A 57671-nucleotide genomic window follows, 5' to 3' on the forward strand; every position below is an offset into this window, starting at 1 on the left:
AAGTCATATTCTTGCTCCACTTTGATAGCGACGCCTTCTTCCATGCCCCACGTCCGCGCTTCTGACAGATCTTGGGCAGTGAAATCCGGCACCTTCACATGGGTCATCTGATAATAGACGATCCCGATCACGGCAACCGCCAAGGCGGTCAGTAAAGCAATCAGCAAGATTTTTTTCTGCTGACGCTTTTTGTAGGTCGGATCAAATTCCGTTTCTTCTTTACCAAAACGGCTGACTGGTTCCTTTGAGGCTACCTTCTCAGTCCCAGAACTCGCCGCTTTTGCTTCAGTCGTCTGTGTTTGTTGACGGGCTGCCGAGCGACTCATCGGCTCACTAGCTGTCGGCTCTTCTGATTGGTGAACCGTCGTTGGCTCCGCTGGTTTGCTCGCTTGCTCCGCGCCTCTTGCATTTTGATCTCCGACAGGTTCGCTAGTTTTTTTCTCGCTATTGCCAGCGGATTTCTTTTTGCCATCATAGTTGTCCGGGCTAAAATTTGATAAAAAATCACTCATGTTTACTCAACACACCTTTACGTAAATACAAGACTTCATCCGCTTGTTGAGCGATCTCGTTAGCGTGGGTCACGACGATCACACATTTGTTGTGGACGTGTGCCAGCTCCTTAAAGATATCGATGATCTCTTGTTCCATTTCTTCATCCAAATTCCCGGTTGGTTCGTCCGCTAAAATGATATCGACATTGGTGGCTAACGCCCGGGCGATCGCTACCCGCTGTTGTTCTCCACCAGATAATTGATTGACGAGCCGATCGGCTTTTTCTTTGGTGATGCCTATATAATCCAGTAAATTGTATGCCACTTCTCGCTGATTGTCTGGCAGCTGATTTTTCGTGATCGCCATCGGCACTAAGACATTTTCAACTGCACTTAAATAGGGAATCAGATTATAGCTTTGGAAAATGATACTGATGTCGTCGCGGCGATAATTTTCATGCCCAATTTTTTCGATATCGGTGCCTTCATAAAGTACTTGACCGCTTTTCGGACTATCCAACGCACTGATCAAGGATAAAAACGTCGTTTTTCCCGAACCAGATTGCCCTAAGATGGCATAGAAAGTCCCTTTTTCAAAAGAAACAGAGGTCTCTTTCAGTATATAGCGGCGCTGATCGCCGTCTTGGTAATAGTAATCGACTGCTTTGGTTTCTAATAAAGTCATCGTTGGTTCCTCCTACATCATGATTTTCTTTGGATTCAAGCGTAAAATATACAATAGCGGTAAAATAGCTGAGAACAAGACGGTTCCTAAACCTAACAGCAGATACGTAATGATGTAGCCTGCTGAGAAGGACACTTGATAGGCATTCTTGATATCCATGTAATCAATATCAGCTGCCATCAAACCGCCAGAATAAACACCGCCCATATCATTTTGATTGCTCATCCAATCGTTTTGCATCAAGGTATTTGAAACGGCACCACCTAATAAGTTCCCGGTCACTAAGGACAATAGCAGTGCGGCTAAACTAACCAGCAAGACTTCAATCACGATCTGTCCAATGACTTTCCCACGGCTTTCCCCTAAGGAGAGATAGATGCCCAATTCTTGTTTCCGATCTCGTAAGAAAAGCAAGACCACTAAGGAAATAATAAAGATGGTTGCGATCGACGCAATGATCACGATGTAATTTGCGATCACCCCTAACCGAGTAAAGCCACCGGCGATCTGCTCGTATTGATCCGTATTAGCAATGACACGATAATATTGGGGCAATAACGCACCGGCTTCTTGTTTAAAGGCTTCGACGTCATCCGTTGAATTTAGGACAAAGATCGGTTGATAATAGGCGTCTGACTCTTCTTCGATCACTTCTTGACCCCAAAGTTTTTCAGACTGCAATTTGTTAAAATCTTGCACTAAATTATTGCTAGCATAAAAGGTATTGATTTGTTCCATCACTTGCCATACCTGATCACTATTTTGTGAATCACTTTGATCTGATGAACTACTTTGATTGCTTTGATCCTTTTTAATTACAGAAAAGATCCCTGCAATGGTCACGGGATAATCAAAGGTCGCGACACGATTGCCACTCTCAGCCGTTTCGTCCGTCACATCCTCACTATCATCACTTACTCCCTCACTTGAACCACCTTCCATCATGACTTCTGCCCGTGTATCCCATACCAATTGATCACCGACACTCAGGTTATTCAATTCTGCGATCTCTTTACTGATCAATACCGCGTTCGTCAATTCACTGACATCTTTTTCTGTCAATCCCTCGCCTTCCTCCAAGCGAATCAAGCCTTCTTGCATGTCTAATGGCTCAACCAAATTTCCGCCTTTCAAAGAGAAGTAGTTGCCACCCATGCCGACCGATCCATCCTCTGGCGTATAGGCTTTCAATTTTGTTGTTTCTAACCACGCTTGATTTTGGTAATCAAAATATTTCACATAGCTTAATTGACCGATTTGCTCATAAAGATCCAGCGCTGGTGGTTTCGGATAAAAATCTTCTTGTGACTGCTCTTCCTCCGAAGCATCCGCATGGTCTTTTTCAAAACCTTCCCAATCCATTTCCACCGTAGCTACGTTCCCCATTTTGCGTTTCGTCTCTCGCTCCACGTTGGCAGTGGATTGTTGAATTGCTACAGCACCAGCGATCACATTGCCTAAAATAAATAGAACTAAAAATAAAATAAATGATTTCCCTTTTCTTCTGGTGATACTCTTTAATGCACGCTGCCAAAAGTTCATTGTTATTTCCTCCAGTGACATTATTTTTTAACAATTATTCCATACTTCTCCCTCAAGAACAATCGCAATAAAGGATCGTTTTTCGAATTTAAAATATTAAAAAACGGGTGAAAAAGATATTTCCATTTAATAACCCTTATAAAAGAACAAGAAAAAGATGTTAAATAACAAATAAAAGAATGGAATTTTTGCTAACAGTTTTGTAAGATTTCCCGATTTCAACTTAGATTTCACTTGGATTCCATCAAAAATGCTTAGCGCTTTCGAGAGTATAAAAAAAACGAAGGAATTCTCCCACTCTTTTCCAGCGAGAAAATCCTTCGTTTTGTATTCCCTATTTTTCTTTCGTATCGATCACGATCGTCACCGGGCCATCATTGACCAAGGCGACTTGCATATCTGCGCCAAATTTTCCAGTAGCAACAGTGATGCCTTCGGCTTGTAAACCTTCATTAAAGGCTTCGTAAAGCGGGATCGCAATACTTGGCGGTGCCGCTTGAATGAAACTAGGGCGATTGCCTTTCTTGGTCTCCCCATAAAGGGTGAACTGTGAAATACTCAAGACGGCGCCGTTTATGCTTTCCAGTGACCGATTCATTTTGCCCTCTTCGTCTTCAAAAACCCGCAGATTTTTGATTTTTCTTACGAGATAAGCCACATCGTCGCCTGTATCCTCATGGGTTATCCCCAACAAAACCATGAACCCTTGTTGGATCGCACCGACGATATTCTCCTCAATCGACACGCTTGCTTGACTGACTCGCTGGATCACTGCCCGCATTCTTTCTCATCCCTTCGTACGTCTGACACTGTAAACATCTGGAATCTGCTTGATTTTATCAACGATCGATTTCAAATGAGTCAAATTCTGAATCGCCACCGTGATGCGGATCGTTGCCATTTTGTCTTTGTTGGTTTTGGCTTCGACACTCACTAAGCGCTTCGTGACAGTGTTGACTGTCTGTAAGACATCGTTGAGCAACCCAGAACGATCATAGCCGTAGATCTCAAGATCGGCATCGTATTCTTTGTTGATGTCGGTGGCATCTTCCCACTCGACGTCGATCAAGCGGTTGGCTGCCTCTTTGTTTTGAACATTCGGGCAATCGCTGCGGTGGATCGAGATCCCTCGGCCTTTGGTAATGTAGCCGACGATCGAATCTCCTGGGACCGGATTGCAGCAGCGGGAGATGCGGATCAACAAGTTATCGACCCCTTCAATGACAATGCCGCCTTCGTGACGAACCTTCATTTTTTCTGGTTCTTTTTTCGCCGGTTGATTGATCATCTCTTGGACTTGCTGCTTTTGCTTCTCGATTTGTTTCTCGCGCCGTTCTTCTTCGGTCAAACGGTTGGCTAAAGTCGTGGGACTAACTTCCCCATAGCCGACAGAGGCAAATAGATCATCTTCTGTTTGGTAGTTGAACCGTTCGCAGGCTTCCGCCATTTTGCTTTTCGTCAAAAATTCTTTCGGCACAAAGCCCATATCTTGTAAGGTACGAACCACTGCCTCATGCCCTTTGATGATGTTTTCATCACGATCTTGGGCTTTAAAAAATCGTTTGATTTTGTTCTTCGCTTTGCTGGTAGCCACTAGTTTGACCCAGTCGCGGCTTGGCCCAAAGGAATTTGGTGATGTCAGAATCTCGATAATGTCACCATTTTTTAGCTTGTAGTCCAATTGGACCATCTTGCCGTTGACCTTGGCGCCGGTGGTTTTGTTGCCGATGTCGGTATGGATGCTATAGGCAAAATCCAGTGGACTGGAGCCTTGAGGCAACTCCGTCACATCACCTTTTGGCGTAAATACATAGACTTTGTCGCTGAAAATGTCCCCTTTGACACCTTCCATAAATTCAGAAGCATCATAGCTTTCATCTTGCAGTTCCAAGATTTCTCGGAACCAGCCAACTTGTTGGGTCATCTTGTCGGCTCTGACTTTTTCGGTCTTGCCTTCTTTATAGGCCCAGTGCGCAGCAACCCCAAATTCAGCGATCTCATGCATTTCATGGGTCCGAATTTGGATCTCGACAGGATTGCCTTTGGGACCAATGACCGTCGTATGCAGCGATTGGTACATGTTGGCTTTTGGCATAGCGATATAGTCCTTGAACCGCCCAGGCATTGGTTTCCATTTTGTATGGATCGTTCCCAAAACCGCGTAACAATCTTTGATGGAGTCAACGATCACTCGGATCGCCAACAAATCATAAATTTCATTGAACTGTTTCTTTTGGTCTTTCATTTTGCGATAGATCGAGTAAATATGCTTTGGTCGACCATAGATCTCAGCATAGATATCTAGTTCCTCCGTAGCGATCCGAATCTCTTCCACGGTTTCGGAAACGTAGGATTCCCGTTCTTCTCGTTTGGTCTGCATCAAATGCACGATTCGGTAATATTGCTGTGGATTCAAGTAACGCAAAGAAATATCTTCTAGTTCCCATTTGATTCGGCTGATCCCTAAACGATGAGCTAATGGGGCATAGATTTCCATCGTTTCTTGGGCGATGCGGCGTTGTTTGTCTTCCCGCAGATGTTTCAACGTACGCATATTATGTAAACGGTCAGCCAGTTTGACCATGATGACCCGTAAATCTTGCGCCATGGCGATCAACATTTTTCGATGATTTTCTGCTAATTGTTCTTCATGAGATTTGTACTTGATCTTACCCAGCTTGGTCACGCCATCCACTAGCATCGCTACATCGGCACCGAATTCTTCTTTCAGATCGGCTAACGTCACATCGGTATCTTCGACGACATCATGCAAAAAACCAGTTGCAACGGTATGAGGGTCCATCTGCAATTCTGCCAAGATCCCCGCAACTTGGATTGGATGAATAATGTAAGGCTCGCCGGATTTACGGAATTGTTCTTTGTGGGCTTCTGTCGCGTAGTCTAATGCTTTTTGGACAAAGGCAACGTGTTCTTCACTCATATAATGAGCGACCAATTTGATGACATTGGGCCCGGTCAATATAACTTCTTTTGCCATTCATTCCGCCTCCTGCTCTTCTTTTTTGTGCTATCAAAAAGGCAGACAGAAGTCGCTGTTAACGTTTCGTCACGCACCCAAAGCCTTGCGGACAAACGTTCTAAGCATGGGACTCCTGTCTAACCTGCAGTTCTTATTTAGTAGTATTATTATACAAATTTTTCAGCTATTTTTCAATCGCTGTTGTTCAAAGCACATCGGGTGCCGGCTTCTCCTTAAGCAATTCTTCAAAAACATGATACGAGAGCCCGATTTTCTCGGCGCCGGCAGCCTGTAGTGATTGCATAGCTTGTTCATCTATTGTGTCAGGATTGATCTGGATCGACAGTTGACTGCCACCATCTAAGGAAAACAAGCTCACGTCGTGCAATGCTTCTGCTAGTGGTTGTTTTTGTCCTAACACGATCTTTGGCCATGCTTCTTCTTTCAAGCGTTGTGCCACTTGGATCTTCGTCAATTCATTCATGATCTCGGTTTGCACAGCTAAGCGGATCTCCCCTCCTGTCAAGGTCAAGGAGCGAATCGTTTCGGTCAATTCCGCAAAGCCACGATCATTTTCCATGAAGGAAGAAGCCGGTAGCCAGACTTCCAAAAAATCGGCACCTTCCATAAACGCCCGACCGATTTCAAACGCTACCTTTGCCAGTGTTCCTTGGGCAAGGGGGTAATCGATCACTGCGCCGATTTGTAAGGAAGAGCCTTGTGCCAAGATTTTCGCCCGCCGAATGGCACTAGGCAAAACGACGACTTCCTTTAAAGCCGTTTTATATTGATTGATAAAATCCTTCAAGACCCAGTCGGTCAGATCGGCCGTCAACAAACGGACACTGATTGCTTCTTGGTTCTTATTCATCAACTCACATCCTCTTTAATTCCGTTAGCACACTGACAGCACTTAAAAAATAAAACGGTGCTGTTTCTGTTCGTAAAATCCGAGGGCCTAACCCGCATAATTTAGCGTTGTTTTCCTGGGCTCCTTCGATTTCGGAGGGGGTCAGACCGCCTTCTGGGCCAAAGATCGCTAAAACTTTGCTACCAACGGGCAATTCGGTGATCACTTGCAGCAGCATCGCTGCTTCTCCTTGCTTGGCTGATTCTTCATAAGCCACTAGGACCGCATCGTACTGACTGAGGCTTTGCCAAAATGCTTTGGCGTTATCCAGCAGTGTGATGGCTGGTGCGATCTGCCGTTGGGATTGCTCCGCCGCTTCTTGGGCGATTTTTTGCAGCCGCTGCTGCTTTTTCTGTAACTTCTTTTGATCCCATTTCACGACCGAAGTTTGCGCAGGAAAACCGATAAATGCTGCCGCCCCAAGTTCCGTGCCTTTTTGAACGATCAAGTCCAGCTTATCGCCTTTCGGGTAGCCGCTAGCGATCGTGACCTGCAGCGGCAATTCCTTGTCCTGCTGTTCTTTTTCGACTTCCTCTAAGTAAACCGTTTCTTCATCGGCCTCTTTGATCTTGGCGATGATCGCCAAATGATCCTCAAAAACTAAACCGACTTTCGTGCCGGGAGTCATGCGCATCACTCGGGTCATATGGTGGAAGGGTTCTCCCGAAACGGCAAACACCGCTTTTGCTTCATAAGGCTCCTGTAAAAAATATCGCTGCATCTTACTCTACCTCTGGTTTTTTAAAGGCGATCGCATACCAGTCTTTTTGATTGAACAATTGATCGATCTCAAAGCCTTGTGCGATCATGGCATCGATCACTAATTGTTTTTTCGTCTCAATGATCCCAGAAACGATCAAGGTGCCCTCTTGCTTCAATAAACGCCATGCATCAGGGATCATCAATAAAATGATATCCGCTAAAATATTGGCAACGATAAGATCAGCAGGGACCGTCACCCCTTGCAAAAGGTCATTGGCTTGCACGGTCACATCGTGAGCAATGGGGTTCATCGCCATATTTTCTTGGGCGGACCTCACAGCGACTTCATCTAGATCATAAGCAAACACGTCTTTGGCACCTAAATATTTGCTGGCGATACTTAACACCCCTGAGCCCGTCCCGACATCTAAGACGGTTTCACCGCCCCGCAAGTAGACTTCTAGGGCTTGTAATGTCAAGCGTGTCGTAGGATGCGTGCCGGTCCCAAAGGCCATTCCCGGATCAAGGGTGATGATCTTTTCATCTTCTTGCAGCGGTTGATAGTTTTCCCAGCTCGGCACGATCGTCAGATAGCGGGAGATACGGACTGGATGGTAATATTTTTTCCAGGCCGTTGCCCATGCTTCTTCCACGACCTCGCTCGTTGTGATGGTGTTTTTGCCGATTGCCAAACTATACTCCGGCAGACGGTCGATGGCTGCTTTGATCGTCGGCAGCACTTCTGGCAAAAAAATCGTCTCTGGGAAATAGGCACTGACTTGCGCACCTTCTTCTAAGGTCGTATAGGTTTCTTTATCCAAAATTTCGCCATACGCATCGCTTTTAAAATTTTCGACATCTAAAACGTCCTCGATCGCTACCCCACTTGCTCCGTGTTCCATTAAAATATTGGCGACTGCTTCCACTGCTTCGCTAGCTGTCGCTACGGTTACTTCATTCCATTTCATGTTCGTTCTCCTTAGTAACTAGGGTACGGGATCATGGTTTCCCCAGCCCCGGCTTGATAGTTCGTCATTTTCTCCACAAATGCTTCTTCGTTGAATCGCAATTCAAAGATCGCTTCTTCACTGTCATCGTTCAAGAAATCAAGCAGATCGCTTTGGCCTTCTTCTAAAATTTCTTGAATGTAATCAACCAATCCGTCTAACAACGCTTTTTGGATCCCTTTTTTTCCTGCATAAGGAATCGTCGCTAAATAATCTTCTTCATCAAACGTTGATTTTTGTGGATCATACAACAAAATCCCATCTTCAAATTCAATGATCGCTTCCTCTGATGCCACACCTTGCGCATCGTCGATTTGGACTTGTTGAGGATTTTCGGCAAACAAGCGCAACACCAATTCGATGGTATGATTTTTGGCATCCCAATCGATCGCCACATCATAATCGGAGATTTTTTTCGTTAATCGCTGATCTAAGTAAGTCAATATCGTTTCTTTCGCCATCACTATTCCTTCTTTCTAGCCAGCCATGATCTTGCTGAACAGCGGCTTTTCGTATATTTGTTAAATAAGGATTACCAGCTACCGCAAATCGAAGCGGCATCTGAGTCCACTCCCCTTTGTTCGGGATACCAATTCGAGGCAATGCCAAAATTTCTTTTGGGGTACGTCGGCGCTCAGGAACCAAATGCAGCGGACTCGTAAAAATCGATTCGCCGTAAAGCTCAGCTGGAATCTGTAGTGCCTGTACTAGTTTCCCGGGGCCATTGGCTACATCCGGTCCCGTTTTTTGTCGCTGTTGTTCCATCAAGTCAATCCCATCCACCGGTTCTAGCCCGCGAATCATGATTCCTTGTGGGATGCCTTTTGGTTGCGTAATAAAGTTGACAATTCGATGCGTCTGCATCGTATATAAATAAATCGTGCCGGGTTCCTGATACATCGCCCGAACCCTTGGTGTGTTTCGCATGCCCACACTATGAGCCGCCAGATCATCGGGACCTAGATACGCTTCACAATCCACGATATACCCACCTAATGTTCCTTCTGGGGTCTCATGTTCCAAATACATCCCTAATAAGGCACGCGCGATGGTCGTTGTCGGCTGTGTCGCAAAAAGTGCCATTAATTCATCCATTCTCATCACCCTCTTTATTCTACACAATTCTCGGTCAACTTACTATCTTTGACTACAGAGTTGCGGTGATCTCAACGATTTCTTTTCAACGAACCTGTTTTTTGCTGACTGAGTGGAAAATACGCGCCCTTTTGTTTTCGTAAGGACGCAAATCAGCTTGTTTATGAGAATGTACGTTCTTATGTTATACTTACAGGAAAAGGAGAGGATCGTTTTATGCAGCAGCCACTTGCTTATCGAATGCGGCCACGGAACTTAGATGAAGTCGTCGGACAGCAGCATTTGGTTGGCCCGGGGAAAATCATTCGCCGAATGGTCGAAGCCAAAATGCTTTCTTCGATGATCCTATACGGACCGCCGGGAACCGGAAAAACCAGCATTGCCAGTGCGATTGCCGGCTCGACACGCTATGCGTTTCGCATGCTGAACGCCGCCACAGATACAAAAAAAGACCTGCAAATCGTGGCAGAGGAAGCCAAAATGAGCGGTACTGTCATTTTATTGCTTGATGAAGTCCATCGACTAGACAAGACAAAACAAGACTTTTTACTGCCCCATTTAGAAAGCGGCAAGATTATTATGATCGGTGCCACGACGGAAAATCCCTACATTACGATCAATCCAGCGATTCGCAGTCGGACACAGATTTTTGAAGTCAAACCGCTCCAAGAAGAAGATATTTTGACCGCCATTGATCAAGCTTTAGCAGATGAAACTCGCGGACTTGGATCAGAAACCATCGTATTGACCGATGATGCCCGCTTGCATCTTTCGCGAGCGACCAACGGTGATTTACGAAGCGCCCTCAATGGCTTAGAACTCGCTGCCCGTTCCACACCAAAAGGACCAGACGGCATTATTCATTTGACCTTAGCGATCATCGAAGAGTGCGTACAGCGCAAAGCATTGACCCATGATAAAGATGGGGATGCGCACTATGATGTGATCTCTGCTTTTCAAAAATCGATTCGCGGCAGCGATGTGGATGGTGCGCTGCATTACTTAGGTCGTTTAGTAGAGGCAGGCGATTTGGCGATCATTTGTCGGCGCTTGATGGTCATCGGTTATGAAGACATCGGTTTAGCTAACCCAGCAGCCGCTGCTCGAACCGTCAATGCTGTGTTAGCCGCTGAACGTTTGGGCTTGCCGGAAGCTCGGATCCCTTTGGCCGATACGGTGGTCGATCTATGTTTGTCACCAAAATCCAACTCGGCCTACATGGCAGTGGATGCAGCGATCGCAGATATTCGTAGCGGTAAAGCTGGCGATGTCCCAGATCATTTACGAGACAGTCATTACAAAGGCGCCGAAAGCTTGAATCGAGGAGTTGGCTATCAATACCCACATAATTTTGATGATGCATGGGTCGATCAGCAATATTTACCTGATAAGCTAAAAGGTACCCACTATTATCAACCGAAAGCCACCGGTAAATACGAGCAAGCGTTGGGCCAACGGTACCAACAATTGCAGCAGCGAAAGAAAAAAAACTAGGTACTTAAAAAAAATAGTGACTTTTTGGTATCGTTTTCAAACAACTTTATTGCACCTTCGTCATTCCTATGCTACTATAAGGGTGGGAATTCTGTGATGTACGAGTTGTCCCTTTTGTGTGTTGACCGAACATTTTTATTGATATCTTGGGATCCGTCTTGTGTCAATGCTGGTAACATGCCTTTTCCTTTGGTAGTTCGAAGCTTAGACCGTGGAACCCACCTGCTAGAATTTGCGGGATCAATACTATGGGAAAAAGAACGGCATCAACGGATATTACCCATTCTTTTTAGAATGTGCCATCTGTTTTTAACAGATGGCTTTTTTGCGTTTTCTAGCCGTTAGAAACCGTGCAACGTCCTCCATCTGATATCAAAGTAAGGGTGGCTTTTGCTATTCTTTCTAGGGTTCGCTATACTAAACCTATCAACTTAGAATAGGATGGCGTATGTTTATGATTCTTCTATTATTTACGATCGTGGCACTCGTATTATTCGGCACCAGTTATTTGCTTTATGCCAAACAAGCGATTTTTTTCACTTTGATCCCTACTACTGAGGCGAATAAAGTCTTCTTAAAAACCTATAGCCTCATTCATTTCCTTTTAGGCGTAGTGGCATTGGTTGTGGGCTTTGTCGATAGAGAGCTGATTGCCTTGTTTTATTTGGCGTTGTTGTTGCTCTCTTCCGCTTCATTCAGCATCTTGCTGGCACAAAAAATGAAAAAAAAGGAAGATTAGGTTTTCTTTTTCCAGAAAAAAGCATTACAATAAAAGTAGAAGATAACAGATGGGAGTGTTTCTTATGTTACAACAATATCAACGAATCATGGTAGCCGTCGATGGGTCTAGCGAGTCAGAATTAGCCTTCAAAAAAGCCGTGAATGTGGCACAGCGGAATGATTCTGAATTAGTTTTAGCACATGTGATCGACACTCGGGCCTTTCAAACCGTTTCTTCTTTTGACGGCATGCTTGCTGAGCAAGCAACCGAAATGGCCAAACAAACTTTGAAAGACTATGAGGATTATGCCCGCAAACACCAAGTAACTGCAGTCAAAACAGTGATTGAATACGGCTCGCCAAAACCAATCATTGCCAAACAATTGCCCGAAGATCACAACATCGATTTGATTATGATCGGTGCCACTGGTTTAAATGCCGTGGAACGAATCTTTATCGGTTCCGTGTCTGAGTATGTCATTCGCCATGCTGGCTGTGATGTGTTAGTTGTGCGGACAGATCTAGAAAACAAATTACCAGAAAAAGACCACACCAAAGCTTGATAGCTAGACGACCTGCCGACGAACGGCAGGTTTTTTTGTGCAAAAAAAACCGTGACAAAAGCAAAAGAGTCAACGAGCACTTAGGTCTCATTGGTCTTTTTGCCTTTGGTCACAGCTCTTTGACAAGTCGGTTATCCAAACTTGTACAGCAAAAAATGAAAGCAAAGTAATAGGTACTCCTATCTAACCATGTTTCCTTTTGATTGTAAATAGTTTTTCTGAATTTTCTGAATAAATAGTTAATTTATCCATCCTTAAATAAAAAAAAGCAAAGCGTCGCTTCCCTTAGGAAAAACGACGCCAAAATCTATGGTCATAGTGGGCTATCCAAAGGACGCTGGTCAAGAGGATCACAAAGAAAACCGGACCATTCAATAACAAAAAATCAATCGAAGTCGCAGCAAAGCCATAAAGGATGATAACAATGACGGAAAGAAATAGCGTTGCGACTGTTCCAATGGCTAACCCAAGACTCCCCGCCCCTCTCGTAAACAATTGACTGATATTGGTCCAATCCAAAAGCAGCAATCGATAATCACGAGCAAAATATTTCAAGCACAAAAGAAAACTGCTCCAAAGTGCTCCTACTAGGAAAGAGATAGCCAAAATCAGCGGCATTTTGAATAAAAGCACTGCTGCCAGCACGATGACTGCCGTTAAGCTCAGCTGCAAAACGACGCCAAAGCGGAATTTTTCCCGCAAGTAGCGCTTCATCGATAACGGCAAGGAGCGGACAAACAAGAAATTCTCCTGATCCAATGAAATCAAATTACTGATAAAAGAAGTCGGGTTGACCATCAGTGCCGCCAAGGCGATCCCCGCCACGAAAACAACACCGATAAATCGCTCATCCAATTCACTTAACTGAACCGCCCCAGTAAACACAAAGGACACTAAAAAAATGATGGGCATCAGTAACGAGGAAGAAAAGACTTGCATGATCAAATTCGGATCACGGATCAACTGCGAATTGTAATTAAACAACAGCTGGCCCAAACCTTGATTGGGTTTATGCTTCCGACGAACACTCCCTTGGTTAGGCGCCGCGGCTGCCACTTGCTCATAAAACTTCGGCAAGATCAATCGATAGAGGGCAAAAAGCAGCACGCCTGCTGTGGCGATGATCCCTAGCAAGCTAAGCAAACCGGTCGTTTGAAACGGTGCCACCATCACATAATAAAAAGGCAATAAAAAGCTGATCGCTCCCCGGTCTACCACGTCTGTCTCATAAGTATTCACCTGATTCATCATTAAGACCCCGATCACAACAACCAGCATCGTCACACCTAGCAATAAACTAGTGACCAATTTTTTATGCTTCAAGAAAAACTTGGTGCGGGTCAGGCTGAAGACGATCAAGCTGCAAATGCTGAAGATCAAGACTAAAAACAAGCCGAACAGCAAGAACGCCCATAAGATCGTCAGCAAGAAAAAGACGTTTGCCCGAATCCCTGTCAGGAGAAATAAGACCAACAAAGGAAAAATAAACGGCGCAACGGTAAGAAATACCACCACGATCTTTGCCAGAAAAATTTCACTCTGTCGAAAGGGCAGCGGCAAATACGCTGGCAGATCTTGACTTTCGAAGAAGACATTGTAAATGGACGAAATCCCTTGGGAAAAGCCTAAGATTCCGAACAAAGCGACATAATAGGTAAAAAAGCCCGGCATCTGACTAAAATCCAATGTGATCATCGTCAAACCATAGACTAGCAGAAACACCACTCCAGAAAGCGCATATTGAAACAACAAATAACTGGTCAAGGTCGAACCAGCCTTGCCTTTTTTGCGGGCTTTGTCTGTTAGTTGGGGATTGGCATACCGCAAATTAACGGAGGTCAGCGTCAGAAATTGTTGTTTTCGCATCTACGCTTCCTCCGCTTCTGCAAGAATCGCTTCTTCTTGACTTCTCCCAGTCATTTGCAGATAGATTGTTTCCAAAGAAAGCGACGGATGCTGTGCCAGCAAATCTGCCACTGAGCCATTGTACAGCAGCTCACCTTTTTTCAAAATCGCTAATTGATCACACAACTGCTGGGCGGTGTCTAAGACGTGGGTAGAAAAAATCACGGTCTTACCCTTGGCAGCATGCTGTTTCATCATTTCTTTTAAATCATACGCTGCTTGGGGATCTAAGCCTTGCAATGGTTCGTCCAAGATCCAAATGTCCGGATCGGGGATCAATGCCCCAATCAGCAGCGTTTTTTGCCGCATTCCATGGGAAAAGCTAGCGATGGTCTCTTCTTCATGAGACAGCATATCAAACAAGCGCCCTAATTTTTGCAAACGCTCGGCCTTTTCCGCTGCTGGTACTTCATACGCTGCTGCAATCAAGTCCCAATATTCCCCAGCCGTCAGCTGTAAAAACAAATCTGGCGTGTCCGGCACATAGGCAATTTGTTTTTTTATCGCTTCCCGATGTTCCACGAGGGATTGACCGTCAAAAAAAATTTCCCCACTCGTCGGTTGTAAAATACTAACTAAGCTTTTGATCGTTGTCGACTTCCCTGCCCCGTTGTGTCCCAGAAAGCCAAAGATCTCCCCTTGACGAATCGTCAGGGAAAGATCAGACAATGCTTTTTTTGGTCCATATTGTTTCGTCAGATTCTTGATCTCAATCATTTTCCTGCCTCCTTATTCCATACCTATTGTTATCTTACGCTGAAACGTAGTAAAAGAAAAATGTTTATTGCCATTTTTATCAAATCAATTGACAGGAGCTGCAAAAACAAAGATAATAAGAGCACTTTAGGGGAGTAGCACATGGATCGTTCCATGATCTTAGATCAACAGCAAGCGGGAATCCGCTGGTTTAAGATGTTTCTTGCAAGACCTAAGTGGCAAGGGGCCGCTTAGGTCTTTTTGCAGTTTAAAATGGAGGGAAAACAGTCAATGAGTTCAAGTAAAATGAAAAAAGTGACCGCCGGCGGACTTTTAGTCGCCATGGGGGTGGTCTACGGTGATATCGGTACGAGCCCACTTTACGTAATGAAAGCCCTGGTGGAGGATAATGGCGGACTACGCACCTTAACGCCCGACTTTATCTTAGGCAGCGTCTCGCTCGTCTTTTGGACGCTGACCTTGTTAACGACGATCAAGTACGTCTTGATCGCATTAAACGCGGATAACCATGGAGAAGGCGGGATTTTTTCCCTTTATACCTTAGTTCGTAAAAACAGCCGCTACTTGATTATTCCAGCGATCATCGGGGGCGCAGCCCTGCTAGCAGATGGGGTATTGACGCCTGCCGTGACCGTAACCACTGCCATCGAAGGATTACGGGGAATTCCAGCCTTTTTTGATCGCTTCGGCAATGACCAATCGATCATCGTCGGCATCACCTTAGCAATCTTATTGGTCCTCTTTGCCCTGCAGCGCTTTGGGACTGAGTTTGTCGGCAAAGCCTTCGGACCGATCATGCTAGGCTGGTTCACCTTCTTGGGCATCGTCGGTGTGATGAACTTTGCCGGTGACCTTTCGGTGATTCGGGCCCTTGATCCCCGGTATGCGATCAATCTGCTCTTTAGTCCCGATAACAGCGCTGGTCTCTTTATTCTCGGCAATATCTTTTTGGCGACTACTGGTGCGGAAGCCCTCTACTCGGACTTAGGTCATGTGGGTAAGAAAAACATTTATGCTAGCTGGCCCTATATCAAAATCTGCTTGATGCTGAATTACTTTGGTCAAGCGGCGTGGCTGCTGCAAGTCTATCAAAACCCGACTTATCAAGAAATCGAAAACTTGAACCCATTTTTCCAAGCGTTGCCGCAAGGGTGGACAGTCTTTGGTGTCAGCTTCGCCACACTCGCTGCCATCATTGCTTCGCAAGCTCTGCTGTCTGGCTCCTTTACCTTGGTTTCTGAAGCCATCAAGTTGAAACTATTGCCGCGGATGCAAATCATCTATCCGGGGGCGTCTATCGGGCAAATGTATATTCCTGCCTTGAACACCTTGCTGTGGATCGCCTGTTCCGGCGTAGTCTTATTCTTCCAGACCTCTACTCGGATGGAAGCCGCTTATGGATTGGCCATTACGGTAACGATGTTGATGACCACTATTTTGCTGTATTTCTACTTGCACCAAAACAAGAAGACCCGTTTCTTGGCACCGTTCATCACGCTCTTTTTTGCAGCGATCGAAGGCATTTTCTTTATCTCTAGTGCGACGAAATTTTTCCATGGCGGTTACGTTGCCATCTTATTAGCCAGCGTGATCATCGGTGTGATGCTGATTTGGGAATGGGGCAATCGTATTCAAGAAAATGCTGCCGAAGAAGTTGCACTTTCTACCTACATCCCTCAATTGAAACAGTTGCGGGAAGATGATTCTTTGCCATTATCTCAGACGAACGTCGTCTTCATGGTTCCTAAACTGCAAGACGATCAGATCGGTCAGCAGTTCATCTATTCCATTTTAGACAAACGGCCGAAGCGTGCCAAAGTGTATTGGTTCGTCAATGTGGAAGTCACCGATGAACCTTATACGAAAAAATATGAAGTTTCGATGGCAGATACCGATTTTATCGTTAAACTAAAGCTTTATCTCGGCTTTCGGGTGCCGCAAGAAGTCAATCTCTACATTCGCCAAATCATTCAAGAATTGATGAAAGATGGTCGCTTGCCGCTGCAGCCGCAACGCTATTCCTTAACGCCTGGACGCAATGTGGGTGATTTCCAATTCGTGATGATCGAAGAAGAGCTGTCGAATGCAACTGCATTAAGCAAATGGCAGAAGCAAGTCATGCAGACGAAGCTTTTTATCAAACGCCATACTATTTCACCTGAACGCTGGTTCGGCTTAGAATACAGCGATGTGGTTCATGAGACCGTTCCTTTGGTCATCGGTCAGATGAAAGAAAGCTCTCTGACAGAATTACGCATCGAGGAACGCTAAGAAACCGCCAGTACTGGTTGAACTTTCTGATACTTTCAGGTACACTGAAAAGACAAAGACACAAAGGAGGGAAAACGACCATGATGCGCATGACTAAAATAACAAGTAATGAAAATTACCAACGATACCATATCGCATTTAGCCATGCAATTGGTTTTACAGTTGCTGTTGACGGGACGAGTCTGTCCAAAACAGTTAAATTTACGTAAAATCAATGGCCATCTCAAGGTATTTTTCTCAAAAAAATCTGAGTTTAAATAACACTGGCCATGGATATCCATGGCCTTTTTGAGTGGTCTCAAGGAGAGAGATCATGATCATACAAGCAATTGCTATTAAAAAAACCATCGGCGGGAATCCGTTATTTGAGGAGTTATCCTGCCAAATCGAAGCTGGGGAAAAAATTGCCCTAGTCGGCATCAACGGAACGGGCAAATCAACCTTTTTACAAATCTTGACTGGCAGTGAAGGTGTCGATAGCGGCGTTATCAGCCGCCAAAAAGGCTTGAGGATCGGGACGGTCGAGCAAGAGCTGACAGTTTCTGAAGCAACCGTTACCCACTACCTGCTCCATTCTGCAGCTAACATTCAAGAACTCAAACAGCAAATGAGCCATTACGAAGCCTTGATGGCAGAACCCGATACTGATTTAGAGAAGTGTCTGATCCGTTATGGCGAGCTGCAGCAGCGCTTTGAAGAGCTGGGCGGTTATGGATTAGAAGACCGAATTTCCGCGATCTTACAAGGGTTAGGAATTCCCCATCGGCAGGACGCACGGTTAACAGACCTTAGCGGGGGTGAACGGGTCAAAGTCGCTTTAGCCAAAGTGTTAGTCACCGATGCTGACTTGCTGTTACTGGATGAACCAACCAATCACTTGGATCTTTCAAGTATCCGCTGGTTGGAAAATTATTTACAGAATACGAAAAAAGCGGTTCTAGTCGTTTCTCACGATCGACACTTTCTCGATCAAGTCACCACCAAGACCTGGGAACTGGAAGAAGGCGCCCTGATTGAGTATCCTGGGAACTATAGCCGATTTCGTGTCTTGAAAGAAGCTCGCTTGGCGGAGCTGACCAAAAATTACGAACTGCAGCAAAAAGAAGTCCAGCGACTGAAAGTCATGATTCGTCGATTTCGTCAGTGGGGCCATGAAGGAGACAATGAATCCTTCTTCAAAAAAGCCAAAGAATTGGAACGCCGCCTAGCGAAACTTACACTGGTCAAACCGCCAGCGCCCCCGAAAAATCGGCTGCAAGGCTTGGCAAATGGCGGAAAATCAGGTAAAGAGGTGTTCATCGTTCGCGACTTGCACCAGCAATATGCCGATCAGCTCCTATTCAAAGACAGCAGTTTTGCAATCTACCGTGGGGAGCATCTAGCCATCATCGGCGACAATGGTACCGGAAAATCAACCTTACTCACATTACTTCTCGGTGAGGAGCTTCCTAGCGGCGGCACTATCAAGCGCGGCAGCAGCTTACAAATCGGCTATTTGCCCCAACAGCTACAGTTTGCCGATCCTGAGAGCCGCTTGTTGGCCTACGTACAGACGTTGACAGGAAACGAAGAGGCTGCTCGTCGGCAATTGGCCAAAAGTGGGTTTTATCAAAGTGATGTGGCCAAACGAATCAAAGATTTATCTGGTGGTGAAAAAATCCGTTTGGCGTTACTGAAACTCTTTTTAGAAAAAATCAACGTCCTGATTTTGGATGAACCAACCAATCACCTCGACAGCTATGCCCGAGAAGAAATTGAAGAAATGCTGCAAGATTATCAAGGGACCCTGCTGGCAGTCAGCCATGACCGCTACTTTTTGCAGCAGCACTTCCAAGAAGCCCTGGTCATTGCACAGCAGCAGATCACACGCCAGCCACTAAGCCCATTGATTGACTAAGACATTGATTCGCAACAAAAAAACTTGATTTTCCTACAGTAAGCATGGGTTGTTCAATCCATGCATAGGCGGAAAATCAAGTTTTTATTTTTTGATCAATGAATGTTGCCGATCAAGTTGCGGATCGGTTTTCTAGCTAAATACAAGATGATGCCGACAACAACGGCTACTCCGCCGACGATGCCATAGTACATCCCTTCTGTTTGTGGTGTATAGAACCGAGCGATTTGCGCATTGATGGCTTGTGAAGAAGCGTCTGCTAACAACCAAATCGCCAAGGTTTGTGCTTCGAAAGCTTTCGGCGCTAGTTTGGTCGTCACCGACAAGCCCACAGGTGAAAGACACATTTCCCCCGCAATCATAATGAAGAAGCTCAATACCAACCATAATGGGCTGACCCGTTCTTCTACTCCAAACAAGAGGCTTGGCAGCATTAGCAATAGAAAGGACAAACCGGCTAAGACCAAACCAATGGCAAACTTCACTTCTGTCCGGGGTTGACGAGAACCTAGTTTGGTCCACAACCAGACAAAGACAGGTGTCAGTAAGACGACAAAAAGTGGATTTAAGGTTTGATACAAACTTGCTGGAATATTGATGCCGAATAACGTTGATTGCGTACGGTCAGCGGCAAACAATGCCAAGATCGATGAGCCTTGTTCTTCTAAGGACCAAAAGACGATCGCTGACAAGAACAGCGGAATGTAGGCCAACACTTTTTTCTTTTCATCTGGTGTGACATCTTTCGAACGCAGCATTTTGGTAAAGTAGTAGATCGGCAAGAAAATACCTAGAACACTGATGAAGTTGATGAAGAAATCAACCGTCAGATGGCCCGTTGCAGCAGCTGCGCCAAACAACACTGCCAATGCGAGAAGAACCAGAACGACTGCTCGGAAGAAGGTTTTCTTTTCGGCTGCCGATAAGGGATTCGTTGGCGCGATCGCTACACTTTTCAACGTGGTTTTTCCTTGCACATAATACTGCACCAAACCGATAAACATCCCGATAGCAGCAATCGAAAAGCCTAAGTGGTAGTTGACCTCTTGTCCTAAGATCCCGACGATGATCGGTGCTAACAAGCCACCGATATTGATCCCCATGTAGAAAATTGAGAAACCAGCATCCCGACGGATATCGTCTTTGCTGTACAAATGCCCCACCATACCCGACACGTTGGATTTCAATAGTCCGGTTCCGATGACGATCAGCATCATGGACACAAACAACGCTGGAATCCCTAAAGGTGTTGCCAAGACGATGTGTCCTAACATGATCAAGATCCCACCATAAAAGACGGATTTATTTGATCCTAAAAGACGGTCCGAGATCCAACCGCCAACAATACTTGACATATACACTAAGGAACCGTAAATCGACATGATCGCCACAGCCGTTCCTTTTGGCAACCCTAAGCCGCCGTTGGCAACTGCATCGTACATGAAGTACACCAAAATCGCCCGCATACCATAATAACTGAATCGTTCCCACATTTCCGTGAAGAATAACGTCGACAGCCCTCGCGGCTGACCTAAGAATGTTTTTTCTTTTTCCATATATAATGGCCCCTTATAAAAATTAATGAAAATAAAATAGCGGAATTTTTCTGAAAATTCACAAATGCCAGTTTATTCCCATTTGGCAACTTTTACAAGGGTATTTCCCTGAGAACATCTTGTAAAAAAGGAAGGAAATTTAAATTCAAATGAAAGCAAAATGAGAAGCCATCCACCTAGGTGCAGTATGAGCCAATTTTCATATGTATAATTATTAAATTTTCTGTTTAAAAAATTAGAAAATGGTCTTCACCAATTTTTCTCTCTAGTCCCGTTTTGCGGACTTTCCTACAAAAAAACACATGCAAGCATTTCTCTTGCATGTGTTTCAGCTTCTATTCTAAGAAATGTTTTCGCTTAGCCGCGTAAACGTTCCACATCACGAGCGATCATTAATTCTTCATCTGTTGGGATCAAAAGTACTTTGACTTTTGACTCTTCAGTTGAGATCACTAATTCTTCGCCGCGTTTTGCATTTTGATCGGCATCTAATTCGCAACCAAACCAAGTCATGCCTTTGATAACTTCGCTGCGGACGTGGGCATCATTTTCACCGATACCAGCAGTAAAGACGATCGCATCGACACCGTTCATGGTCGTTACATAGCCACCGATGTATTTACGGATGCGGTCAGTAAAGACGTCATAAGCAACTTTGACTTCTTCTTTGTCGTAGTTTGCTTCTAGATCGCGCATGTCGCTGGAAATACCAGTTAAGCCTAATAAACCAGATTTTTTGTTTAAAACATCCACCATTTCATCGATGTTCAAATCTAATTTTTCCATTAAGTAAGGCAAAACAGCAGGATCGATGTCACCAGAACGTGTTCCCATCGTTACACCAGCTAACGGCGTGAAGCCCATTGATGTATCTACTGATTTTCCGCCGTCAACTGCAGTGATCGACGCACCGTTCCCTAGATGGCAAGTGATGATTTTTAATTCTTCGATTGGTTTGCCTAACATTTCTGCCGCACGCTCAGAAACATAACGGTGGCTTGTACCGTGGAAGCCGTATTTACGTACTTTAAACTCGTTATAGTACTCTAATGGCAAGCTGTATAGGTAATTGTGTTTTGGCATCGTTGCATGGAAAGAAGTATCAAAAACAGCGACACTGATGATTTCAGGCAAGATTTTTTTGAAAGCAGTGATCCCCATCAAGTTTGCTGGGTTGTGTAATGGCGCAAATTCAGCCAATGCTTGGATGCGTTCCATCACTTCGTCTGTGATCACAACTGAATCAGGGAAATCTTCTCCGCCGTGAACGACGCGGTGACCGACGCCAGTGATTTCATCATAAGCACCTAAAATGTTTAATTCGATCAGTTGATCCAATAACATTTTTACAGCTACTTCGTGATCGTTGATATCGATGATTTGTTCGAATTTTTGATCTTCCCCATATTTGATGGTAAAGATAGAATCTTTCAAACCGATTCGTTCAACGATTCCTTTAGCGACAACTGTTTCCTCTGGCATTTGATATAATTGCCATTTTAAACTTGAACTTCCAGCATTGATTGCGATTGTTTTTGACATGATGATCTCCTTATCCGAATTATATTACAGATTTGCTGCTTTCCAAGCCGCAAATTGTTCAAAAAGTTTTGTGATGTTCTTTGGTTCTTTCAGTGAGGCTAGCTTGACCAGCAAGACTTCTTCTGCTTGTTTGCTTGTCCCTCCGTGGTTTTGTAAAAGCAATATACTTTTACGTGAATGTTCATTTTTAAAGAGTTCTTCAGGAAGCTGAATCATTCCTTGCAAATAAACCTTTTCTTTCAGCCATTTTTTCAAAAATTCACTCTGTTCCGTTTCCAAGAAATTGCTTGGTAGTAAGAACAAACCGTAACCGCCAGCTTTGACATAGTTCATCGCTTGTTCCATCAACAAATGATGGGCGTAACTGTGTCCTTCTGGAGCCGCCGTAATAAAGCTGCGGGCTTTGTCATCTTGTGGGTAATAGCCCACCGGTAGATCGCTGATCGCCAGATCCATCGGTTCGATCAAAAGCTCTTGCAAGCCATCTTGATGGAACAAATGCAAGGGCGCTTTGGTCCATTCGCCAGTTGCAGCTGCGATCGCCAACAAGGTTTCGTCAATATCCACACCGGTTCCTTCTACTGGACGCTTGGCTAATTGCAGATTCAGCAAGACTGTCAATAAGAGATTCCCCATGCCTACCGATAAATCAAGAAGTTTCACTGGTTGATCGGCACTACTCAACTGCTCGATCAAATAGACGAATAAAAACCCAAGACTATCTGGTGTCAGTTGGTGATTGGCCTGCAGGCGCTCCGTTTGGCTGCCTTTCAACAAAACCAACTGCGCAAGCTTGCGTTTTTCTTCTGCCGATAGTTCCATTGCTCGAATTTCTTGATAGATGGTTTCTAAACGAGCAGCAGTTGCTTCATCTGGTACCCCATCGATCACGCGAACTTGGTATTGATCAACAAAATTTTCGATCGTCTCTACGTAAGCATCAAAAAAAGACGTTTCCAATGCGTTTTGAAGCAGTTGGATCGCTTCAACGGTCAAATGAAAAGACGTTTCCATTTTTTCTGCGGACATCTTGCACCTCTTTTCAAAACTATAACAACATATATACCTGTTTAATTTTAGCCGATTCATCCAAAATAATCAATCGCTTTCGTTTAGAATAATTTGTGAAGCTGTAAACATTCTTTTTCTATTTCTGTATGAAAAAGGATGGTCGAAACAACCATCCTTTTCCTGTACTATTCTTCTTGGTCATCTGTGTCTATTTCAGGCTGCTCTTCAGGCAACAAAAAGGTAAAAGTAAATCGCCGACTTTTGACATAGCATTCGATCTGTAAGCTCTGTCCTTGCCGTTCATAAGTCAACTTTCCTACATTATAAAACCGTGTCCCTCGATCTTCCAACTCGTTTTGCAAGAATTCCGCATGGAAAAGTTCACTCATAATACGGGCTTCATAGGTTTCAATGGTTTTTGTATAAAAAAGGGCTGTTGTGCGGCTGTTTTCTAACACCAGCAATAACATCAAGCTCAACAGCTGCACAAACAACAATGCTGTGAGTAAAATACCGCCTTTATGCCGCCTCTTGTGAGTGTATTTTCCATTGTCCAATTTTCTGGTCTCCATTCTCAAAGGAAACGGTAAAGCGGATCGCTGCGCCAATTTTCTCAAAAGACACATCTGCCACTTCTGTCAACAACGGTTGATAGCCATTGTTGTCCCGTTTCCGCAACACGCGGTTGATGCGATCGATCGTTACCGAATTGTTTTGACTGCTTCGCAAATATAGCGTGTTCTCGCTGACTGATAGATAGACACAGGTACTTAATTCCCGTTCCAACTGAAACAAAAAAACATGCCATTCTTGATCTTTGCGAGCCATGATCTGCTGATTGACCGGTGCGAGGTGCTTGACGATCCCGCTGATCATCAATAAGCAGATCGCCAATACCCATAAAGACAACAGACACTCCAACAAAGTAAAGCCTTTACTCTTCATACACAATCTCCCAGAGCTGTTCGCCACTTTGGATGCGTGCCTGTTGATGCTGCGCTGCTTGCCAAAAGCGAACTTGATAGACCGTCTGACGCTGCGTCGTGTAGGTAATGGTTGACGCATCAAAGGAGTGGTTCTGGACTTCTTCATACAGCACCCGCAGCATTTGGGCTTTTTCCTGCAATGCCGCACTTTGCGTCAGTGAAGCGGTCTGCATCGCTAAAAACAATAACACACAGGTTGCCAACACCCCAAAGCCAATCAGGCTTTCTGCTAAGATGAACCCGCTATTCAACGATTTTTTCATAGCGTCCGCTCCCAAATAAAAACTTATAGCTGATGGTTTGCTTTTTCTCCTGCCAATAGAAAACGATCCTTCGCAGACTGCTATTGTTGCCGGACTGACTACTAAAAAGAATATCGGGAAACGCCTGCATCGCTAGTTGAGGAGGGACTTCGATCTTGGTGACCGGCTCAGTTGCAGCGCCATAAAATGAAACAGTTGGCGTTGGCGCTGCTTGATAAACGGCTCGGGTTTGTGTGTTATCGATGATGGCCGATTGCTGTATGGTATAGAGGCCTTTTTCTAAGCGTGCACAAAAGCCTAAGACTTCAGCAGATCGTTGATAGTACTCGATGGCCACGACGGGAAAAAAGAGAAACATACTACTGACCATGAGGACCAAAAGGCTTTCTATTAAAGTAAAACCAGCAAAAGAGCAACGTCGACAGCCCTTAGTCCCCTTGCTCATAAATCGCATATTGCTCCTCAGATACATACCCTTCAGCGATCAATTCTTCTCTCGAGGGCTCCCGATTTTCATTCAGACGAAAGAGTTCGATCTGGGTTTCCACCACTTTCACGATGGCCGCATTTCCTTTCTCATCAATGATTCCTCTTTGCTTGGCAAGATTTGGGACAAACAACAAAACCAAAATACTGATCACTAATAAAACAACCAACATTTCAACCAATGTAAAGCCTTTTTTGACACGCCAAATCCCCTGCTTGCGAGAAGATGCGACTTTCTTTTCTATCATTCGATCACTCCTTGGATATTTCCATAGATTGGTAAAAACATAGCGGCATAGATCCCAACGATCATTAAAGCAACCAACAAAAAAATCAGAGGCTGAACCCAGTGAATAGCTTTTTCGATTCGTTGAAACAAGCGATCCATCAATAATTGACTGTATAAAAAAAGCTCTTCTCCTAACTTTCCCCGTACTTCTCCTTGAAAGACGATCAAAGAAAATTCTGGTGTGAGAAACGAGAAATGACGAAGTTTTTCTGGGAGTTCTCCGCCAAGTGTCAAGGTCACTCGCAACTCTCGCGCTAATTCTTGGATCAAGGTAGCTTTATTGGTGTGCTCCATACACTCAATGATCTGTTGGATATCTAACCCTTGCTGAAACAACTTGCCCCATTCCAATGCGAAAAAACTCGTGTGATAACTCGTGTACAATGCTCCGAACAATGGCAGGTGGCTGAAGAATACAGCTTTTTGCAAGGCAGTGCGGCGGGCAAATACCCAGCGGCTGATCACAAAAAGCAGCACACTTACCAACAAGAAGAGGATAAGTACTGCTGGTGCCCAAGTGATGGCGCGAATGCCCCAATGACCTTCGTCGATCATGCCAGAGGCTAACAATTGAGGCATTAAAAAGCGATGCATGCCAAAGAGAGCCGCCACTAAAAAGACCAGTAGCAAAAGCGGATAGGCCGCTACTTTGTACAGCAGCTGTTTTTGCTTGTTGACCAATTTGTGGTAGTCGACCATCCGCCGCAAGGTCGTCGTGAGATTCCCATGACTTTCTGCTAAATAAAGCTGATTTTTTTCGGTAGCCGATAAAGACAACGGCGCTACTGCTGCTGCCAAGCTTTGCCCTTGGGCAAGATGGGCAATCAGCTGTTCGATCACAGGTTCAGAAAACTGGCGACTGCGCAGCAACACTTGGAGGCTTTCTTGTAGGGAAAAGCCACTCTCCAATAACACCGTGAAGGTGACCAAGAGGGCTTCAGTTGCACGGCGTGGTAGCTGGGGCTTCTTTTTCATAAACTTCATCGGTGATCCACCCACTTTCTTTCACTCGTTTTAATACGTGCTGCCACTGTTTTTCCACTTGCCCCTCATAAAAGTGATACGCCAGCAATCCATGGGGTTCGTTGACTTCATTCGGCAACAATCGCTGATAAACGATCCCTTGCAACGCGTGCGCCAGAAGATCGTCTGCCCCTAGCAATTCCAGCAGCCGTGTCTTGGTTTCTGCTACGCCTCGTGCATGGATCGTGGCAAATACTCGATGACCTGTCAGAGCGGCTCGTACAGCGGCTTGCGCCGTCTCTTTGTTACGGATCTCGCCAATCAAAAGCAGGTCCGGACGATGCCGTAAAGACAAGCGAATCAATTCATCATAGTCTTGTCCGATTTTCAAATTGGTCTGCAGCTGCAAAAAATGCGGCTCTTCAATCTCCACAGGATCTTCGATGGTAATGACTTGTCCCTTGGTTGCCCGTGCTAATTGATACATGAGGGTCGATTTTCCTGAGCCAGTGGGACCAGAAAATAAATATAGGCCTCTTTGTTTGGTTGTCTGTTGGATCTGCTGGACGTCTTCTGCAAAAAAATAGCGCAGATGCTCCTTGTTCAAAGGATAAAGAAACCGCATCACGAGACTTTCACGCCCTTGATAATCACCCACCGTTGAGACGCGCAACCGCTGTAGCTGATCGCCTAACAGATAGCTGACTGCGCCTAACTGAGCTTTGCGCCGTTCTCCCACCTCCATTCCTCCTAAAAATTTGAAGCGGGTGATCAGCTGCTGAGCTTCTTCGTTGGTCAGTACTTGATAGGTCTTTCTGAGATAGCTTTTACTGAAAATCACCTCCATCTGTGTACCGCTAGGCAAAATGGACAGATCCTGCATGCGTTCTTGTCTTCCATAAAGAATCAACTCGTCTGAGAATGCTCGAATATCCACGACTTATCCCTCCTAAAAAGAAATACGCAAACGCTTTGAGAATAGAAAAAAAAGATGAAGCAAATTTGCTTCATCTTTCATCATTCGTTTATTTCTGTGGTTCTTTTGCCACAAATTGGGCTTCCACCCGATAGATCCGCTGCCCGCGGCTTGAGAATTTTTCTTCATATTCCGTCATGATATTGTTCTCAAAGGAACTGTTATGCAAGTCCAACCAAACTTGTTTGATAATCATGCCGTATTGAGAAAAGCTCGCTAAGGAATACTCAAACAATCCTTGGTTATCCGTTTTGAAATGGATCTCGCCGTTGGGACGTAAAATCTGCTCGTCGACTGCTAAAAAGGCTTTGGAAGTCAAACGGCGCTTCTCATGCTTCTTCTTAGGCCATGGATCAGAAAAATTCAAATAGATCTGGTCTACTTCATTGTCTGCAAAATAGTTGGTCAATGCGGAACCATCGACATGCAGCAGTTGCAAGTTCGGGATCTCCTGCTCGATCATTTTATCTAATGCGATCGAAACGACACTAATCTGCATTTCCACACCAATATAATTGATCTCGGGATGAGCTTTCGCCATTTCCGTAATAAATTGGCCTTTTCCCATTCCAATTTCGATATGCAGCGGGTGATCATTGCCAAAGCGTTCATGCCAACGCCCTTTCCATTCAGTAGGCTCTGCCACGACGTATTCTGGATGAGCGTCAATCAGCTCTTTTGCACCTGCACGTTTTCTTACTCTCATGTTTCTTCCTTTCCGAAAAAACAAGATGGAACCAAATTGCCTCGCTCCATCTTCTCTTCATTCGCTATAAATTCGTTTTAATTGTAAAATCTCTGCATTCATGGCTTTGTAATCGCCTCGCAGATAATATTTTTTGACCTCTTGCAGCATACTCAACAATGCGTACCAATAAATCTTTTCGATCACTTCGCTGCTGCTGTGGATACCATAGCGCACGAGCCAATGAGACCAGCCAGATAATGGCACATAGTGACCTAAAATAGTGCCGATATCGATTGCCGGATCTGCAAACATCACGGAATCCCAATCGACTAAATACAAATAGTTTTGACAAACTAGCCAATTTCGATAATTGACATCGCCATGGACGACCGCGGCTTTCTGCTCGTCAAAAGCTGGAATATTGGTTTTTAAATACTCGGTGACCAAATGAATAAAACGGTTTTGGGCGACCGCAGAAGGCAGCTGATCCTGATAATCCATCAGCATCTGTTCAGGCGATCTGACTTGTCCGCCGATTTTGCTTAGCATCTGTGCCAACGTTTTTGAATGATGCAAGTGATACAACACATCAATGACATCATTTCTTTGGCCGATTTCATCGGGATCTAAGACCCGTCCATCCAGCCATTCTTGTGCGGAGAGCGTATCCCCATTTCCCGTCCGTTTCGTCCAGACGAGTTTGGGTGCAATGCCCTCTTTAGAGAGTGCCGCAAGCATCGGGGTCGTATTTCGTTTGATAAAGACTTTGTCGTTGTCCTTGAGCCCGATATAGGCTTTCCCGGTGTCGCCTTTGATTGGCCGCATACGCCAATCTTGATCCAAGCGAATATCCATCCTAGCTTCTCTCCTTATTTCGCAGTACCTCTTATTCTAGCTTCCTAATGGGTCGCCGTCAAGCGCATATGCGTTCGCTTTTTGCAAGAGAGGCCACTTGTGGATCAGGCGTGCATTTTCTTTAATCGCCCTGGCAAGTAGATGCCTAAAAAAAGACCCGCAAACCCTAAGAAGCCAAGAAACGCGATACCGCCTTGCCAAACAAAAGGCAAGCGCAAGCAACAGATCACACCGAAAAGAACTGCGGTCACCAGTAAGAGTGCCCCAAGAATTTTTTTGATCGCTGCGGCTTTTTGTTTTTCTGGCACGGGATACAGATGTGTCAAAACCATGTATTGAAACTCATTGATCAAAGGAATCAGTTGGAAACCGATCAGATAAAGAAACAAGCAGCCGATCAGCAGACTGATCCAAAGCTCATCGACAAAGAATAAGACGAACCCACCAATCAAAGTCAAACGGACATAAAGCCCGCCATATTGCCCCCCACGGATCACTCGGCGCAAGTAAAGATAGAGGTACGTATTGCTGTGCACTGGTTTGATCTTTGCCAGCAGCCAGTCGAGGTATTTGCGCCGTTTGGCTTCCGTCGTGATTTGGGGAACATCTGTAAATAAGTTGATAAAACGATAGATACGCATTAAGCGCGACTGTTCGGCTTGGATCATATAGTCCCAATCCAAAAGCTGGCTATTGGCTTTCAGTCCAAAGAGGAACCAGATTGCTTGGAGGATGCTGATCCCCAATCCTAGCCAAGGTGCTACATAAATACTGGCAAGTGTGGCAGCAAACGTACTTGCGAACCAGATGCCTCGCTGCTGTTTGACTTGCTGCTGAGTTTCTTGATACAAACGAATCCGTTGTAGTGAAAGATCCCCCAGTTTTAAGAGCCACATCATCCCTAAAAAGTATGGGAATGAGGCAAAGGTGCTGTTTGCTGTGACCACGACCAAAGGCATCGTTGCCCCTACGGCTAAAAATAAAACCCCAAAGGGCAGCCAGAGGGAATAACGTAACGCTTGGCTGAGATAACTTGTCATTTGTCCTTCTTTGGCTAACAGAAAAATCAAATCTGCCGGTTTCGTCAGTGTCGCTAAGCGTCCCAGCGGTAAAACAAAGAGCCAAACAGCGACCACGATGATGCCGCCTAATGGAAACGGCCGCGGCAATGTTTTTAGCAATTCAGAATAATAGAGCCCCAGACCTCCGACTAAGAAGGTGCTGATCAAAGCAAAATGATCATTGAAGACATAGCGCAAATAGCGTGTCATCTGTTTTTGATGCCGCTGTAAGCGTTGCGAGAAAAACTGCTTCATGCTTGACTCTCCTTTGTCAGTGCGAGGTACAGATCATCAAGGGAGGCTTCTGGTGCTTGAAATTGGCTTCTTAGTTCCGCCAATGTCCCTTGTGCGCGGATCTCACCGTTATGCAAGAGGATGAATTTGTCACAATACTTCTCTGCGGTTGCTAAAATGTGGGTGGACATCAAAATAGATGCCCCGGTTTGTTTCATCTCATTCATCAGTTCCAATAACGCATTGATCGCTAAAGGATCTAATCCTAGAAAGGGTTCATCAATGATGTAGACACTCGGCTCAATCAAAAAGGCACACAGTACCATGACTTTTTGTTTCATCCCTTTTGAAAAGTTTGCCGGGAACCAATCGAGTTTGTTTTCTAAGCGAAAGGTTTTTAGCAGGCGTTCTGCTCGCTTCATGGCTTCTTCTTGTGGAAGATCGTAGGCCATCGCCGTCACTTCAATGTGCTCTCTTAAGGTCAATTCTTCATATAAAGAAGGGGTTTCGGGGATATACCCGATTTGTTTGCGGTATTGCTCTGGGTTTTCTTTAAGGGTCAAGCCGTCAATCGTGATGGTGCCGCTGTGAGGTTGCAGTAAACCGATGATTTCTTTGATCGTCGTACTCTTCCCTGCCCCGTTCAAGCCGATCAAGCCAACGAGCTCCCCATCGCCGATCGTAAAATCAATATTTTTTAAGACTGGCAGCTGATTATAGCCGCCTGTCACGTTTGCTACTTGTAAAGTCATTTTTTCCCTCCGATTCGCCTGATTATGGCTCTTTGTCAACGTAGGCTCTTTTTGTTCAATTCAGTCAGCTGGCAAAACAGTTGTTTATTTTTCTTTATTCGTGACTTGCAGGATAAATTCATTTTCTCCCACTGTAATGATTTCTTGCGCTAGTTCTTGGCTGCCAAAGCGCTCTTGCCACGTTTGTGCTTCGCTGGCTGGAAAAACGACCATTTGGATCGCACCAGCGGCAAGACGGGTGGTAAAGGCTTGGACAGCGGCTGGTTCGGCATAAGAAACCAGGCTGATCCTCAGCTCTTCTTTTTGATACCCTTGGTCTATTGCCCATGCTTCAACGGCTGCTTCCAATTCACTTTGCACCGCAGGGTCCATTGCTGTTTCAGTGACAATGGCGGCATTGACTACTTCTTCTTGCGGACGTGTCAGAGAATAAGTGATTGAACCAGCAAACACCACAAACAGCGTGATCGCGATCAACCACTCTTTATAGGCATAGGCTAAGTAGCGAAGCTTCGCTGAAGTCGTTGTTTTTTTCTGTAAGGTTTCTTTAATGATCGGTTTCATAGGTTCCTTCTTTCCAAATGATTTCTGATATTAAGTCTAGGGTTGTTGGAATCTAAATGCAAGCGTTTCTCGCTCGCTTTTCGCATTTCTTTAAAAAAGCGCCTTTGTTGAAGGAACAGTTGCCTTGTTGCGACTTTTTCAAAGAGGAAACCAGACGAAAAAAAGCAAAATATGGTAAAGTAGAGGTAATAGATCAAGGAGGTTTTTTACAATGGAAAATTGTATTTTTTGTAAAATCAATAATCGTGAGATTCCTAGCTACAAAGTCTACGAGGATGAGCAAGTCTATGCCTTTTTAGATATTTCCCAAGTCACCCCTGGTCATACATTGGTCATTCCCAAAACGCATGTGACGGATATTTTCGAGTACGATGAAACGTTGGCAGCAGCGGTTTTTGCCCGTATCCCTAAGATTGCTCGGGCGATCGAAAAAGCATTCCCTGAGATCGAAGGCTTAAATATCATCAACAACAATAAAGAATTGGCGTACCAATCCGTCTTCCATTCCCATGTCCATTTGATTCCTCGCTACAGCAAAGACGATGATTTCAAGATCCATTTTGGCAATCATGCAGAGAATTACACGGGGGAAGAGCTGGCGGCAATCGCCGAAAAAATTGGAAAGCAGGTGAACTAAATGATCGGTAATTTTCTTAAAGGACTTTTGTTCGGTTCCATCGCCGGCGGTTTAGGCGGTTTGCTTTTTGCACCAAAAAGCGGCAATGAAACCCGTGAAGAATTGATTCGCTATTTAGATGACACGACAGAAGCGACCTTAGAATTCAATGACAGTGTCAAACAGCTCAAAGATGCTGTGATGGTAACCCGCAAAACGATCGACGAAACGATCCCAGTTGTGACCGAATCTTTCACGAAAGATTTGGAAGCCTTCAAATTCCAAGCACAACCGCGCCTTGCTCGGATAAAAACCCAAATGGAACAATTGAATCAGCACATCACGACGATTCAAGCCCAAAGCGCCGAGGATGACAAACAAATCGAAAATTTGTAGTTTTTATGAATTTTGTTTGAAACATCCGCTGTTTTCTTTCCAACCATTTCTAGAAGTGGTATAGTAGGTGCAGTGATTATTATGAATCTTTTTAGAATTAGGAGTGCTTAAACGAATGAAGAAAAAATTAATTTTAGTAGCAGTCAGTGCAATGAGTCTTTTTGCATTAGCGGCTTGTGGTAACTCAAGTGAGGAAATCGCAACAATGAAGGGCGGTAAAATCACTGTTCAAGATTTTTATGACCAAGCAAAAACAAGTTCAGAAAATCAACAAGCGTTGCGTCAAATGATCGTCTTAAAAGTGTTTGATGAAAAATACGGTGATGACGTAACAGAAGAAATGATCGACGAACAATTCAATAATGTGGCTGAACAATATGGCGGCAGTGATTCCTTTGAATCAACATTGACTGCCTCTGGTTATACGGTGAAATCTTACCGTGCAGAATTGAAACAACAACTTGCGTTACGTGAAGGCTTAAAAGCCAACATGGATATCACTGATGAAGACATGAAAACTGCTTGGGATTCTTTCCACCCTGAAGTAGAAGCACAAATCATCAAAGTAGCAAGTGAAGATGATGCCAAAGACGTCTTAGAAGAAGCGAAAAAAGATGATGCAGACTTTGACGAAATCGCTAAAGAAAAATCAACGGATGCGGCAACAAAAGAAGATGGCGGAACGATCAAATTCGATTCTACTTCATCAGCTGTACCAAGTGAAGTAAAAACAGCCGCTTTTGATTTAAAAGATGGTGAAATCTCTGAAGTGATCTCTGCAACCAACACGTCAACTTACACGACGGAATACTATATCGTGAAAATGGTGAAAAACCAAGACAAAGGCAATGATATGGATAAATACAAAGATGAATTGACTGAAATTGCTCAAAACACTTTGTTGAATGATTCAACCTTTATGGCAGCAACGATCGGTCAAGAATTGCAAGCAGCTAATGTGAAAATGAAAGACTCTGACTTAGCAGACTTGCTTTCTGATTACATCACAGCGGCCGAAACAGAAGATTCAACTGCTGACTCTTCTGCTACCGATGCAACGGACAGCTCAGCGGCAGATTCTTCTGCTACTGATGCAACCGATGATTCTACTGCAACGAGTGAGAGTGCTACAGATTCTTCTGCTGAATAAACGAAAAAAGAAGTGCCGTCGTAGCGGCGCTTCTTTTTTTATGCTAATTAGGTTAATATTGCCGATTCAGCTACTTTTTCCAACATCTGAAAAACCACGCTAAGCAAGCCTAGCGTGGTTTTTGTTCTTTCCGTCATTCACTTTGGTTGATCGTGCTACAAGGTCACCGCTACACTTCTTTCGGTACATAAAAACTCCGATTGTCCATGCCAAAAATTCGGTCTGTGTATTGACCAGGTTCCGTTAAACGAATCGACGTCAGCATCATTTGCATGGAAGCATCCAAATTATCGATTTGATGGAGGATCTCCGCTTCCATTATGCGGGGGCGAACAGGTGACCCATATTCTAATAAGCCATGGTGGGCTAAAACCATATGCCGCAAAACAACGATATCTTCTTCTTTGTCATCAAATTTCAAAGCCATACAGGCTTGCGTGATTTCTTCATCCACTAAGACCAAATGCCCTACTAGATTCCCCGCCAAGGTATACTCTGTCGTCATCGGACCTGTCAACTCGATCACTTTTCCTAAATCATGCAAAATGATACCCGCATACAGTAGTGAAGCATTCAATTCAGGGTACTCTTTGACGATTGCTTTTCCTAACCGCAGCATAGTGGTCGTATGATACGCCAATCCACTGGCGAAGGCATGGTGATTGCGCTTCGCAGCTGGAAAGTCAAAGAATTCCTTTTTATACTTGTTCAGTAAGAAACGGACGATTCGATTCCAGTGAGGATTCGTGATCTCAAACAAGGTTTGACTGATTTCTTCTTCCATCTCTTCTTTTCGCAAGGGTGCTTTTTCCATGTATTGGCTTGGTTCATGGGGCTCTTCCGGTTTCGCTAAACGCAAATGCATGATTTTGACTTGCGGATTGCCTTGGTAGACCTCCCGTTTTCCATCTAGCAGTACTACTTTCCCGGGTTCAAAACGGGCGATTTCTTCATCTGATGCATCCCAGAACTTTCCGTCGATCGTGCCGGATGTATCTTGAAAGGTGAAGGCAATAAATTTTTTGCCGTTTTTCGCGATCCGCACATCGGCATTCTTGATCAGCAAGAAAAGTTGAAACGTTTCATCAACAGTTAATTCACGAATTTTTTTCATGGGCTTATTTGGCCGATCAGCCAAATCTTTCACTTCCTTTACTCAGATCCTGGATAGGCTGCTGGTACTTCTGATAATAGCTTACCATTTCTTGGTCAGAAGACAAACAAATTACTTGATAACTTTGCCCAAACTCTTTTAACAGTGCGGCAAACCGTTCCTTACGAACACTATCATAATGCAGCCAACCATCATCAATAATGATTGGACACAATGGGTGATTTTTTTGCAGTGCTAGATAACCGAAGCGTAACGCCATGATTAACTGATCCTTCGTGCCTGTGGACAGGTCGATGATCGAAAACGTCTCGCTGGCATTTGCCGCTACCAACAAGCCATTTTCCAAAAGAATCTTTTGATAACGTCCGTTTGATAGCTGTTCAAAATAGGTTGAAGCAGCCGACAATAGCTGCGGCAATTGCTGTTCTGACAACTCGGTCGTGACATCCGTTAAAATCGAAGCCGCCAACTGACGACTCCCCCATGCCACAGCAAGTTCTTCAATGACCGCCTTTAGCTCACTTTCTTCTTGATAAAGCTGATTCAAGGTGCCATTTTTTTGACTAGCTGCTGCTTCTAATTCCAAACGCTGTTTTTGCTCCGTCAACTGCTGTATTTGTGCCTGAAGCTGTGTTTGCTGCTGCTTGATCTGGTCTTTTTGCTGCAGCAATTCTGCTTGTGTCACTGGTTTAGGATAAATCGGTGTTAACATCACCGCCAATTCTTCTGATCGCTGCTGCGTGCGTTGCGCCGCTTCCCATTGCTTCAACCAGAGGCTGATTTCTGCAGGGTGATCTAAGCCTTGTTGCTGCAAGAGATCACTGGCCTGGGAAAGCAGCTGGTCGCGTTCATTGCGGGTGCGGGTCAATTGTTGGGCCAGCAGCGTGCTAGGTTGTTGCAGTCGTGAAAGCTTGATTGTTTGCATCTCTTCATTAAACCTCTGCAAGATCGCTGCTTTTTCTAACAAGGTTTTGTTTTGCAACGGCAGCCACTCAGCATAAGGTCGGAACTGCTCGTCAAAGGGGGCCAGTTCTTCTGCGACGGCTTGCCGTTCTTGATAGGCTTGTTTGCGCTGCTGTGAGTAGGCTTGATAGCTAGCAACATCTTCATCATAGGCTAATAAATACGACTGCCAGCTTTCCACCGGCAAATCACCAAAAAAGGGGGCTAAGGCTTGGTGAGCACGATCGATCTGCTGCTGCTTTTGCTGCTGTTCATTTCCCAGCTGCGCCAACTCTTCTCCCAGCAGATCCAGCTGCATGAGAACCGTCTGCCATTCCTGTTTGATGCCTTGCTGTTTGTTTGGCGCTGCTTTCATCAACGGCAAAACACTGCCAATGATCGCTGCGATCCCTACACCTAGAGCAAGCCAGCGCCACGGACTCGGCAAAAAGATACCGATCACTACTAGCAGCCCACCGACGATCCCTAGCGGCCATAGCGGGCGAGAAACCGGCTTGCGGCCAATCAATTGAGGATGCTGCTGTTCTAAGCGAGCTGCGGTGGCTTGCAAAGGCTGCGCTTTTTCTTCTAAACGCATCATGCGCTTTTCGAGCTCTTCTAACTGCACACGTTCTTGTAGTAAACGTGTGGTTTGTTCATGGATCGAAGCCGTTACTAGCGGCGGCGATTCTCTGCTCCATTGGCGCTTTTCGATCAAGCGATTCAGCTCCGTGATGGCGACGGCTTCTTGTTGATTGGCCGCTGCTTCACGATCTGCCAAACGCACCATCGTCACTTGCTGCTGCAGCAAGTGATTGATTTGGTGCTCGTGATCAAGGTAAAAGAAATACTTATCTGATTCTTTTCCTTGCTCCAACTGATCTAATTCAGCTTCTTTTTTGCGAATTTCTTCCGTCAGCTGCTGATACTGCTGATAAAACTGTTTGATGGCTTGGACTTGCTGAGGATCGGCTAACGTATCTGCTGGTGCCATTTGCTGCCACTCTTCATAAAGACCCCAATGACTCAGCTGCTGCTGATTTTCCTGATAGGCTTCATTCAATGCTTGAAACTGGTGTCGCAAGTCTTGGATCTGTTCTTGCAACTGGGCGATCTGCTGATACTGCTGTTGGATGCGGCTTTCTTCGCTTTCTTTTTCCGCAATCGTTTTTTGCAGTTTTTCTAATTGTTTTAACGCCTGATTCAAAGGCAGCTTTTGCCCCCGTGGCTTGTATTGCTGCTGATTGATGGTTTCATATTGTGCCACTTGCTGCAGCATTTTTTGACTGCCGCTGATTCCCAGAGAAATCAACGCTTGGTGCAGCTCATTTTCTTCTAGCTTATCGATCTGGGTCAATTGCTCTTGCTGAAAGGTAAAGACATCGAAGAACAATGCTCGATTGAGGGGCTGCAGGTGTTGTGCCAGCCATTGCTCATCGACCGTCTGACCAGCGACATGGACTTTGGCACGACCGCGGTCTACATGCCGATAGCGTTCCACGATCACTTCGCCGAAGGGTTCCAGCGCCAACCATAACTTGCCACCGTAAGCTGCACCGTTTTTGGGGGTATAGTCTTTTTTCTTGGCTGTCTTTTTCGGAAAGCCAAATAAGATGGCGGCAATAAATTGATACAACGTCGATTTTCCGATCTCGTTGTGCCCAAAGAGCAGCTGATTTTGCGGATGAAAGGCAAAGCTTTGTTCATGGTATTTCCCAAAACCGGTAATCTCTGCTTTTAAAATTCTCATGACTGCTCCTCCCATTGAAAGTCGTCTTTCAACAATTGCTTGGCTTGCTGCAAGACTTCTTCTTGAAATGATTCATGGGTGATCCCCCGCTGGATCAGCGGATGCTGCAATAGATCGGACAGTCGGTCCGCAAAGATCTCTGGTGACTCATACATCGCTAAAAACTGCAGCATATAGTCTTGTGGTACCGCCAATGCGATCTTGTCTTCATTGGCTTGCTCGACTTCAAGGGCATAGATTACTTGCAGCGGCTCTGTTTGTGCCAACCGTTCATTGAGGTAGGTCAGCCATTCATTTTTTTCCGCAGTTGGAAACCAATCTGGCGGCAGCTGCTGCACATCGGTCAACACCAGATGCAGCAAGCGCGAACGAGGACTTTTTAAGCGCTCGATGATCGCTGGCAATACGGCATTCGAGGCGGTCACATCCGCTAAGGAGACCACTTGCTTTTGCCAAGCGATTTCCGCGATCTCCAAGCGCTCGATTGTTGGTCCTTGTGGCGATAATTCTGCCAAAATCACCCCAGTCGCCTGCTCTTTCTTGGTCTTTCCTTGAGGCGTACCGGGATAGAGGATCGGTGGTTGCTCTGAGAGCGTCTTAGGTACATGGATGTGCCCCAAGCCCCAATAATCATAGCCTTTTTGCTTCATTTCACTGATTGAAAAGGGGGCATACCGTTCACCGGCTTGATCCCCGTGGTAAAGCCCAATATGGTAATCCACCGCTGCTCTTGCGGGAAATTCTGTTACTTTATTTTCAGCGATCCAAGGATGTTGGTAGCTAAATCCACTGATTGCATAGGTTTCACCGTTTTTCGTTGTTCCTTGTACCGTTTGAACTTCTTCCGATGAAAAGAGAATGACGTTTTCTGGAAAAGCAAACCAATACCGTTGCGGATCATAATAATCATGGTTGCCGAAAATCATATAGACTGGGATCTCTGCTTCTCCCAGTCGTTGCAGTTGGGCAAAAAAGTCATGCTGCACTTTTAGACTCGGCCGTGCTTGATGGAATGTATCCCCAGCCAGCAAAACAAAATCGACCGCTTTTTCTAAAGCAACATCCACCAAATTACGCATGATTTTTTGATTGATAGCAGGGAGTTGGGTCTTCACTTTTTCAGATAACAGATGGACCCCTTCAAATGACCGGTCGATATGCAGGTCTGCACTATGTAAAAATCGCATTTCTTTCTCCCTCCTTAATGCTTCTATCATAACATTTATCAGTCATTTCGTCAGCAAAATACGAAAATTTGTTCGCCTTTTTCATAAAAAAAACCAAAGAAGCGCTTTTGAAACTTCTTTGGAAACGACTCTTGCAGTTGCAGCCGGTTTCTCTGAAGTTTCACTTGCTTCTTTGGTCTTTGTTTGTTGGCGATTACGCTTCGTATAGATCTCTTACAGGACCCATGATGATGCGGTTCAAGTCATTGGCCACTAAACTGAAGGCTTGCTCTTTTTGCATCAAGTCAGAAACGATGCCGTCTTGTTGAATTTTTTGCGATAATTCTTGGGCTTTTTGCGCTTCTTCTTCCGTCATTTCTTCGCCAGCCATCATTTTTTGTTGCAGGCTTTGTTGCAACTCTTGAAACTCTTTGAATAACGCGTACGCTTCTTCATTTGCTTTCAAACGGTCGAAAGAACCTTTCAGATCTTGAAATTGTTCTGACTCCCGTAATTCACGTTCTAATTGGTTTGCTGTATCATAAATATTTGCCATTTTGACGCCTCCTCTTTTTTTCTAGTATACCATTCTTCTCAGGTTCTAGACTAGCAGTTGCCTAATTCCTTTAATTTCCACTAATGGAATTCCACAAGCCGCCAAACAATTCTTTCGTTCCTTCTTTGATCTTGCTGCCGAATTCCTTCATACCTTCTTTGGCGCTTTCGGCAAAGTCATCGATGGTTTGTTGCCAATCATTGCTATTTTGTGACGTACTGCTATCAGGATCTGGTACCTCATCGGCTGCCATTAATTTTCCGCCTGTCCAATAAGCGTCTGCAACTTGGAATTGGGTGCCTTGACTATAAGGCAGTAAGCTTTCGGCCTCTGCTTTAAATATTTTCCCAACAACTTGTCCGCTAGTTCCCGTTAAGTAATGATCTTCACTCACATGTTCAAATCCTAGCCAGGTTGACAGAACCATATCAGGAGTATAGCCGACGATCCATTGGTCATTGACCTTAGAAGCATCAAAGTTGGTCTCTGTCGTACCCGTCTTACCGGCGATCGTAAAGCCGTACGGACTAGCACTAACCCCCGTCCCGTTAGAGAAGGTTCCTAGCATCATGCTCGTCATTTTATCAGCGGTCTCTTTAGAAATCACGCGTTTGCCTTGCACAGACGTATTGTCAACGATCACGGCACCAGTTGAATCAACTATTTTGGTGATCAAATGCGGTTTGTAGTAATACCCGCCATTAGCGAAAACGCCATACGCTGCTGCCATCGTCATTGGAGATTCCCCTTTTTCCAAACCACCTAATGCTAAGCCATAATATTTGTCGGATTCGGTCAAGGAAAGACCGAATTCTTGTGCTTTGCTATACCCGCGATCTAAGCCGATCTCATGCAGCAGCCAAACTGCTGGCAGATTCAAACTTTGGGCGAGGGCTTGGTACATGACTGCTTCGCCAGCATAGGTCCCGTCAAAGTTTTGAGCATCATAAAAATCAAGGGGCTCGTCTTTCAGGACACTGTCCGGTTCAAACCCAGCTTCTAGGGCAGGGGCGAAGACGCTGATCGGTTTGATCGTGGAACCTGGTGAACGTTTCATTTGCGTGGCAAAATTAAATCCTCTAAAGACGTGCTCACCACGACGACCCACCACCGCTTGCACCCCACCGGTATTCGGATCAAGTGCAACAGAGCCAGATTGCACCATCGTGCCATCAGCGGCATTTTCAGGGAACAAGGCATCGTTTTTATAGGCAGCTTCCATTTGTGCTTGGTAGTTTTGATCCAGGGCTGTATAGATCTTGTAGCCGCGATTCATGACATCATCGGCGTCCAACCCATAGGATTCGGCTTCGTCGATGACCGCATCGAAATAATAAGGATACTTATAGCCAGATTCTGAATTGCCAAATCCATCATAAAGTAAATTGGCTAAGGCAACTTGTGATTCTTGGTCAGCAACGGACTGGTCCAACTTGCCGTTATCCACCATCAAACTCAAAACAGTGTCGCGACGGTTCGTGGCGTTTTCCAGATTGTCGATCGGGTTATAGATCGAAGGACCTTTGAGCATCCCCACCAACGTCGCAGCTTCTCCCACGCTTAGTTCAGAAGCATTGACACCGAAATATTTTAGCGAGGCATCTTGAATGCCCCAAACCCCGTTACCGAAATAGGAACTGTTCAAATACATTTCTAAAATCTCATCTTTAGAATATTTCTTCTCGATCTCGATCGCTAAGAAAAGCTCCTTGGCTTTTCGACTAAAGGTTTGATCCAAGGACAGATAGGCATTTTTAGCAAGCTGCTGGGTGATGGTACTTCCCCCACCGCCTTCGGCACTGCGGTTGACCAGCATACGTAGGGCTGCCCGAGCGATCCCTTTGATATCAAACCCGTGGTGATTATAGAAGTTGCGGTCTTCAGTTGAGATCAAGGCGTTGACCACATCACTGGAGATGGCATCAAGAGAAACGTACGTGCCTTTTTGCGAGTACAACTGCCCTGCTTCATCACCATTGGCATCAAAAATCACCGTCGATTCTTTCAGACCTGACTCTAATTCACTGACTTTCGTATTTTTGGCGATATAAAATAAATACCCGCTCATGATTAAGATAGCAACTAAACTAAGTAAAATAAAAATTTTATTTACGTGGTATTTTTTCCAAACCCGCTTGCGCCATTGATGAAATTGCTGTAAATACGGTTTTAACCAGCGCCAAAAGGTCAGCCAACCGGTCTTTATTTTGTGAAGGATGTGTTTCCAATCCATTACTTCACGCTCCTTTGGTTAAGTGTAGCATAAATGACTTTCTTTGTTATACGGCTCTAGACGTAATTTCATTCGAAAAGAATGCTTTATTATTCTAGCATTGAATACTCTGTTTTTTATTGTTTTTTTTATAAGAAAAGCTTAAAGATGCTATAATAGTCGGTAGCGAATAGCAAAGAAAGGACGTTATTATGGAATACACCATGACTTTACCCGAAAATCACCCGCACATGCCGCTTCGCGATTTGTTGGAACAGGAGTGGCTTGTTCCACGAAAAGTGCGCCATTTTCTGCGCACACGGAAAAATGTGGCCGTCAATCAGCAGCCCGCGATGTTTCATCAAGAAGTTCGTGGCGGCGATCAAATCACTTTGATCATTGAAGACAGTGATTACAGCTACCAGCCGATCCAGTTAGGCCAAGCGGACAAAGTCGACGTACTTTTTGAAGATGAACACTTATTGGTGCTGAACAAGCCTGCCGGGGTCAAGACGCACCCAAATCAGCCATTAGAAGCAGATACTCTGTTGAATGATGCAGCTGCTTACCTTGCGCCGAAACAGCAGCAGCCTTATGTGGTCCATCGTCTAGACAAAGAAACCAGCGGTGTGGTTTTATTTGCAAAAAATCCTTTGGTGTTGCCGATCTTGGGCCGAATGCTGGAAAACAAACAGATTTTCCGTCGCTATCAAGCCACTGTTTTGGGGAAACTTACGCAAGATCAAACGATCGCCAAAAAAATCGGTCGTGACCGTCACGATCGTCGCAAGCGGATCATTGACTCCCGCAACGGTCAGTCAGCCGTCACCCATGTAACCATCGCCCACGCCCAACAAAAGACAACCAATGTGTATTGTGTGTTAGAAACTGGTAGGACCCACCAAATTCGCGTCCACCTTGCCAGCATCGGTCATCCAGTCGTTGGCGACCCGCTTTACCAAAACAAACCAGCGCCACGTTTGCTGCTGCATGGCTACGAATTGCATCTAGAGCATCCTTTTACCAAAGAACAGTTAGTGATCATCGCTCAACCGGGCTTGTGGTAAGCAACCAAAAAGCATGACGACTTGAGGAATCCCTCTTGTCAGTCATGCTTTTTGGTTTCAGATGATTTTCTCCATGCTTCTACTTGGTATTTTGGTTTATAGCGGTAAGTAAGCTGCTGGATCAACGAAATCTGACCACAACGTCTTACTCAGTCCAAAGTGCAGATGGACGCCTGTCGAATTTCCAGTCGTCCCCATCGTACCGACTTGGTCGCCGACTGCAACGGTCGCCCCCTTTGAGACACTGACAGCTGTTAAATGAAAATAATACGAGTAAAAGCCATTATCGTGAGCCAAAATCACGTAATTTCCAGTGCTTGGGCCATAGCCAGCATCTTCTACCTGTCCATCACGAGCGGCGACGATCTTCTCCCCCGCTTGACCTGTGAAGTCGATCCCGTCATGCTGCGTCCCTGAAAAACCAGTCGGGTCTGCTCGAGTACCAAAACCGCTGGAGATCGACACGGAGCCAGTGATTGGCAGTGAAAATTCACTGGCTGCCGCTTTCTCCGCTGCTTCTTTGGCTTTTTGTTTCGCTTCTTCAGCTGCTTTTGCTTCTTGCTCCACTTTTTCTTGTAGGTCTTGCACTTGGGCTTGCGTCTGCTGCAGCTGCTCTTGTTGGGACTGCAATTCTTTTTTGGCTGTTGCTAATTGTTCTTCGCTATGTACTAATTGGGCTTGCGTCAAGGTTTGGTACGAAGTGATTCGTTGTTGTTCGGCTTCTTTTTCCGCCAATTGTTGGTTCACTTCCCGTAAAGCCGCTTGTTGTTCACTAAACTTGCGTAGTTGCTGGATCGTGGCTTGCGGTCCATCGACTACCAGACTGCTTTGCGCTTGGCTTCCTTGGTGCTGGGCTTTTTGATCATTCAGTGCAGTGATCTGCGTTTGAACTTCCTTGCTTTCTTCTGCCAATTGGCTTAATTCTTCCTGATAATCCGCTAATTGACTTTCCAACGCTGTGACTTTCTGTTGGCTGGTGGTGACTTCGTCTTCATAAGAGGCTAGTTCTGTGGTCAAAACCGTCAGTTCCTCGCTGCTCTTGGTTTCAGCAGCATAACTGATAGCTGGCTGGAAAAGCGGCAACGTAAGGGCGAGCAATAAAAAAATCTTTTTCTTCAATGAGGTAACTCCTTCTTTTTTTAGTAGCTTGGCTACTTTAACATGCTTATTCATGAAAAAAAAGAGGGTTTTTCCAACAGTTTAAAGTCTATTGTTGCAAACTTTCATGTAAATCACCTATAAAACGGGCTTTTTTTACAAATATTGCAGCCGAATAACAACTTTCATAAGAATTTCTTTAGCTCGCCGATCGTCTTATCCTCGCTCTTGCAGCTTCGCCAATTCCTCAGGAGTCAATTCCCGATACTCGCCTAATGCCAAATCATCTGGCAGGGACAGGCCTCCCATGCGAATCCGTTTCAAATAAACGACTTCTTTTCCTACTGCATGGACCATCCGTTTGACTTGATGAAACTTGCCTTCATGGAGGATCAGTTTGATTTCGCTGCGCGTTTCGTCTTCATCGACGTTGAGGATCTGCAGTTCAGCCGGCAAGGTCCACTCGCCGTCTAATTTGATGCCTTTGGCAAAGGTTTTTTGATCCTCCGCTGTCATGATTCCCTCGACTTGGGCATAATATTCTTTTTCCACATGCTTCTTAGGCGACAATAATTGATGCGCCAATCCGCCATCGTTCGTAATCAGCAAAAAGCCTTCGGTGTCTTTATCCAACCGTCCTACTGGAAACAAATCTTCGCGAAACGCTTCTTCAGAAAACAAATCTAAGACCGTCTCTTCATAGGAATCGACGGTTGCCGAAATCACTCCAGCGGGTTTATTCAGCAAATAATAAAACTGGCTTTGATAGACGATGGGTTCCCCCTCAAAACAAACGGTATCTTGTGTTTCTAGTACTTGCGCTTTGTCACTCTTGATGACTTGTCCATTGACGGTCACGAGACCTTTTTTGATCAACTGTTTCACTTCTTTGCGGGAGCCATAGCCCATATCCGCTAAAAACTTGTCTAAACGCATCGGTTTCTTCCTTTCATATAAAACAGCCGCCAAGGTCTCGCAAAGGAGGCTCAGCGGCTGCTTCTAGTTTTATTTGATGTGTAATTTCTGGCGTAAACGAACCATTGATGAGCCGAGTAGTTTTTCAGCTAAACGCAATTTCAGCGCAATGTAGATGTACACACTGCCACCGACTCCTGCTACTAGCAAGCTCAAGATAAAGGCTTGGACTTTTCTTTCCGAGCTAAAGATGAGACCAAAGAGTTGGCGGGCGATCAACGCTGCGATCACCATAATGATCGTCATCGCGCCAATCAATAACGTCCGTCGCAACGTTAAGTTTACATTGAAATGGCCTTTGCGAATCATCTTGCGAATGTTCAGCCAGCAGACGATCCCTAAAGCAATCGTCGTGGAAACTAATGGGCCATAAACTTGGAACAACCGAATCGCTGGATACTGCAGGATCAACTTCACCAGCAATCCTACAAAGAAGAAAACAACGGCTTCTTTGTTGTGGTACATTCCTTGCAGCATACTAGAACTAAGCATAAACAAGCCCAAGACCAGACCAGACAGACAGGCAGCGACTAAAACGCTCGCTCCTAACGCATCTGGACGATAAAACAAGGTGTATAAGGGATAAGACAGCACGATCATCCCAAAGGTCGCTGGGAACATTACAAAGGAATACAATTGTAAGTTATTGCTGATCAATTTAGCTAAGTTCTTTTTGTCTTTTTTGGCGACTGCTTCACTGATCAAAGGCAAGCCTGTTGAAGCCATGGAAGTAGCTAATCCGATAACCACCATCGTCAACTTATCAGGGTTGCTACCGAAAATCGCCATTAATTCTAAGAGCTGATCATTTGAAAATTCAGTAAAACTACTCATGATCCGCACAAAGGTGTATTGATCCACCAATTTTAAAATCGTGATCCCAGAACCAACGATAATAAAAGGGATCGCTTCTTTGATGGTCGCTAAAACCAATTCTTTGGTTTGCAACACGGTTTCTTCTTTGCTCATATCGACTAAGACGTCCATCCGTACCCGTTGCTTTTGGAAGTAATAGCCTAAAACCAAAATACTGGCTAAGACACCGATAAAGGCGGCAAAGGTCGATTGCGTCACAGCCGCCGTGTATTCGCCTTCGATAACCCGCATAATGATGAAGGTCGCCAAAAGCATATAGCAGACGCGGGCGATTTGTTCGACAACTTGCGAGATCGCAAAAGGTTTCATGTCTTGGTTTCCTTGGAAGTATCCTCGCATAACACTCATACAAGGAAAGACCAATAGTGCAATGCTCAATGAGCGCATTGCAGGAATCAATTCTTCCCCGCCACCTGAAGCCGTTGCCAACCATGGGGCTGCCAAATACATGATTCCGGCGGTCACCACGCCAAAGCCTGCCATCAATTGGAAGGCCCTTAAAAAGAGCTTCTGGCTGGTGCGGTATTCTTGGCGAGAATTATAAAAAGAAATCTGCTTGGCAATTGCCGATGGGATCCCAGCAGTTGAGATCATTAAAAATAAGGCGTAAACATTATAGCCCATCCCAAATAACGCATTTGCTTTATCGGCATTTGCCCCCATCCAATAATACCAAGGTAAAATGTAAATCGCGCCAAGCAAACGTGAACCGATATTGCCCATTGTCATCCAAGCAGATCCTTGAGCCATTTTTTCTTGTGTAGTTAATTCTTTTGACACTGAACGCATGTGATTATCCATCGCCATTATCTCCAACTTTCTACAAACATATCCCTTCCATTTTAATTCGAAAAAGAGTTGGTCGCAATCTATTTTTGCAACATCTTAAAGTTTCTTCAAAATAAGAAGAAAAAAAAGAAAACTTTTCCCTCCTAAACGGCGGTTTTTAGGAGTTATGCTATAATAAGAGAAATCTTTAGAGGAATGAAGGAGAACAACGATGCAAAAGGAACTCATTACCGTGCCACAGATCCGCAAACTCTTATTGCAGGAAAACCTATTAAAAGAAATCATTACCCCCACTGATTGGGTTTATACCGTGCCGCAAGAAATGACTGATATTGCCTTTACCTCCTTAAGTTACGACTCGCGAACGGCCGATGCGGCAACGCTTTTTTTCTGTAAAGGGGCTTCTTTTAAAGAAAGCTACCTAGCCGCCGCCATTGATCAAGGCATTCAGTGCTACATTTCAGAAACACCTTATGACAACTTCGCAACCTACGGGATCATTGTTACGGACATTCGAGAAACGATGGCAGTGATCGCTCAAGCATTTTATGGCAACCCGCAAGAACAGCTGGTGACCATCGGCATCACTGGCACCAAAGGCAAAACCAGCTGCGCCTATTTTGCTCGGGCGATTTTAGCAGAATCGACGGGTCAAAAAGTAGCATTCTTTTCATCGGAGGAAAACTCAGTCGATGGAAAAACCTTTAATGAAGCAGTGTTGACGACTCCCGAAACACTGGATCTTTATAAAATGATGGCTGAGGCTGTTGCAAACGGCCTGACCCATCTTGTAATGGAAGTTTCTTCTCAAGCGTATAAAACTAAACGGGTCGCCGGCATTACCTTTGATATTGGCGCGTTCTTGAATATTTCGCCTGATCACATTGGACCGGTGGAACACCCGACTTATGATGATTACCTTTACTGCAAACGGGAACTGATCCGCAACAGCAAACAAATGATTTTAAATCGTCAAAGCGATCACTACCACTTGCTGCGAGAAACTTGTGAAGTCCATCAAGTTCCTTATATCACCTACGGACGTTCAGACGCCGATTATGTCGTCCAAGAAGGAATGGACCTAAAGAGTTTCGCCCTGACAGCTGCTTCTGATGTCTTGCAAGTCTCTGGTGAATATCAACTGGGGATCTTAGGTTCTTTCAACCATGAGAACGCCGCAGCGGCGATTTTGGCTGCCTGCTTAGCGGGTGCCTCTCGTGAGGACGCTCAGAAAGTCCTGCCGACAGTGATCATCCCTGGACGAATGATCGTTTTAGAAAAAGAAAATGGCGCCGTCATGATCGTTGACTATGCCCACAATTACCTGAGCTTCCAATCATTAAGTGAACTTGCCCGTCAGTTACGCCCAGATGGCCGCCTGCTTTTTGTCACTGGCAGTGCTGGCGGAAAAGCCCAATCTCGCCGAGCAGATATGGGACGAGCGCTAGGAGAATATGCGGACAAAGTCTACCTGACCAGCGATGATCCTGATTTTGAAGAAGCAGCTGCGATCGCAAAAGAAATTGCAGATGCTATCACCAATCCTGAAGTTGCCATCATTCATGAGATGGATCGGGCTCAAGCCGTCAAATTGGCGATCGCTGAAGCAGACGGTCGTGATATCGTGATTATTGCGGGCAAAGGTGCCGAACAATACTTGAAAGTCGCTGGAAAAAAAGTCCCTTACATCGGTGACTTGACCTTAGCGCAGCAGCAAGCCAAGCACCAATAGCAACAAGTTGTCTCAACAAAAAAAGCTTTCAGATGATCCATTAAATCATCTGAAAGCTTTTTTCCTGTGTGATTAAGGTTGTTCGTCTTCGTAAGTCTCATAGACATAGGGTGCGCCATCATAACGGAATTCTGTTGAAATGGCAGCGTCAAGGTCTTCGGTAAACATTCGCTTGCTGAAAGGAAACAAAAAGACTTGCCCTTCTTTGGCATCTTCGGCTGCTAAACGGTAAAACAGCTCTTCTTCTGTTAATTGTTGATTCAACTGTTCCAAGACATCGGCAGTGACTGCCTCTTCTTCATAGCCAGGTTTGGCAATCCGTGCATAATCTTCAAAAAAAGCCGTTTGGCCTTCAAATGATTGATACTCCATGTAAGTCCCCTCTTTCTTTTCTCTTTCTTTATTATACGAGAGTCTGTGAGGATCAGCGAATAATATGATCGCTAACAAGCGGAAATTTGGCTTTTTTAGCGCTTAAATATGTCAGAAACATTTCAAGTGTATTACGAATCAATTATTTGACAAAATCAGATTGAACACGTATCCAAATTTTGTATAATGATACATAGAGACTATAAAAGGGGCAAATGTAATGAACAACGCAAAGAAAAAATTATTCGTCGGTACTGGTGCTGCAATTGGTTTTGTCGCAATCGTTGCTATGATGGCTCAGTTCATGATTTCCAATCATCTATTTGGCGGAAGTGATGCTTCATCAGAAATTTTCACTCGCGCTACGTATCCAAACGGCTTTCTACTAGTGATCTTGATTCCATTGGTCGCAACAGCCGCTTTGTTCTATGGGATCATTCGCAAAAAATAACAAAAAAGTGTTGCTGAGAACCACTCAGTAACACTTTTTTTCTTTGTCGCTACCAAAAAGCTGCCTAACAGACCATTGACCTGTTAGGCAGCTACTTTTTTAGCGTTTAGTTTGCAACGATATTGACCAATTTATTGGGTACGACGATCACTTTGCGGATCGTTTTTCCTTGGAGCTGTTCTTGGACAAGTTCGTTTTCTTGGGCCAATTGTTCAAGCACTGCTTTTTCTGCGTCTGCTGGAACCATTGCTTTGGCACGAACTTTGCCGTTGACTTGAAAGACGACTTCGATCTCATCTTCCACTAGGGCACTTTCGTCATAGGTTGGCCAAGGCACATAAGAGATCCCATTGTCATTTCCGAGGATCGACCAGAGCTCTTCACCGATATGTGGTGCGATTGGAGCCAATAGCTGCACAAATCCTTCGACATACTCGTAAGGTAAGGCATCAGCTTTATACGCTTCATTGACGAAGACCATCAATTGGGAAATCGCCGTATTGAAATGCAGCTGTTCATAATCTTCCGTCACTTTTTTAACCGTTTGGTTATACACCTTCGACAATTTTCCATCGTTGAATGTCGTGATGCGGTCGCGCATTTTGCCATTTTCATCGACGATCAAGCGCCACACGCGATCCAAGAATTTGCGACTGCCTTCAAGGCCATTCTCATTCCAGGCGATCGATGCATCCAATGGTCCCATAAACATTTCATATAGACGCAAAGTATCTGCACCGTATTGATTGATGACATCATCTGGATTGACGACGTTGCCGCGGGATTTCGACATTTTTTCATTGTTTTCCCCAAGGATCATCCCTTGGTTGAACAATTTTTCAAATGGTTCTTTCGTTGGTACGACACCGATATCATACAAGAATTTATGCCAGAAGCGAGCATAAAGCAAATGCAAGACAGCGTGTTCCGCCCCACCGATATAAATATCGACTGGCATCCAGCGTTTCAATTTATCATAGTCTGCCAAAACAGACTTATTATGAGGATCGATAAAGCGTAAGAAATACCATGAGCTTCCTGCCCATTGTGGCATCGTATTGGTTTCGCGACGTCCTTTTTTCCCAGTTTCTGGATCGGTGACATTGACCCAATCCGTGACATTAGCTAATGGCGATTCCCCAGTACCGCTTGGTTTGATATTGTCGGTTTTTGGCAAACGCAATGGCAGCTGATCTACAGAAAGCGCTGTGGTCGTCCCATCTTCCCAATGGATGATCGGGATTGGTTCACCCCAATACCGTTGGCGAGAGAACAACCAATCGCGAAGACGATAGCTGACTTCTTTTTTCCCAACATGGTTTTCTTCCAACCATGCGACCATTTTTTCAATGGCTGTCTCTTTGTCTAGCCCATCCAAAAAGTCTGAATTGATATGCAGTCCATCTTCGGTATAGGCAGATTCTTCCACGTTGCCCCCTGCCAATACAGGAATGATCTCTAAACCGAATGTTTTGGCAAATTCGTGGTCACGTTCGTCATGGGCAGGAACCGCCATGATCGCACCTGTTCCATAAGAAGCCAAAACGTAATCGGCGATCCAAATCGGGATCTCTTTGCCATTCACGGGATTGATGGCATAGGCACCAGTGAAGACACCGGTTTTTTCTTTGGCCAAATCTGTTCGGTTCAAATCAGATTTTTTCGATGCTTCTTCTACATAGGCATCAATGGCTGCTTTTTGTTCTGGGGTAGTGATTTGAGCCACTAGCTCATGTTCTGGTGCCAATACAGCGTAGGTCGCACCAAACAAGGTATCTGGGCGAGTCGTAAAGACGGTAAAGTCTTTTTCCATCCCTGCCACTTTAAACGTTACGTTGGCTCCGACAGAACGTCCGATCCAATTGCGTTGCATTTCTTTGATGCTTTCTGGCCAATCAACTTCTTCTAAATCGTCCAACAAACGATCAGCATATGCCGTGATTTTTAGCATCCATTGGCGCATCGGTTTGCGGATCACATCATAGCCGCCCCGTTCGCTCTTGCCGTCAATGACTTCTTCATTGGCGATCACAGTTCCAAGCTCTGGTACCCAGTTTACCGGAACTTCGGCTTCATAAGCTAACCCTTTTTCATAAAGCTTGGTAAAGATCCATTGCGTCCACTTGTAATATTCAGGATCTGTCGTATTGATTTCACGATTCCAGTCATAGCTGAACCCTAGCGCATTGATTTGACGGCGGAAGGTCTCAATATTTTTCTTCGTGAATTCCGCTGGATCATTTCCAGTGTCTAGTGCATATTGTTCGGCAGGCAGACCAAAGGCATCCCAGCCCATTGGGTGCAGTACATTGTACCCTTGGCTGCGTTTGAAGCGGCTCAAGATATCCGTTGCCGTATAGCCTTCTGGATGTCCGACATGTAATCCTTGTCCGGATGGATATGGGAACATATCTAGCGCATAAAATTTTGGTTTGTCCGGCTCATCATGGGTGTTGAACTCATTTTTCTTTGCCCAATATTTTTGCCATTTTTTTTCGATTTCTTTGTGATTGTAATTCACGATGGACTCCTCCTAAAAATTGGTGCTTTGCTCGTCAAATCAACCAGCAAAACTTAAAAAAAGTCCTATAAAAATCGCTATGATTTTTATAGGACGTTATCAACGTGGTACCACCTAAGTTTATCTGCTCCTCAAAAAAGCAGACCTCGATGTTTTAACGGCCATCGCCGTATCTGCCTAGCCAAATCAGGTTCAGTCAGATATCACTCGAAGACGAGTTCGAAAGGTGTGCTGTGCATTTCCACCAACCATGCACTCTCTAAAAGTCCCACCGTACTTCTACTATTCCTTCTCAAACGTGAAAGTTTCTTTGCACTTATCCTAACAAAAATCATTAGGAATAGCAATCTATTTTACCCTAACTGTTTGTCCTGGGTAAATAAAGTTATTTTGAATATTGTTCCATTGAATAAATTGATCCGTCGTGATGCCAAACTTATCTGCGATCCCCCAAACGGAATCACCCGATGCGACCTTGTAAGTACCATTTGTCGCTGAAGTGCTGGTAGTAGCTGTTGTGCCGCCTTGCTTGACGACCACCTTTTGTCCTGGATAGATAAAATCATTTTTGATGTTGTTCCAGTTGCGGAATTGGTCCATCGAAATCCCGTGTTTATTGGCAACTGACCAGACTGAATCACCCGCTGCCACCGTATAGGTGTTGCCTGCAGCACTGCTGCTGGTTTGGCTGCTGACGGTCGTGCTCGTTGTTGTACTTGTCCTCGTTGCGGAACTACCACTGACGACAACTTTTTGTCCTGGGTAGACAAAATCATTTTTGATATTGTTCAAACTGCGAAATTGATCCATGGAGATCCCATGTTTGTTGGCGATCGACCAGACTGAATCACCCGCTGCAACTGTATAGGTACCGCCACTGCTTTGGCTAGCAGTTGATGCAGTGCTGACGGTCGTGGTACTGCTGGTATTCGTAGACGAACCACCGCTGACGACAACTTTTTGTCCTGGGTAGACAAAGTCATTTTTGATATTGTTCAAACTGCGGAATTGATCCATTGAAATCCCATGTTTATTGGCGATCGACCAGACTGAATCACCAGAAACTACGGTATAGGTGTTGCCTGATGTAGTTGCTGAAGTATTACGATTGACGATCGATACCGTAGAAGTTGCCGAAGTGCTTTGGGTGCTGCCGTTAACTTTCAACGTTTGCCCTGGATAAACAAAATCATTTTTGATGTTGTTCAAGCTGCGCAACTGGTCCATGGAGATGCCATGTTTGTTAGCGATCGACCATACAGAGTCGCCCGAAGCGACTGTATACGTTTGACTGCCGCTCGTGCTGACAGCCGCCGTTGTAGTCGTAGTATTGGTTGATGCGCTAGCTGTGGCACCACCACCGGCATTGCCAGAAGCAGGTGTGTCGTATTGCGTCAAACCAAATTGTTGGATCACTGCATTCAGGGAAGAAGCATAATTGGGTGCAGTCGCATAGCGGCCTGCTAGCCATGCGGTTGCATCAAGATATGAAGTCGTATTGCTTTTCCAAGCGCCAGAATAATATGAAACGCCGCTTTGTAAAGAGGTTGAGCGTAAAGTACGTGCGTTATCTTCGAATGATTGCGTGTATGATGGGTAGCGCTTAAAGGGTTCATTCATAGTCAACCATTGATTGTTCAAGTACTCCAAAGTACTCATATAAACGGTTTGACCGTTGTAGCTGCCTTTGATCCCGAATAGATTATAATTCGGTGCTTTTGATAAACTGCTTCGGCCCCAACCACTTTCTAAAATGGCTTGTGCGATCATCACAGAAGCATATAAATCGTTGGCTTGTGCCACGGGCTGAGCGTAAGTAGCGATTTCGGCAATAAATGCGGAAGTATTCGGCGCGGCAAAATTGCTAGTAGAAACTTGGGCGATCGAGGTCTCTACGGCTTCTGCTTGAACCGATGACACCAATGGAGCTACAACAGAGCAAGCAGTCAGTGTCGTTCCTAAAACAACTGCACTTTTTTTGATCACTCGATACTTATCGCCCGATTGGTCTGCTTGACGATGTACTTTTCTTGATTGACTCGTGTTCATGTCCGTTATTCCTCCGTTTTTTCCTTATAGTGAACGTAGGTTTAGTATACAATTTCTTAAGAATTTATAAAAGGTATTTGAGCCGATTTCAGAAACTGTAAACTCTTTGTAATCAAACGAACATTTATTGAAATGAAGAGTTTGTATTTAACCCAACGAAAAATATTCCTTGGCAGTGGGATGCTCCCTGAATGGTTCCCTGCTTTTTCCGTCTTGCGATAAATGCTATAATACCTTCTAGATGTCTCTTTGCTTGAAGGGACAGAAATTCTCTAGAAACGAGGCTTTTCCATGCATAAAAAACTTTATTTTCAATTTGCCGGCAGTTGCTTTTTACTGCTGTTCGTTTTTCTCGGCTATCTCGTGAAATTTTATCCTACTTGGTTGGTCTCCTTTGACGAAACCTTGACTCGCATCATCCGTACCGGCTATCCGTTTTGGACACCGTTTTTTCTATGGGTCACAAAATTTGCGAATCCTACCACGATCATCTTGCTCTTTCTTGCTGTTTTAGCCGTTTTAGTGATCAATAAATATTATACAGAAGCACTATGGCTCAGTATCGGCACCATCGGGATTGCCGGGCTCTTTAATCCATTGATCAAACTGGTTTTTTTACGGGAGCGACCAACCCTTGAACACTTAGTCACGGAATCAAGTTTTAGTTTCCCCAGCGGACACTCGACAGGCAGTATGGTTTTTTATGGGACATTGCTCTTCTTGGTCCCGGTTTTCTTCAAGCAGCCTTTTTGGCAATGGGGACTCCGTATTCTGTTAGGCCTATTGATCAGTTGTATCGGCATCAGCCGCATCTATGTTGGCGTGCATTTTCCCAGTGATGTGTTAGGCGGTTTTTGTGTCGGCCTGTCTTGGCTACTGTTGACCTACCCTTACTACTTGCAAAAACGTTTTGTCTGGCGCTTCACGCGTAAACAATTATAAAAGAAGGTAAAAAAATGAATCCATTTCCTTATGCAGAAGATAAAAACAAACGATACCATTCATGGAACTTTGCTTTGCGGCAAGAATTTGGCGAAAAAATCTTTAAAGTTCCCATCGATGCGGGCTTCGACTGCCCCAATCGTGACGGCACCGTTGCCAAAGGCGGCTGTACATTTTGCAGTGTGTCCGGCTCTGGCGATATGATCGTAGCACCTGAAGCCCCGCTACCAGAGCAGTTTGAAAAAGAGATCGCCATGATGCACAAAAAGTGGCCGCAAGTGGACAAATACATTGTCTATTTTCAAAATTTTACGAACACCCACGCACCGGTGGCAGTGATCCGCGAGCGCTTCGAGCAAGTACTGAAACTACCTGGTGTTGTCGGGATCTCCATTGGGACCCGACCAGACTGCTTACCAGCAGATGTCGTTGACTATCTGGCAGAGCTCAATCAACGCTTTTATTTATGGGTCGAATTAGGACTGCAAACGACTTTTGAAACCACGAGCAATGCCATCAACCGCGCCCATGATTATCAAACCTACTTAGACGGCGTCGCCAGCCTGCGCAAACACAATATTCGTGTCTGTACCCATTTGATCAATGGCCTGCCAGGCGAGACGATCGAGATGATGCAAGAAAACGTCCGACGCACCATTCAAGATTCTGATATCCAAGGCATCAAACTGCACCTGCTGCATTTGATGCGCAATACTCGGATGCTGCAGGATTATCATGAGGGACGTTTGCAATTGATGCGGCGCGATACCTATGTGTCATTGATCTGCGATCAGTTAGAAATAATCCCCCCAGAGATCATCATTCATCGCTTGACAGGCGATGCACCATGGGATTCTCTGGTAGGTCCAATGTGGAGTTTGAAAAAATGGGAAGTCTTGAATGAGATTGATCAAGAAATGCTACGCCGCAACTCCTATCAAGGGAAATTCAACGTGCGAAAGGAGCTTGTCAATGCTGCCGACCGCCATGCGCTATAGCCACACCCTTTTAAAAGAAGTTGTGCAACCGGGACATACCGCTGTTGATGCCACGATGGGCAACGGCTTTGACACGGAATTACTGGCTTCCTTAGTTGGGCCGACTGGTCAGGTGTTTGCTTTTGATATTCAAGAACAAGCCCTCCAAGCCACCAAAAAACGTTTGACTGAAAAAGAGCTGTTGGCGCAAGTCCAGCTGATCCATCAAGGCCATGAGACGTTGGCAGATGTTGTGAGCGGTCCGGTTCACGCCGCCATTTTCAATTTAGGCTACTTGCCGAAAGGGGACAAAGCGATCATCACGCTGCCTGATACAACGAAAACGGCTTTAGAAGCTTTACTGACACGTTTAGCCCCGAAAGGTAGAATCATCCTCGTCTGCTATTATGGACACGCTGGCGGCGAAGCAGAGCTGAAAGAAGTCCACTCCTTTTGTCAGCAGCTGCCGCAAGAGGAATATAATGTCCTTTCCTATCAATTTATCAATCAGCGCAACCAGCCGCCGATCTTATTTTGTATCGAACGAAAAAACCATCAGTCCTCGGCACGTTAAGGTGTCGATCGACTGATGGTTTTTTTATTCACTAAAAAGCCATTGCAGTACTCGTTGGATCCATTGATCCCAAAAATTCCAATCATGATCCCCAGTTCCCGATTCAAACGTTACGGCTAGTTTGCGTTTTTGCAGCTTATCCACCGCATATTCACTTGCCGGATACAGCTGATCCTCGGTTCCACAGCTAATAAAAAAGCACGGCGCGGTGCTTGGATCGATGGTCTCAATCAGATGGATCAAATCATTTTCTGACCCTTTGAATTGCTCTAAAGGGCCAAAGATTCCTTCCCAATAAGCTTGGCTTCGCAGCTGCAGCAAGGAATCCATGCTTTCAGCCAGCGCTAATGCGCCAGACAAAGACGCTACCGCCGCAAACTGGTCAGGCTTGCGCAGCCCAAGTTTTACTGCCCCATAGCCCCCCATCGAGAGACCTGCTGCAAAAGTTTTTTCTCGTTTTTGCGTCAGTTGAGGAAACAGTTCATGACAAATTTGTGGTAATTCTTCGGCGATAAACGTCCAATACTTCATTTCGTAGGTCGTATCGGTATACCAGCCCAGATCAGTAGACGGCATGATGACCGCTAGTTGATACTCTGCGGCATATCGCTCGATCGACGTCCGTCGCTGCCAGACACTATGATTTCCGTTCATCCCATGCAATAAATAAAGCACCGGGAGATCTGTGCCCGTCGATTGGCTTTGCGTACCGATTTTTTTCTTGGTACTTTGAGGCAAGATCACATCGATCATTACCTCCATTTCAAGAACATTTGAATAGATATTTGCTTGTAAAAAAGCCATACAATCACCTGCGATCCTTTTTTTATATTGTACCAGATTCTCGCGAAATCGTGCGGGTCAAACCAATCGCTAGCACAATGAGTAAAACACCGATCCCAAAAACCCAGTGTAGACCGCTATAAAGAATCTCCCGTAATTGCCCTAATAAGGCTGTTGGCAGCTGACGCGCGGCGGCTGGATCAACCAGCTGATTCATGACACTGCTGTCAGTGACTTGCGCCTGTGCCAAGCCCACGCTATTGCTGGTGTTTAAAACGATACCGAAGACCGCCACCATAATGGTTTGCCCAATCGTTCGCAGCAGCGTATTGAAAGAAGTCGCCACGCCGACTTGGGTGGGTGCAACGCTGGTTTGGGCAGTAACGGTACAAACCACCATCGTTGCCCCTAATCCGACGCCCGTAATAGAAGAAATCACCAAGAACAACCAGAATGATGTCTGTGCCGGTGTCAAAAACAACCACAAGGCACCGGTAGCCGTGATCACTAAGCTAACCGTCAAGACCCAACTGACACTGTGTTGTGTCAACCAACGGCTGGCTAAGAAGGAACCAATCATCCATAAAATCGACAACGGTGCCAACACAAGCCCGCCAATCCCCGCACTCATGCCTAAGACCCCTTGCATCCACATTGGGATATAAACATCGATCCCCATCAGGAAGCCGCTAGCCAAAGCTGCTACGATGTTGACCACCACAAATAGTTTTGAGTGGAACAGCTTCAGATCAATAATCGGATCTGCTGCTTTTTTCTCCACACGAATGAAGCCGATAAACGTGAGGACAGAAAAAACGAACAGACCGATAACAGGCAGACTTACACCATAATCTCCTAGCAATTGGAAGCCTAGCAGGAGCCCTACTAACGTCAACATCAACAAGAGACTGCCTGCATAATCAATGTTGACTGCAGCAAAGGCCTTTTTTTCTTCATGAAAATAAAACCAAATTAAGGCGATCAACCCTAATCCGATGGGCACGTTGATAAAGAAGATCCAATGCCACCCGATCGTATCTACGATCAATCCACCGGCTAAGGGACCAACGACACTGGCGATCCCCCAAGCAGTACTATTGAGCCCTAAGACTTTCGCCCGCTTTTCAACAGGATACAGGTCCGCAATGATCGTTAGGGCAACGGGCATCATGGCCCCTGCGCCTAATCCTTGCAATGCTCTGGCAATGATCAACGTCAACATTGTGTTGGCCATCCCACAAAACGCCGACCCGATAATAAACAGCAGCGTACCAAATAGAAAGACTGGTTTGCGGCCGATATTATCGGCAAACTTGCCGTAGATCGGGGTCAACATCGCACTGGTCAAAAGATAG

The 57671-nt window shown here is 45.1% G+C and carries 54 protein-coding genes, 1 other RNA gene and 1 other annotated feature (2 of these 56 cut by a window edge); of the genes, 15 read left to right on the forward strand and 40 right to left on the reverse strand.

The features are described 5' to 3' along the window. From A5882_RS02715 to A5882_RS02760, 10 genes are all read right to left on the reverse strand, one after another. A protein-coding gene (locus A5882_RS02715) for a PASTA domain-containing protein (RefSeq protein WP_005233477.1) crosses the window boundary here: on the reverse strand, positions 1-512 show its 5' end (the start). It extends 1036 nt beyond the left edge of the window; only the first 512 of its 1548 coding nucleotides appear in the window; the start codon lies at positions 510-512; the stop codon falls past the left edge of the window. Then, complete coding sequence (locus tag A5882_RS02720; protein ID WP_005227776.1) at positions 505-1179, reverse strand: ABC transporter ATP-binding protein; 675 nt, start codon at positions 1177-1179, stop codon at positions 505-507. Before A5882_RS02720 ends, A5882_RS02715 begins: the two co-directional genes overlap by 8 nt. 12 nt (positions 1180-1191) lie before the next feature. After that, positions 1192-2742 (reverse strand): ABC transporter permease, encoded by a 1551-nt coding sequence (locus tag A5882_RS02725; RefSeq protein ID WP_081487954.1) that lies wholly within the window; start codon positions 2740-2742, stop codon positions 1192-1194. Positions 2743-3055: 313 nt separating this feature from the next. Beyond that, positions 3056-3502 carry a D-aminoacyl-tRNA deacylase gene (gene dtd, locus A5882_RS02730; RefSeq protein ID WP_010749039.1) on the reverse strand — a complete coding sequence of 149 codons (447 nt, stop codon included), beginning with the start codon at positions 3500-3502 and terminating at the stop codon, positions 3056-3058. 6 nt (positions 3503-3508) lie between these two features. After that, a complete protein-coding gene (locus A5882_RS02735; protein WP_086332721.1) occupies positions 3509-5719 on the reverse strand; it encodes a bifunctional (p)ppGpp synthetase/guanosine-3',5'-bis(diphosphate) 3'-pyrophosphohydrolase in 2211 nt (736 codons plus the stop codon). Between the two features lie 187 nt (positions 5720-5906). Next, a complete protein-coding gene (locus A5882_RS02740; RefSeq protein WP_086372390.1) occupies positions 5907-6572 on the reverse strand; it encodes a deoxyribose-phosphate aldolase in 666 nt (221 codons plus the stop codon). Between the two features lie 4 nt (positions 6573-6576). After that, positions 6577-7332, reverse strand: coding sequence for a 16S rRNA (uracil(1498)-N(3))-methyltransferase (locus tag A5882_RS02745; protein ID WP_086372391.1), 756 nt, complete (start codon positions 7330-7332; stop codon positions 6577-6579). A gap of 1 nt (position 7333) precedes the next feature. Further along, on the reverse strand, positions 7334-8281 hold the full coding sequence (gene prmA / locus A5882_RS02750; protein WP_086372392.1) for a 50S ribosomal protein L11 methyltransferase: 948 nt from the start codon (positions 8279-8281) through the stop codon (positions 7334-7336). 11 nt (positions 8282-8292) lie between these two features. Further along, a complete protein-coding gene (locus A5882_RS02755; protein WP_034872159.1) occupies positions 8293-8781 on the reverse strand; it encodes a DUF3013 family protein in 489 nt (162 codons plus the stop codon). Beyond that, positions 8717-9415, reverse strand: a complete 699-nt coding sequence (locus A5882_RS02760) for a DNA-3-methyladenine glycosylase (protein ID WP_086372393.1) — start codon at positions 9413-9415, stop codon at positions 8717-8719. The genes A5882_RS02755 and A5882_RS02760 overlap by 65 nt, the downstream gene beginning before the upstream one ends. 216 nt (positions 9416-9631) lie before the next feature. On the opposite strand from A5882_RS02760, the gene A5882_RS02765 reads away from it, so the two are divergent. The 4 genes from A5882_RS02765 (at position 9632) to A5882_RS02780 (ending at position 12192) form a co-directional block, all read left to right on the forward strand. Then, complete coding sequence (locus A5882_RS02765) at positions 9632-10909, forward strand: replication-associated recombination protein A (protein ID WP_061053360.1); 1278 nt, start codon at positions 9632-9634, stop codon at positions 10907-10909. Between the two features lie 85 nt (positions 10910-10994). Beyond that, a non-coding RNA gene (ssrS, locus tag A5882_RS02770) (6S RNA) lies at positions 10995-11189 on the forward strand. Between the two features lie 168 nt (positions 11190-11357). After that, on the forward strand, positions 11358-11648 hold the full coding sequence (locus tag A5882_RS02775; protein ID WP_005233435.1) for a hypothetical protein: 291 nt from the start codon (positions 11358-11360) through the stop codon (positions 11646-11648). A 64-nt stretch (positions 11649-11712) separates the two neighbouring features. Next, positions 11713-12192 (forward strand): universal stress protein, encoded by a 480-nt coding sequence (locus A5882_RS02780; RefSeq protein ID WP_061053361.1) that lies wholly within the window; start codon positions 11713-11715, stop codon positions 12190-12192. Between the two features lie 285 nt (positions 12193-12477). On the opposite strand, the gene A5882_RS02785 is transcribed toward A5882_RS02780, so the two are convergent. Both A5882_RS02785 and A5882_RS02790 read right to left on the reverse strand, forming a co-directional pair. Next, complete coding sequence (locus tag A5882_RS02785; RefSeq protein WP_086372394.1) at positions 12478-14058, reverse strand: ABC transporter; 1581 nt, start codon at positions 14056-14058, stop codon at positions 12478-12480. Continuing rightward, a complete protein-coding gene (locus A5882_RS02790; RefSeq protein WP_008382046.1) occupies positions 14059-14814 on the reverse strand; it encodes an ABC transporter ATP-binding protein in 756 nt (251 codons plus the stop codon). Between the two features lie 270 nt (positions 14815-15084). Between A5882_RS02790 and A5882_RS02795 the strand changes: the two genes are divergently transcribed. Both A5882_RS02795 and abc-f read left to right on the forward strand, forming a co-directional pair. Next, entirely contained in the window at positions 15085-17085 is a 2001-nt protein-coding gene (locus A5882_RS02795; RefSeq protein WP_008382045.1) for a KUP/HAK/KT family potassium transporter, read from the forward strand. A gap of 313 nt (positions 17086-17398) precedes the next feature. Next, a complete protein-coding gene (abc-f, locus tag A5882_RS02800) occupies positions 17399-18982 on the forward strand; it encodes a ribosomal protection-like ABC-F family protein (protein WP_008382043.1) in 1584 nt (527 codons plus the stop codon). A gap of 95 nt (positions 18983-19077) precedes the next feature. Here the strand turns inward: abc-f and A5882_RS02805 are convergent, their stop codons facing one another. The 15 genes from A5882_RS02805 to A5882_RS02875 form a co-directional block, all read right to left on the reverse strand. After that, positions 19078-20538, reverse strand: a complete 1461-nt coding sequence (locus tag A5882_RS02805) for a peptide MFS transporter (protein WP_005227746.1) — start codon at positions 20536-20538, stop codon at positions 19078-19080. 357 nt (positions 20539-20895) lie between these two features. Further along, on the reverse strand, positions 20896-22080 hold the full coding sequence (locus A5882_RS02810) for an acetate/propionate family kinase (RefSeq protein ID WP_005233419.1): 1185 nt from the start codon (positions 22078-22080) through the stop codon (positions 20896-20898). Positions 22081-22104: 24 nt separating this feature from the next. Next, positions 22105-23109, reverse strand: a complete 1005-nt coding sequence (locus A5882_RS02815) for a class I SAM-dependent methyltransferase (protein ID WP_005233418.1) — start codon at positions 23107-23109, stop codon at positions 22105-22107. A gap of 167 nt (positions 23110-23276) precedes the next feature. Continuing rightward, on the reverse strand, positions 23277-23648 hold the full coding sequence (comGG, locus tag A5882_RS02820) for a competence type IV pilus minor pilin ComGG (protein ID WP_008382038.1): 372 nt from the start codon (positions 23646-23648) through the stop codon (positions 23277-23279). Beyond that, complete coding sequence (gene comGF / locus A5882_RS02825; RefSeq protein WP_005233416.1) at positions 23611-24036, reverse strand: competence type IV pilus minor pilin ComGF; 426 nt, start codon at positions 24034-24036, stop codon at positions 23611-23613. The genes comGG and comGF overlap by 38 nt, the downstream gene beginning before the upstream one ends. Next, positions 24026-24340, reverse strand: coding sequence for a hypothetical protein (locus tag A5882_RS02830; RefSeq protein ID WP_005233415.1), 315 nt, complete (start codon positions 24338-24340; stop codon positions 24026-24028). Before A5882_RS02830 ends, comGF begins: the two co-directional genes overlap by 11 nt. Beyond that, positions 24321-24785, reverse strand: a complete 465-nt coding sequence (gene comGD, locus A5882_RS02835) for a competence type IV pilus minor pilin ComGD (RefSeq protein ID WP_005233414.1) — start codon at positions 24783-24785, stop codon at positions 24321-24323. Before comGD ends, A5882_RS02830 begins: the two co-directional genes overlap by 20 nt. Then, entirely contained in the window at positions 24769-25074 is a 306-nt protein-coding gene (gene comGC, locus A5882_RS02840; RefSeq protein ID WP_005233413.1) for a competence type IV pilus major pilin ComGC, read from the reverse strand. The genes comGD and comGC overlap by 17 nt, the downstream gene beginning before the upstream one ends. Continuing rightward, on the reverse strand, positions 25071-26099 hold the full coding sequence (comGB, locus tag A5882_RS02845; RefSeq protein ID WP_016612983.1) for a competence type IV pilus assembly protein ComGB: 1029 nt from the start codon (positions 26097-26099) through the stop codon (positions 25071-25073). The genes comGC and comGB overlap by 4 nt, the downstream gene beginning before the upstream one ends. Beyond that, a complete protein-coding gene (comGA, locus tag A5882_RS02850; RefSeq protein ID WP_016612984.1) occupies positions 26053-27015 on the reverse strand; it encodes a competence type IV pilus ATPase ComGA in 963 nt (320 codons plus the stop codon). The genes comGB and comGA overlap by 47 nt, the downstream gene beginning before the upstream one ends. An 88-nt stretch (positions 27016-27103) precedes the next feature. Further along, the gene (gene trmB / locus A5882_RS02855; protein WP_005233410.1) at positions 27104-27760 is read right to left on the reverse strand and encodes a tRNA (guanosine(46)-N7)-methyltransferase TrmB; all 657 of its coding nucleotides are present in this window, start codon (positions 27758-27760) and stop codon (positions 27104-27106) included. A 57-nt stretch (positions 27761-27817) separates the two neighbouring features. Beyond that, positions 27818-28597, reverse strand: a complete 780-nt coding sequence (locus tag A5882_RS02860) for a phosphotransferase family protein (protein WP_005233409.1) — start codon at positions 28595-28597, stop codon at positions 27818-27820. Between the two features lie 104 nt (positions 28598-28701). Beyond that, entirely contained in the window at positions 28702-29913 is a 1212-nt protein-coding gene (locus tag A5882_RS02865) for an ABC transporter permease (RefSeq protein ID WP_061053365.1), read from the reverse strand. Further along, complete coding sequence (locus tag A5882_RS02870; RefSeq protein WP_005233406.1) at positions 29910-30644, reverse strand: ABC transporter ATP-binding protein; 735 nt, start codon at positions 30642-30644, stop codon at positions 29910-29912. The genes A5882_RS02865 and A5882_RS02870 overlap by 4 nt, the downstream gene beginning before the upstream one ends. 84 nt (positions 30645-30728) lie before the next feature. Further along, complete coding sequence (locus tag A5882_RS02875) at positions 30729-31208, reverse strand: hypothetical protein (protein WP_005233404.1); 480 nt, start codon at positions 31206-31208, stop codon at positions 30729-30731. Between the two features lie 211 nt (positions 31209-31419). Between A5882_RS02875 and A5882_RS02885 the strand changes: the two genes are divergently transcribed. The 3 genes from A5882_RS02885 to A5882_RS02895 all read left to right on the forward strand — a co-directional run bounded on the left by A5882_RS02885 (position 31420) and on the right by A5882_RS02895 (position 33370). Then, complete coding sequence (locus A5882_RS02885) at positions 31420-31845, forward strand: HIT family protein (RefSeq protein ID WP_005233401.1); 426 nt, start codon at positions 31420-31422, stop codon at positions 31843-31845. Next, entirely contained in the window at positions 31846-32220 is a 375-nt protein-coding gene (locus tag A5882_RS02890; protein ID WP_005227717.1) for a YtxH domain-containing protein, read from the forward strand. Positions 32221-32335: 115 nt separating this feature from the next. Next, on the forward strand, positions 32336-33370 hold the full coding sequence (locus tag A5882_RS02895) for a peptidylprolyl isomerase (protein WP_086372395.1): 1035 nt from the start codon (positions 32336-32338) through the stop codon (positions 33368-33370). A 169-nt stretch (positions 33371-33539) separates the two neighbouring features. Here A5882_RS02895 and A5882_RS02900 read toward each other — a convergent pair whose 3' ends face one another. The 5 genes from A5882_RS02900 to A5882_RS02920 all read right to left on the reverse strand — a co-directional run bounded on the left by A5882_RS02900 (position 33540) and on the right by A5882_RS02920 (position 41131). Next, positions 33540-34484, reverse strand: coding sequence for a 3'-5' exoribonuclease YhaM family protein (locus A5882_RS02900; RefSeq protein WP_034872173.1), 945 nt, complete (start codon positions 34482-34484; stop codon positions 33540-33542). A 16-nt stretch (positions 34485-34500) separates the two neighbouring features. Further along, entirely contained in the window at positions 34501-37176 is a 2676-nt protein-coding gene (locus A5882_RS02905) for an AAA family ATPase (RefSeq protein ID WP_176461995.1), read from the reverse strand. After that, entirely contained in the window at positions 37173-38363 is a 1191-nt protein-coding gene (locus A5882_RS02910; protein WP_254908457.1) for a DNA repair exonuclease, read from the reverse strand. Before A5882_RS02910 ends, A5882_RS02905 begins: the two co-directional genes overlap by 4 nt. Before the next feature lie 193 nt (positions 38364-38556). After that, positions 38557-38898, reverse strand: coding sequence for a YlbF family regulator (locus A5882_RS02915; RefSeq protein ID WP_005227708.1), 342 nt, complete (start codon positions 38896-38898; stop codon positions 38557-38559). Positions 38899-38968: 70 nt separating this feature from the next. Beyond that, on the reverse strand, positions 38969-41131 hold the full coding sequence (locus tag A5882_RS02920) for a PBP1A family penicillin-binding protein (RefSeq protein ID WP_008382020.1): 2163 nt from the start codon (positions 41129-41131) through the stop codon (positions 38969-38971). Positions 41132-41322: 191 nt separating this feature from the next. Between A5882_RS02920 and A5882_RS02925 the strand changes: the two genes are divergently transcribed. Continuing rightward, the gene (locus tag A5882_RS02925; RefSeq protein WP_086372397.1) at positions 41323-42177 is read left to right on the forward strand and encodes an RluA family pseudouridine synthase; all 855 of its coding nucleotides are present in this window, start codon (positions 41323-41325) and stop codon (positions 42175-42177) included. A gap of 96 nt (positions 42178-42273) precedes the next feature. Here the strand turns inward: A5882_RS02925 and A5882_RS02930 are convergent, their stop codons facing one another. The 3 genes from A5882_RS02930 to A5882_RS02940 all read right to left on the reverse strand — a co-directional run bounded on the left by A5882_RS02930 (position 42274) and on the right by A5882_RS02940 (position 45927). Further along, positions 42274-43350: a M23 family metallopeptidase gene (locus A5882_RS02930; RefSeq protein WP_016620004.1), complete on the reverse strand. Its 1077-nt coding sequence runs from the start codon at positions 43348-43350 to the stop codon at positions 42274-42276. Positions 43351-43491: 141 nt separating this feature from the next. Further along, positions 43492-44211, reverse strand: coding sequence for a pseudouridine synthase (locus A5882_RS02935; protein WP_008382017.1), 720 nt, complete (start codon positions 44209-44211; stop codon positions 43492-43494). Positions 44212-44280: 69 nt separating this feature from the next. Continuing rightward, positions 44281-45927 carry a polysaccharide biosynthesis protein gene (locus tag A5882_RS02940; RefSeq protein ID WP_008382016.1) on the reverse strand — a complete coding sequence of 549 codons (1647 nt, stop codon included), beginning with the start codon at positions 45925-45927 and terminating at the stop codon, positions 44281-44283. Positions 45928-46126: 199 nt separating this feature from the next. On the opposite strand from A5882_RS02940, the gene murE reads away from it, so the two are divergent. Next, on the forward strand, positions 46127-47647 hold the full coding sequence (gene murE, locus A5882_RS02945) for a UDP-N-acetylmuramyl-tripeptide synthetase (protein ID WP_086372398.1): 1521 nt from the start codon (positions 46127-46129) through the stop codon (positions 47645-47647). A gap of 72 nt (positions 47648-47719) precedes the next feature. Here murE and A5882_RS02950 read toward each other — a convergent pair whose 3' ends face one another. Then, entirely contained in the window at positions 47720-48019 is a 300-nt protein-coding gene (locus A5882_RS02950) for a DUF5960 family protein (RefSeq protein ID WP_008382014.1), read from the reverse strand. A 220-nt stretch (positions 48020-48239) separates the two neighbouring features. On the opposite strand from A5882_RS02950, the gene A5882_RS02955 reads away from it, so the two are divergent. Continuing rightward, positions 48240-48470 carry a hypothetical protein gene (locus tag A5882_RS02955; RefSeq protein WP_005233376.1) on the forward strand — a complete coding sequence of 77 codons (231 nt, stop codon included), beginning with the start codon at positions 48240-48242 and terminating at the stop codon, positions 48468-48470. A gap of 106 nt (positions 48471-48576) precedes the next feature. On the opposite strand, the gene leuS is transcribed toward A5882_RS02955, so the two are convergent. Beyond that, positions 48577-50991, reverse strand: a complete 2415-nt coding sequence (gene leuS / locus A5882_RS02960; protein ID WP_086372399.1) for a leucine--tRNA ligase — start codon at positions 50989-50991, stop codon at positions 48577-48579. 86 nt (positions 50992-51077) lie between these two features. Further along, positions 51078-51297: a binding site (T-box leader), on the reverse strand. A gap of 42 nt (positions 51298-51339) precedes the next feature. Further along, positions 51340-53040 carry a LysM peptidoglycan-binding domain-containing protein gene (locus A5882_RS02965; protein ID WP_086372400.1) on the reverse strand — a complete coding sequence of 567 codons (1701 nt, stop codon included), beginning with the start codon at positions 53038-53040 and terminating at the stop codon, positions 51340-51342. A 291-nt stretch (positions 53041-53331) separates the two neighbouring features. On the opposite strand from A5882_RS02965, the gene A5882_RS02970 reads away from it, so the two are divergent. Genes A5882_RS02970 through A5882_RS02980 form a run of 3 tightly spaced genes read left to right on the forward strand, consistent with a single transcriptional unit; the run spans position 53332 to position 55533 of the window. Then, entirely contained in the window at positions 53332-53982 is a 651-nt protein-coding gene (locus tag A5882_RS02970) for a phosphatase PAP2 family protein (protein ID WP_086372401.1), read from the forward strand. A gap of 14 nt (positions 53983-53996) precedes the next feature. After that, complete coding sequence (locus A5882_RS02975) at positions 53997-54980, forward strand: TIGR01212 family radical SAM protein (protein WP_086372402.1); 984 nt, start codon at positions 53997-53999, stop codon at positions 54978-54980. Continuing rightward, the gene (locus A5882_RS02980) at positions 54955-55533 is read left to right on the forward strand and encodes a class I SAM-dependent methyltransferase (RefSeq protein WP_176273436.1); all 579 of its coding nucleotides are present in this window, start codon (positions 54955-54957) and stop codon (positions 55531-55533) included. The genes A5882_RS02975 and A5882_RS02980 overlap by 26 nt, the downstream gene beginning before the upstream one ends. Before the next feature lie 24 nt (positions 55534-55557). On the opposite strand, the gene A5882_RS02985 is transcribed toward A5882_RS02980, so the two are convergent. Together A5882_RS02985 and A5882_RS02990 are read right to left on the reverse strand one after the other, a co-directional pair. Beyond that, positions 55558-56337 carry an alpha/beta hydrolase family protein gene (locus A5882_RS02985; protein WP_086372403.1) on the reverse strand — a complete coding sequence of 260 codons (780 nt, stop codon included), beginning with the start codon at positions 56335-56337 and terminating at the stop codon, positions 55558-55560. A 22-nt stretch (positions 56338-56359) separates the two neighbouring features. Continuing rightward, positions 56360-57671, reverse strand: the 3' portion of a protein-coding gene (locus tag A5882_RS02990; protein ID WP_005233363.1) for an MDR family MFS transporter. It continues 146 nt past the right edge of the window; 1312 of the gene's 1458 nt are visible here — the last part of the coding sequence; its start codon lies off the right edge, out of view — the gene reads right to left on this strand; the stop codon is at positions 56360-56362.

Source organism: Enterococcus sp. 4E1_DIV0656 (genome assembly GCF_002140695.1).
Lineage (GTDB): Bacteria > Bacillota > Bacilli > Lactobacillales > Enterococcaceae > Enterococcus_D > Enterococcus_D entomosocium.

Bases quoted from the DNA above. Each gene is read 5' to 3' on its own strand.
- A5882_RS02790 (WP_008382046.1), bottom strand. From the start codon at position 14,814: ATGATTGAGATCAAGAATCTGACGAAACAATATGGACCAAAAAAAGCA.
- abc-f (WP_008382043.1), top strand. From the start codon at position 17,399: ATGATCATACAAGCAATTGCTATTAAAAAAACCATCGGCGGGAATCCG.
- A5882_RS02725 (WP_081487954.1), bottom strand. From the start codon at position 2,742: ATGTCACTGGAGGAAATAACAATGAACTTTTGGCAGCGTGCATTAAAG.
- A5882_RS02910 (WP_254908457.1), bottom strand. From the start codon at position 38,363: ATGCGATTTTTACATAGTGCAGACCTGCATATCGACCGGTCATTTGAA.
- dtd (WP_010749039.1), bottom strand. From the start codon at position 3,502: ATGCGGGCAGTGATCCAGCGAGTCAGTCAAGCAAGCGTGTCGATTGAG.
- A5882_RS02755 (WP_034872159.1), bottom strand. From the start codon at position 8,781: ATGGCGAAAGAAACGATATTGACTTACTTAGATCAGCGATTAACGAAA.
- A5882_RS02915 (WP_005227708.1), bottom strand. From the start codon at position 38,898: ATGGCAAATATTTATGATACAGCAAACCAATTAGAACGTGAATTACGG.
- A5882_RS02925 (WP_086372397.1), top strand. From the start codon at position 41,323: ATGGAATACACCATGACTTTACCCGAAAATCACCCGCACATGCCGCTT.
- A5882_RS02865 (WP_061053365.1), bottom strand. From the start codon at position 29,913: ATGAAGCAGTTTTTCTCGCAACGCTTACAGCGGCATCAAAAACAGATG.
- A5882_RS02890 (WP_005227717.1), top strand. From the start codon at position 31,846: ATGATCGGTAATTTTCTTAAAGGACTTTTGTTCGGTTCCATCGCCGGC.
- A5882_RS02935 (WP_008382017.1), bottom strand. From the start codon at position 44,211: ATGCGTTTAGACAAGTTTTTAGCGGATATGGGCTATGGCTCCCGCAAA.
- comGF (WP_005233416.1), bottom strand. From the start codon at position 24,036: ATGAAGAGTAAAGGCTTTACTTTGTTGGAGTGTCTGTTGTCTTTATGG.
- A5882_RS02930 (WP_016620004.1), bottom strand. From the start codon at position 43,350: ATGAATAAGCATGTTAAAGTAGCCAAGCTACTAAAAAAAGAAGGAGTT.
- A5882_RS02955 (WP_005233376.1), top strand. From the start codon at position 48,240: ATGAACAACGCAAAGAAAAAATTATTCGTCGGTACTGGTGCTGCAATT.
- A5882_RS02895 (WP_086372395.1), top strand. From the start codon at position 32,336: ATGAAGAAAAAATTAATTTTAGTAGCAGTCAGTGCAATGAGTCTTTTT.
- A5882_RS02765 (WP_061053360.1), top strand. From the start codon at position 9,632: ATGCAGCAGCCACTTGCTTATCGAATGCGGCCACGGAACTTAGATGAA.
- A5882_RS02900 (WP_034872173.1), bottom strand. From the start codon at position 34,484: ATGAAAAAAATTCGTGAATTAACTGTTGATGAAACGTTTCAACTTTTC.
- A5882_RS02860 (WP_005233409.1), bottom strand. From the start codon at position 28,597: ATGGATATTCGCTTGGATCAAGATTGGCGTATGCGGCCAATCAAAGGC.
- murE (WP_086372398.1), top strand. From the start codon at position 46,127: ATGCAAAAGGAACTCATTACCGTGCCACAGATCCGCAAACTCTTATTG.
- trmB (WP_005233410.1), bottom strand. From the start codon at position 27,760: ATGAGAGTAAGAAAACGTGCAGGTGCAAAAGAGCTGATTGACGCTCAT.
- A5882_RS02950 (WP_008382014.1), bottom strand. From the start codon at position 48,019: ATGGAGTATCAATCATTTGAAGGCCAAACGGCTTTTTTTGAAGATTAT.
- A5882_RS02760 (WP_086372393.1), bottom strand. From the start codon at position 9,415: ATGGATGAATTAATGGCACTTTTTGCGACACAGCCGACAACGACCATC.
- prmA (WP_086372392.1), bottom strand. From the start codon at position 8,281: ATGAAATGGAATGAAGTAACCGTAGCGACAGCTAGCGAAGCAGTGGAA.
- A5882_RS02745 (WP_086372391.1), bottom strand. From the start codon at position 7,332: ATGCAGCGATATTTTTTACAGGAGCCTTATGAAGCAAAAGCGGTGTTT.
- A5882_RS02940 (WP_008382016.1), bottom strand. From the start codon at position 45,927: ATGGATAATCACATGCGTTCAGTGTCAAAAGAATTAACTACACAAGAA.
- comGC (WP_005233413.1), bottom strand. From the start codon at position 25,074: ATGATAGAAAAGAAAGTCGCATCTTCTCGCAAGCAGGGGATTTGGCGT.
- A5882_RS02920 (WP_008382020.1), bottom strand. From the start codon at position 41,131: ATGGATTGGAAACACATCCTTCACAAAATAAAGACCGGTTGGCTGACC.
- A5882_RS02985 (WP_086372403.1), bottom strand. From the start codon at position 56,337: ATGGCTTTTTTACAAGCAAATATCTATTCAAATGTTCTTGAAATGGAG.
- A5882_RS02830 (WP_005233415.1), bottom strand. From the start codon at position 24,340: ATGAAAAAATCGTTGAATAGCGGGTTCATCTTAGCAGAAAGCCTGATT.
- A5882_RS02785 (WP_086372394.1), bottom strand. From the start codon at position 14,058: ATGCGAAAACAACAATTTCTGACGCTGACCTCCGTTAATTTGCGGTAT.
- comGB (WP_016612983.1), bottom strand. From the start codon at position 26,099: ATGAAGTTTATGAAAAAGAAGCCCCAGCTACCACGCCGTGCAACTGAA.
- A5882_RS02810 (WP_005233419.1), bottom strand. From the start codon at position 22,080: ATGTCAAAAACAATCGCAATCAATGCTGGAAGTTCAAGTTTAAAATGG.
- A5882_RS02980 (WP_176273436.1), top strand. From the start codon at position 54,955: ATGCTGCCGACCGCCATGCGCTATAGCCACACCCTTTTAAAAGAAGTT.
- A5882_RS02965 (WP_086372400.1), bottom strand. From the start codon at position 53,040: ATGAACACGAGTCAATCAAGAAAAGTACATCGTCAAGCAGACCAATCG.
- A5882_RS02905 (WP_176461995.1), bottom strand. From the start codon at position 37,176: ATGAGAATTTTAAAAGCAGAGATTACCGGTTTTGGGAAATACCATGAA.
- A5882_RS02720 (WP_005227776.1), bottom strand. From the start codon at position 1,179: ATGACTTTATTAGAAACCAAAGCAGTCGATTACTATTACCAAGACGGC.
- A5882_RS02735 (WP_086332721.1), bottom strand. From the start codon at position 5,719: ATGGCAAAAGAAGTTATATTGACCGGGCCCAATGTCATCAAATTGGTC.
- A5882_RS02970 (WP_086372401.1), top strand. From the start codon at position 53,332: ATGCATAAAAAACTTTATTTTCAATTTGCCGGCAGTTGCTTTTTACTG.
- A5882_RS02870 (WP_005233406.1), bottom strand. From the start codon at position 30,644: ATGACTTTACAAGTAGCAAACGTGACAGGCGGCTATAATCAGCTGCCA.
- A5882_RS02775 (WP_005233435.1), top strand. From the start codon at position 11,358: ATGTTTATGATTCTTCTATTATTTACGATCGTGGCACTCGTATTATTC.
- A5882_RS02805 (WP_005227746.1), bottom strand. From the start codon at position 20,538: ATGGAAAAAGAAAAAACATTCTTAGGTCAGCCGCGAGGGCTGTCGACG.
- A5882_RS02795 (WP_008382045.1), top strand. From the start codon at position 15,085: ATGAGTTCAAGTAAAATGAAAAAAGTGACCGCCGGCGGACTTTTAGTC.
- A5882_RS02885 (WP_005233401.1), top strand. From the start codon at position 31,420: ATGGAAAATTGTATTTTTTGTAAAATCAATAATCGTGAGATTCCTAGC.
- A5882_RS02740 (WP_086372390.1), bottom strand. From the start codon at position 6,572: ATGAATAAGAACCAAGAAGCAATCAGTGTCCGTTTGTTGACGGCCGAT.
- A5882_RS02780 (WP_061053361.1), top strand. From the start codon at position 11,713: ATGTTACAACAATATCAACGAATCATGGTAGCCGTCGATGGGTCTAGC.
- A5882_RS02815 (WP_005233418.1), bottom strand. From the start codon at position 23,109: ATGTCCGCAGAAAAAATGGAAACGTCTTTTCATTTGACCGTTGAAGCG.
- A5882_RS02875 (WP_005233404.1), bottom strand. From the start codon at position 31,208: ATGAAACCGATCATTAAAGAAACCTTACAGAAAAAAACAACGACTTCA.
- comGD (WP_005233414.1), bottom strand. From the start codon at position 24,785: ATGAGCAAGGGGACTAAGGGCTGTCGACGTTGCTCTTTTGCTGGTTTT.
- A5882_RS02975 (WP_086372402.1), top strand. From the start codon at position 53,997: ATGAATCCATTTCCTTATGCAGAAGATAAAAACAAACGATACCATTCA.